Annotated in this window: 54 protein-coding genes and 2 pseudogenes (1 of these 56 only partly in view); 33 read left to right on the forward strand and 23 right to left on the reverse strand. The window is 71.1% G+C overall.

The features are described 5' to 3' along the window. The 3 genes and pseudogenes from HLK59_RS50805 to HLK59_RS05415 form a co-directional block, all read left to right on the forward strand. A pseudogene (locus HLK59_RS50805) lies at positions 1-172 on the forward strand (alpha/beta hydrolase); the annotation flags it as partial. 520 nt (positions 173-692) lie between these two features. Further along, on the forward strand, positions 693-1,208 hold the full coding sequence (locus HLK59_RS05410; protein WP_240982227.1) for a VOC family protein: 516 nt from the start codon (positions 693-695) through the stop codon (positions 1,206-1,208). 144 nt (positions 1,209-1,352) lie between these two features. Continuing rightward, on the forward strand, positions 1,353-2,291 hold the full coding sequence (locus HLK59_RS05415) for a hydrolase (protein ID WP_171140067.1): 939 nt from the start codon (positions 1,353-1,355) through the stop codon (positions 2,289-2,291). Positions 2,292-2,374: 83 nt separating this feature from the next. Here HLK59_RS05415 and HLK59_RS05420 read toward each other — a convergent pair whose 3' ends face one another. Then, a complete protein-coding gene (locus tag HLK59_RS05420; RefSeq protein WP_171140068.1) occupies positions 2,375-3,100 on the reverse strand; it encodes a carbonic anhydrase in 726 nt (241 codons plus the stop codon). Positions 3,101-3,544: 444 nt separating this feature from the next. Between HLK59_RS05420 and HLK59_RS05425 the strand changes: the two genes are divergently transcribed. From HLK59_RS05425 to HLK59_RS05435, 3 genes are all read left to right on the forward strand, one after another. Continuing rightward, positions 3,545-3,889, forward strand: coding sequence for a DUF485 domain-containing protein (locus HLK59_RS05425; protein WP_346779653.1), 345 nt, complete (start codon positions 3,545-3,547; stop codon positions 3,887-3,889). After that, positions 3,883-5,490, forward strand: a complete 1,608-nt coding sequence (locus tag HLK59_RS05430; protein WP_171140069.1) for a cation acetate symporter — start codon at positions 3,883-3,885, stop codon at positions 5,488-5,490. Before HLK59_RS05425 ends, HLK59_RS05430 begins: the two co-directional genes overlap by 7 nt. An 82-nt stretch (positions 5,491-5,572) precedes the next feature. Next, on the forward strand, positions 5,573-6,232 hold the full coding sequence (locus HLK59_RS05435; protein ID WP_171140070.1) for a YceI family protein: 660 nt from the start codon (positions 5,573-5,575) through the stop codon (positions 6,230-6,232). A gap of 25 nt (positions 6,233-6,257) precedes the next feature. Here the strand turns inward: HLK59_RS05435 and HLK59_RS05440 are convergent, their stop codons facing one another. Then, positions 6,258-7,238: an NADPH:quinone reductase gene (locus HLK59_RS05440; RefSeq protein WP_171140071.1), complete on the reverse strand. Its 981-nt coding sequence runs from the start codon at positions 7,236-7,238 to the stop codon at positions 6,258-6,260. A gap of 49 nt (positions 7,239-7,287) precedes the next feature. Then, the gene (locus HLK59_RS05445) at positions 7,288-9,588 is read right to left on the reverse strand and encodes an FdhF/YdeP family oxidoreductase (protein WP_171140072.1); all 2,301 of its coding nucleotides are present in this window, start codon (positions 9,586-9,588) and stop codon (positions 7,288-7,290) included. Between the two features lie 155 nt (positions 9,589-9,743). Between HLK59_RS05445 and HLK59_RS05450 the strand changes: the two genes are divergently transcribed. The 4 genes from HLK59_RS05450 (at position 9,744) to HLK59_RS05465 (ending at position 13,449) form a co-directional block, all read left to right on the forward strand. Continuing rightward, positions 9,744-10,658 carry a LysR family transcriptional regulator gene (locus HLK59_RS05450; protein ID WP_171140073.1) on the forward strand — a complete coding sequence of 305 codons (915 nt, stop codon included), beginning with the start codon at positions 9,744-9,746 and terminating at the stop codon, positions 10,656-10,658. Positions 10,659-11,213: 555 nt separating this feature from the next. Beyond that, the gene (locus HLK59_RS05455) at positions 11,214-11,933 is read left to right on the forward strand and encodes a response regulator transcription factor (RefSeq protein ID WP_171140074.1); all 720 of its coding nucleotides are present in this window, start codon (positions 11,214-11,216) and stop codon (positions 11,931-11,933) included. Between the two features lie 172 nt (positions 11,934-12,105). Continuing rightward, positions 12,106-12,576, forward strand: coding sequence for a VOC family protein (locus HLK59_RS05460; RefSeq protein ID WP_240982228.1), 471 nt, complete (start codon positions 12,106-12,108; stop codon positions 12,574-12,576). A gap of 51 nt (positions 12,577-12,627) precedes the next feature. Continuing rightward, entirely contained in the window at positions 12,628-13,449 is an 822-nt protein-coding gene (locus tag HLK59_RS05465) for an SDR family oxidoreductase (protein WP_171140075.1), read from the forward strand. A gap of 127 nt (positions 13,450-13,576) precedes the next feature. On the opposite strand, the gene HLK59_RS05470 is transcribed toward HLK59_RS05465, so the two are convergent. After that, on the reverse strand, positions 13,577-14,614 hold the full coding sequence (locus tag HLK59_RS05470; protein ID WP_171140076.1) for a LacI family DNA-binding transcriptional regulator: 1,038 nt from the start codon (positions 14,612-14,614) through the stop codon (positions 13,577-13,579). A 264-nt stretch (positions 14,615-14,878) separates the two neighbouring features. Here HLK59_RS05470 and HLK59_RS05475 point away from each other — a divergent pair, with 264 nt between their 5' ends. The 5 genes from HLK59_RS05475 (at position 14,879) to HLK59_RS05495 (ending at position 21,236) form a co-directional block, all read left to right on the forward strand. Further along, positions 14,879-15,799, forward strand: coding sequence for a sugar ABC transporter permease (locus HLK59_RS05475; RefSeq protein WP_171140077.1), 921 nt, complete (start codon positions 14,879-14,881; stop codon positions 15,797-15,799). Next, positions 15,796-16,617: a carbohydrate ABC transporter permease gene (locus HLK59_RS05480; protein ID WP_171140078.1), complete on the forward strand. Its 822-nt coding sequence runs from the start codon at positions 15,796-15,798 to the stop codon at positions 16,615-16,617. Before HLK59_RS05475 ends, HLK59_RS05480 begins: the two co-directional genes overlap by 4 nt. A 55-nt stretch (positions 16,618-16,672) precedes the next feature. After that, complete coding sequence (locus HLK59_RS05485) at positions 16,673-17,938, forward strand: extracellular solute-binding protein (RefSeq protein ID WP_171140079.1); 1,266 nt, start codon at positions 16,673-16,675, stop codon at positions 17,936-17,938. A 2-nt stretch (positions 17,939-17,940) separates the two neighbouring features. Further along, a complete protein-coding gene (locus tag HLK59_RS05490) occupies positions 17,941-18,132 on the forward strand; it encodes a hypothetical protein (RefSeq protein ID WP_171140080.1) in 192 nt (63 codons plus the stop codon). A gap of 65 nt (positions 18,133-18,197) precedes the next feature. Further along, positions 18,198-21,236, forward strand: coding sequence for an alpha-L-rhamnosidase (locus HLK59_RS05495; RefSeq protein ID WP_240982232.1), 3,039 nt, complete (start codon positions 18,198-18,200; stop codon positions 21,234-21,236). 27 nt (positions 21,237-21,263) lie between these two features. On the opposite strand, the gene HLK59_RS05500 is transcribed toward HLK59_RS05495, so the two are convergent. Beyond that, positions 21,264-21,518 carry an EF-hand domain-containing protein gene (locus HLK59_RS05500; RefSeq protein ID WP_171140081.1) on the reverse strand — a complete coding sequence of 85 codons (255 nt, stop codon included), beginning with the start codon at positions 21,516-21,518 and terminating at the stop codon, positions 21,264-21,266. A 30-nt stretch (positions 21,519-21,548) separates the two neighbouring features. After that, positions 21,549-22,484, reverse strand: a complete 936-nt coding sequence (locus HLK59_RS05505; protein ID WP_171140082.1) for an NAD(P)-dependent oxidoreductase — start codon at positions 22,482-22,484, stop codon at positions 21,549-21,551. A 135-nt stretch (positions 22,485-22,619) separates the two neighbouring features. On the opposite strand from HLK59_RS05505, the gene HLK59_RS05510 reads away from it, so the two are divergent. Next, positions 22,620-23,210, forward strand: a complete 591-nt coding sequence (locus HLK59_RS05510; protein ID WP_171140083.1) for a TetR/AcrR family transcriptional regulator — start codon at positions 22,620-22,622, stop codon at positions 23,208-23,210. 52 nt (positions 23,211-23,262) lie between these two features. Here HLK59_RS05510 and HLK59_RS05515 read toward each other — a convergent pair whose 3' ends face one another. Further along, positions 23,263-23,670, reverse strand: a complete 408-nt coding sequence (locus HLK59_RS05515; RefSeq protein WP_240982229.1) for a hypothetical protein — start codon at positions 23,668-23,670, stop codon at positions 23,263-23,265. 33 nt (positions 23,671-23,703) lie between these two features. Between HLK59_RS05515 and HLK59_RS05520 the strand changes: the two are divergent. Together HLK59_RS05520 and HLK59_RS05525 are read left to right on the forward strand one after the other, a co-directional pair. Then, positions 23,704-24,288: pseudogene (locus HLK59_RS05520) on the forward strand (substrate-binding domain-containing protein); the annotation flags it as partial. Between the two features lie 181 nt (positions 24,289-24,469). Further along, positions 24,470-25,279, forward strand: coding sequence for a methyltransferase domain-containing protein (locus HLK59_RS05525; protein WP_171140084.1), 810 nt, complete (start codon positions 24,470-24,472; stop codon positions 25,277-25,279). A 16-nt stretch (positions 25,280-25,295) separates the two neighbouring features. On the opposite strand, the gene HLK59_RS05530 is transcribed toward HLK59_RS05525, so the two are convergent. Genes HLK59_RS05530 through HLK59_RS05540 form a run of 3 tightly spaced genes read right to left on the reverse strand, consistent with a single transcriptional unit; the run spans position 25,296 to position 28,661 of the window. After that, on the reverse strand, positions 25,296-25,940 hold the full coding sequence (locus HLK59_RS05530) for a class I SAM-dependent methyltransferase (protein WP_171140085.1): 645 nt from the start codon (positions 25,938-25,940) through the stop codon (positions 25,296-25,298). Between the two features lie 53 nt (positions 25,941-25,993). Beyond that, on the reverse strand, positions 25,994-27,277 hold the full coding sequence (locus HLK59_RS05535) for a cytochrome P450 (RefSeq protein WP_171140086.1): 1,284 nt from the start codon (positions 27,275-27,277) through the stop codon (positions 25,994-25,996). 16 nt (positions 27,278-27,293) lie between these two features. After that, a complete protein-coding gene (locus tag HLK59_RS05540; RefSeq protein WP_171140087.1) occupies positions 27,294-28,661 on the reverse strand; it encodes a glutamine synthetase family protein in 1,368 nt (455 codons plus the stop codon). 293 nt (positions 28,662-28,954) lie between these two features. On the opposite strand from HLK59_RS05540, the gene HLK59_RS05545 reads away from it, so the two are divergent. From HLK59_RS05545 to HLK59_RS05580, 8 genes are all read left to right on the forward strand, one after another. After that, positions 28,955-29,143 carry a ferredoxin gene (locus tag HLK59_RS05545; RefSeq protein WP_171140088.1) on the forward strand — a complete coding sequence of 63 codons (189 nt, stop codon included), beginning with the start codon at positions 28,955-28,957 and terminating at the stop codon, positions 29,141-29,143. Positions 29,144-29,147: 4 nt separating this feature from the next. Beyond that, on the forward strand, positions 29,148-30,362 hold the full coding sequence (locus tag HLK59_RS05550; protein ID WP_171140089.1) for an FAD-dependent oxidoreductase: 1,215 nt from the start codon (positions 29,148-29,150) through the stop codon (positions 30,360-30,362). 11 nt (positions 30,363-30,373) lie between these two features. Then, positions 30,374-31,186: an acetoacetate decarboxylase family protein gene (locus tag HLK59_RS05555; protein ID WP_171140090.1), complete on the forward strand. Its 813-nt coding sequence runs from the start codon at positions 30,374-30,376 to the stop codon at positions 31,184-31,186. A 98-nt stretch (positions 31,187-31,284) separates the two neighbouring features. Next, positions 31,285-32,745: an aldehyde dehydrogenase gene (locus HLK59_RS05560; RefSeq protein WP_171140091.1), complete on the forward strand. Its 1,461-nt coding sequence runs from the start codon at positions 31,285-31,287 to the stop codon at positions 32,743-32,745. Continuing rightward, on the forward strand, positions 32,738-33,664 hold the full coding sequence (locus HLK59_RS05565; protein ID WP_171140092.1) for a 3,4-dihydroxyphenylacetate 2,3-dioxygenase: 927 nt from the start codon (positions 32,738-32,740) through the stop codon (positions 33,662-33,664). Before HLK59_RS05560 ends, HLK59_RS05565 begins: the two co-directional genes overlap by 8 nt. Before the next feature lie 10 nt (positions 33,665-33,674). Further along, complete coding sequence (locus HLK59_RS05570) at positions 33,675-34,520, forward strand: fumarylacetoacetate hydrolase family protein (RefSeq protein WP_171140093.1); 846 nt, start codon at positions 33,675-33,677, stop codon at positions 34,518-34,520. 37 nt (positions 34,521-34,557) lie between these two features. Beyond that, a complete protein-coding gene (locus HLK59_RS05575; RefSeq protein WP_171140094.1) occupies positions 34,558-35,175 on the forward strand; it encodes a TetR family transcriptional regulator in 618 nt (205 codons plus the stop codon). A gap of 170 nt (positions 35,176-35,345) precedes the next feature. Continuing rightward, positions 35,346-36,803 carry an APC family permease gene (locus tag HLK59_RS05580; RefSeq protein WP_171140095.1) on the forward strand — a complete coding sequence of 486 codons (1,458 nt, stop codon included), beginning with the start codon at positions 35,346-35,348 and terminating at the stop codon, positions 36,801-36,803. 473 nt (positions 36,804-37,276) lie between these two features. On the opposite strand, the gene HLK59_RS05585 is transcribed toward HLK59_RS05580, so the two are convergent. Then, positions 37,277-37,990 (reverse strand): type 1 glutamine amidotransferase, encoded by a 714-nt coding sequence (locus tag HLK59_RS05585; RefSeq protein WP_206326808.1) that lies wholly within the window; start codon positions 37,988-37,990, stop codon positions 37,277-37,279. Positions 37,991-38,102: 112 nt separating this feature from the next. On the opposite strand from HLK59_RS05585, the gene HLK59_RS05590 reads away from it, so the two are divergent. Together HLK59_RS05590 and HLK59_RS05595 are read left to right on the forward strand one after the other, a co-directional pair. Further along, on the forward strand, positions 38,103-39,593 hold the full coding sequence (locus tag HLK59_RS05590; RefSeq protein ID WP_171140096.1) for an aldehyde dehydrogenase: 1,491 nt from the start codon (positions 38,103-38,105) through the stop codon (positions 39,591-39,593). Then, positions 39,590-40,303: a gamma-glutamyl-gamma-aminobutyrate hydrolase family protein gene (locus tag HLK59_RS05595; protein WP_346779654.1), complete on the forward strand. Its 714-nt coding sequence runs from the start codon at positions 39,590-39,592 to the stop codon at positions 40,301-40,303. The genes HLK59_RS05590 and HLK59_RS05595 overlap by 4 nt, the downstream gene beginning before the upstream one ends. Positions 40,304-40,311: 8 nt before the next feature. Here the strand turns inward: HLK59_RS05595 and HLK59_RS05600 are convergent, their stop codons facing one another. From HLK59_RS05600 to HLK59_RS05630, 7 genes are all read right to left on the reverse strand, one after another. Beyond that, positions 40,312-40,479: a hypothetical protein gene (locus HLK59_RS05600; RefSeq protein ID WP_171140066.1), complete on the reverse strand. Its 168-nt coding sequence runs from the start codon at positions 40,477-40,479 to the stop codon at positions 40,312-40,314. 167 nt (positions 40,480-40,646) lie between these two features. After that, the gene (locus HLK59_RS05605) at positions 40,647-41,984 is read right to left on the reverse strand and encodes a DUF3500 domain-containing protein (RefSeq protein WP_171140097.1); all 1,338 of its coding nucleotides are present in this window, start codon (positions 41,982-41,984) and stop codon (positions 40,647-40,649) included. Between the two features lie 166 nt (positions 41,985-42,150). Beyond that, positions 42,151-43,635 carry an ATP-binding protein gene (locus HLK59_RS05610; RefSeq protein WP_171140098.1) on the reverse strand — a complete coding sequence of 495 codons (1,485 nt, stop codon included), beginning with the start codon at positions 43,633-43,635 and terminating at the stop codon, positions 42,151-42,153. After that, positions 43,632-44,357, reverse strand: coding sequence for a response regulator transcription factor (locus tag HLK59_RS05615; protein ID WP_171140099.1), 726 nt, complete (start codon positions 44,355-44,357; stop codon positions 43,632-43,634). The genes HLK59_RS05610 and HLK59_RS05615 overlap by 4 nt, the downstream gene beginning before the upstream one ends. Positions 44,358-44,544: 187 nt before the next feature. Continuing rightward, positions 44,545-45,564, reverse strand: a complete 1,020-nt coding sequence (locus tag HLK59_RS05620; protein WP_171140100.1) for an alcohol dehydrogenase catalytic domain-containing protein — start codon at positions 45,562-45,564, stop codon at positions 44,545-44,547. A 10-nt stretch (positions 45,565-45,574) separates the two neighbouring features. After that, a complete protein-coding gene (locus tag HLK59_RS05625) occupies positions 45,575-46,435 on the reverse strand; it encodes a fumarylacetoacetate hydrolase family protein (RefSeq protein ID WP_171140101.1) in 861 nt (286 codons plus the stop codon). Positions 46,436-46,462: 27 nt separating this feature from the next. After that, complete coding sequence (locus tag HLK59_RS05630; protein WP_171140102.1) at positions 46,463-47,278, reverse strand: IclR family transcriptional regulator; 816 nt, start codon at positions 47,276-47,278, stop codon at positions 46,463-46,465. Between the two features lie 47 nt (positions 47,279-47,325). Between HLK59_RS05630 and HLK59_RS05635 the strand changes: the two genes are divergently transcribed. Beyond that, complete coding sequence (locus tag HLK59_RS05635; RefSeq protein WP_206326809.1) at positions 47,326-49,041, forward strand: IlvD/Edd family dehydratase; 1,716 nt, start codon at positions 47,326-47,328, stop codon at positions 49,039-49,041. Here HLK59_RS05635 and HLK59_RS05640 read toward each other — a convergent pair. Further along, the gene (locus HLK59_RS05640) at positions 49,033-49,977 is read right to left on the reverse strand and encodes a helix-turn-helix domain-containing protein (RefSeq protein WP_171140103.1); all 945 of its coding nucleotides are present in this window, start codon (positions 49,975-49,977) and stop codon (positions 49,033-49,035) included. The genes HLK59_RS05635 and HLK59_RS05640 overlap by 9 nt on opposite strands. 112 nt (positions 49,978-50,089) lie before the next feature. Here HLK59_RS05640 and HLK59_RS05645 point away from each other — a divergent pair, with 112 nt between their 5' ends. Both HLK59_RS05645 and HLK59_RS05650 read left to right on the forward strand, forming a co-directional pair. Further along, entirely contained in the window at positions 50,090-51,121 is a 1,032-nt protein-coding gene (locus tag HLK59_RS05645; protein WP_171140104.1) for a saccharopine dehydrogenase NADP-binding domain-containing protein, read from the forward strand. Between the two features lie 85 nt (positions 51,122-51,206). Continuing rightward, a complete protein-coding gene (locus HLK59_RS05650; protein ID WP_171140105.1) occupies positions 51,207-52,007 on the forward strand; it encodes an SAM-dependent methyltransferase in 801 nt (266 codons plus the stop codon). A gap of 23 nt (positions 52,008-52,030) precedes the next feature. Here HLK59_RS05650 and HLK59_RS05655 read toward each other — a convergent pair whose 3' ends face one another. Then, a complete protein-coding gene (locus tag HLK59_RS05655; protein ID WP_171140106.1) occupies positions 52,031-52,396 on the reverse strand; it encodes a hypothetical protein in 366 nt (121 codons plus the stop codon). Between the two features lie 124 nt (positions 52,397-52,520). On the opposite strand from HLK59_RS05655, the gene HLK59_RS05660 reads away from it, so the two are divergent. Beyond that, positions 52,521-52,904: a barstar family protein gene (locus HLK59_RS05660; protein WP_171140107.1), complete on the forward strand. Its 384-nt coding sequence runs from the start codon at positions 52,521-52,523 to the stop codon at positions 52,902-52,904. Between the two features lie 33 nt (positions 52,905-52,937). On the opposite strand, the gene HLK59_RS05665 is transcribed toward HLK59_RS05660, so the two are convergent. Together HLK59_RS05665 and HLK59_RS05670 are read right to left on the reverse strand one after the other, a co-directional pair. Beyond that, on the reverse strand, positions 52,938-53,627 hold the full coding sequence (locus HLK59_RS05665) for a DUF6882 domain-containing protein (RefSeq protein WP_171140108.1): 690 nt from the start codon (positions 53,625-53,627) through the stop codon (positions 52,938-52,940). Between the two features lie 131 nt (positions 53,628-53,758). Beyond that, positions 53,759-54,562: a maleylpyruvate isomerase family mycothiol-dependent enzyme gene (locus HLK59_RS05670; protein WP_171140109.1), complete on the reverse strand. Its 804-nt coding sequence runs from the start codon at positions 54,560-54,562 to the stop codon at positions 53,759-53,761. A gap of 85 nt (positions 54,563-54,647) precedes the next feature. Between HLK59_RS05670 and HLK59_RS05675 the strand changes: the two genes are divergently transcribed. Continuing rightward, positions 54,648-54,950, forward strand: coding sequence for a hypothetical protein (locus HLK59_RS05675; RefSeq protein ID WP_206326810.1), 303 nt, complete (start codon positions 54,648-54,650; stop codon positions 54,948-54,950). 108 nt (positions 54,951-55,058) lie between these two features. Here HLK59_RS05675 and HLK59_RS05680 read toward each other — a convergent pair whose 3' ends face one another. After that, positions 55,059-55,662 carry the end of an oxidoreductase gene (locus tag HLK59_RS05680; protein WP_171140110.1) on the reverse strand. Its footprint extends 875 nt past the window's final position, so only the last 604 of its 1,479 coding nucleotides appear in the window; the start codon falls outside the window, past its right edge; the stop codon is at positions 55,059-55,061.

The following is a 55,662-nucleotide window of genomic DNA, read 5'->3' on the forward strand; positions in this document are numbered from 1 at the left end:
GGCCGAACCCGTCGCCCCGCCCCCGCACGCCCACCACCTCGCCCAGGCGATCCGCGGCGCGCACCTCGTCGAGATCCCCGGCATGGGCCACGCCCTTCCACCCCAGGTACACGCCCCGCTCGCCGAGGCGATCCTGGAGCACACGGCGAAGGCCCGATCGGAGCGCGGCTGATCCTCGCCGCCGACCGGGCCACAGACCGGCACGGGCAGCGCCCGTGAACTCGGCCCGTACCCGGTGCCGTACGCCCCCCTCGACGTCCGAGCCCCGGACTCCTCCGACCGGCCGCGCCGCGCAACGGCCCGGTCCGGGCGGCCAGGTCCGGATCGGCACGCGCGAGCCACCACTCCTCGACCAGCCCCCGGCGGGTCCCGCCCTCGCGACCTCACTCCTTGTCACGGGCGACCGGGTCACGGGCGTACGACTGTGCCGCGCCGCAGTCGCCAGGGACTCCGAACTCCACTCGGACACCACGGTGTTGTGCGCCGACGTCCCGCGCATCCTTCGACTGCTGTACTCCTCCGGCATCCGCCCCGGGCTCTGGCCCGCCGGCTCAACGCCCACGCCTTCGTCACCGCCAGGGTCCTGCTCGACCCGGACCGCTTCGGCCTCACCCTCGCGAGGCGCGCGACACCAAGGCCGTGCGGGCTTCCTGGCGGAGGCGGGTGCGGACCTCCTGGTCGCGGGCCTGCCCATGCGGACGACGTACGGCACACGTCCGCCGCTCTTCGTCGACGCCGCCTGCATGAGCCGGATGGCGGACCCCGCGCACGCCGTGGGCGAGGCGGTGCCCCGGCACGGGGTGCGGCTCGCCTTCCAGGGCGCCCAGCATGGGCGGATGTCCCTGGACCTCTTCGCAGGCATTCCCGTGAGCGACCACCAGGCGGCCCTTGCCTGGTACGAACGGCTCTTCGGAACCCCGTCGGCGTTCTTCCCGAACGACACGGAAGCCGTCTGGGAGCCGGCCGAGCACCGGTACGTCTACATCGAGCACCTCCCCGCCCGCGCCGGCAACACCCTCCACACCCTCTTCGTCGACGACCTCGACACCCGCGTCGCCGCCATCGCCGACCGGGGCTTGAAACCCGCGAGCCGCGCGACCTACTCGAACGGCGTCCGCAAGATCACCTACCGCGACCCGGACGGCAACGAGATCGGGTTGGGAGGCGGTCCCGCGTCGACGTGGTGCGCGGGTAAGAGCTCTACGTGAACCCCCAGCGGGCCCTGCCGCCCTTCTGGATCTTGTGTGTAGCGTCCAGCCTTGTGTCGAGCGGTGGTTGTCCAACTGCCGTTCTACGCGCGCAGATTCGGCGCCCGCACCGCCTCCCGCCCCCCACCCATGGAGGTTCACCGAATGCTAGGCCTCGCCAAGTCCCCCCGTGGATTCATCACCGCCGTCACTGTGTTCGGCCTGCTCACCACCGGTGCCGCGGTCCAGGCCGCCACCGCCGGCCCGGCGGCGGCGGCCACCACGCACCGCGTCCTGTTCGACAACGCGCACGCCGAGACGGCCGGCAACGCCGACTGGATCATCTCCACCAGCCAGCCCGACCCGCTGGGCCAGGACTCCTCGCCCTCCGACGAGACGGACTGGACGGGCGCGCTGTCCTCCTGGGGTGTGGCGCTTCAGCAGACCGGCGATTACAGCCTGAAGACGCTTCCGTCGGGCAGCAGCCTCACCTACGGCGGGTCCGGCGCACAGGACCTGTCGAACTTCGACACGCTGGTCCTGCCGGAGCCCAACACGCTGTTCACGACCGCCGAGAAGACGGCGATCATGACCTTCGTGAAGAACGGCGGCGGTCTCTTCATGATCTCCGACCACACCGGCGCCGACCGCAACAACGACGGCGAGGACGCGGTCGAGATCCTCAACGACCTGATGACCGACAACAGCGTCGACTCCACCGACCCGTTCGGCTTCTCCATCGACTCGCTCAGCATCAGCTCCGGCTACCCGGCGGCGATCAGCGACAGCTCGAACCCGGTACTGCACGGATCCTTCGGCACCGTCACCAAGAGCCTCATCGCCAGCGGCACGACGGCCACCCTCAAGCCCGCGGACAACTCGGCCGTGAAGGGGCTTCTCTACCGCAGTGGTTACTCCGGCAACACCGGGGCCTTCTTCGCCACCAGCACCTTCGGCAGCGGAAAGATCGCCTTCTGGGGCGACAGCTCCCCGATCGACGACGGCACCGGCCAGTCCGGCAACACGCTCTACGACGGCTGGAACGACACCGGTGCCACCAACGCGGCACTCGCGCTGAACGCCACCGAGTGGCTGTCCTCGTGACACCGACCCGCTGAGCCCGCACAAGGGGGATGGCGGGTGCGGTCCCGGAGGCCTTCCGGGACCGCACCCGCCATCGACCTGGTTCAGGAGAGGCGGTGCACGAGCTGGGTGGTCAGCTCGTAACGGGCCCCTACGACGGCCAGTTCACCGGCGGTCACCTTCGCGGCGAGGTCGGGCTCCGCGGCGATGCGGGAGCGGATGGCCCGGACGTTGGCGTCGATGGTCGCGTCGACGCGGGCGGCGCCTTCCTTGGTGCGGTCTATGTTCGGGCGTATCTGGTCGGCCAGGTACTGGATGTGGGCGGGCAGTTGCGCGCCGGAGATGTCGGTCTCGACGGCGGCCTTCACGGCGCCGCAGGACTGGTGTCCAAGGACCAGCACCAGCGGGATGTCGAGTTCGAGCACTCCGTACGCGACACTGCCGAGCACGGCCTCGTCCAGCACCTCGCCACCGCTGCGCACCGTCATCAGATCGCCGAGCCCCTGGTCGAAGACGAGCTCCGGGGGCACCCGGGAGTCGATGCAGCCGAGGACGAGGGCGAAGGGATGCTGACCGGTCGTCAGGGCCTGGCGGACGGCGGGTGATTCGTCGGGGTGCCGCTCGCGGTAGGTGCGCCAGCGCAGATTGCCCGCCGCCAGTTCCCGCAGCGCCTCGTCGGGGGTGCCGGGCCGAGGACGCGTGGTGGTGGGGGTCGCGGAGGCGGGGGTCGCACCGAGGGCGAGGCCCGTGCCGAGGGCCGCGGCACCGGTGAGCCCGGCGCGCAGGAGTGCGCGGCGCCCGGCTCTGTGGGGAGTGTCTTGAGAGTTCACGGGGACGAACGTATGACCGAGTTCGGCGCCGGTCCGTCGCGTTGCCAAAGCATGGCGAAGCGTGGGGAAAGCGTGACGTGATCTTGGGTGGATCTTGGTCGTCCCGGGTGCCGTCCTTGGTGGGGCGGCCTCCGCAACTGCCTTGCTGTGTACTGCATTTGAGACAACCTGGCGGGAGAGAAGGTTCAGACCTAATCCCTGGGGAGGCCTTTCCGCAGGCTGTGTGGGAGTCGTCGCGGACGCCGGAGCGTGTGAATGAGTCAGGGCGGTAATCGGCCTTGTTCATCCCGTTGATAGTTCAACGTGCGCGCTGCGAGAATCCCCGTCCCGACCTCGATGTGACATTTCGCGGCACGCGAATTCCTGATTCACAAATCCCCCACTAAGTCCGCACAGAGCGAGGCTCTTTCCTGCCTCCGCGCAAAGCGGCGAAGAAGGTGCATCGTGTCACGGCACTCCATGCCGTTCGGCGTTCCGCCGCAGTACTCCGAAACTCCCCACGAATCCACGGAGCGGTCATCGGCGGCGTATCCCGCCGACCTGGCAGCCCGCCGCGCCCACCGGCGGTTCGGAGTGCGTGCCACGGCCGTCGCCGTCGGCGGATTCCTCGGGTACGTCCTGCTGTCCAGCTTCGTTCCGGCGCTGATGAATCGCACCCTCGGCGGCCACCTCACCCTGGGACTGGCTCTGGGACTCGGGCAGTTCGTGCTGATGGGCGTCATCGTCCGGCGCTACCTCGTGCACCAGCGCGCCCAAGTGACCGGTGAGGGAGGCCGCCGCCGATGGTGACGACCGGTGCCGCGGTCGTGGACCGCTTCAGCCTGCAACTGACGCTGGTGCTCTTCCTGTCCGTGGTCGTGGTCACCCTCTTCACCGCGTTGCTGACCGCACCGCAGGGCGACGAGATCAGCGAGTTCTATCTCGGCAACCGCCTGATGTCCCCGCTGCGCAACGGGCTGGCCATGTGCGGCGACTACCTGTCCGCCGCGACCCTGCTGGGCAGCACCGGCCTGGTCGCCCTGACCGGCTACGACGGACTGCTGTACCTGTGCGGCACCGCCGTCGCCTGGATGATGGTCCTGCTGATCATCGCCGAACCCCTGCGCAACGCCGGCCGGTTCACCCTGGGCGACACCCTGGCGTACCGCCTGCCCCGCATGCAGCGGCCGGTGCGCCTCGCCCTGGCCGTGTGCACCCTCGCCATCGCCACCCTCTACCTGGTCGCCCAACTCGTCGGCAGCGTCGCCCTGCTGACCCAGTTCACCGGCGAGCCCAGCGCCACCACCCGCACCCTGTGCGTGGTCGTCATCGGCACCATCGTCATCGTGTACGCCGCCATCGGCGGCATGCCCGGCGCCACCTTCATCCAGGTCGTCAAGGCCGTGATGCTGATCTGCGGGGTCACCGTGACCGCCGTGATGGTGCTGCACCGCTTCGACTGGAACTTTGACGCGCTGCTGGCCGCCGCCGCGGACAACAGCGGTCAGGGGCAGCGGTTCCTTGAACCCGGGCTGCGCTACGGCGGCAGCACCACCAGCAAACTCGACTTCTTCAGCCTCCAGTTGGCCATCGTGCTCGGCCTCGCCGCGCTGCCGCACGTGATGATGCGGCTCCTCGCCCCCAAGCAGGTCGGCGTCCTGCGCTCCTCGGTGGTGTGGGCCATGGGCCTGGTCAGCCTCGTCTGCCTGGCCGCGGGCATCCTGGGCCTGGGCGCCACGGCCGTCGTGGGACGCGACACCATCGCGCGGACCGACCGCAAGGGCGACGCCGCCGTGCTGCTGCTGGCCCAGGACCTCGGCGGCGGCATCCTGACCGCCCTGCTGTCCTGTCTGGCCTTCGTCACCCTCCTGGCCGTCGCCGCGGGCCTCACCCTGGCCGCGGCCTCCTCCCTCGCCCACGACCTCTACGGCGAGGTGATCCGCAAGGGCAGGGCGAAGGAGACCGAGGAACTGGCCGTGGCCCGTCTCGCGGCGGCCGTCATCGGGATCCTCGGCATGCTCCTCGCGCTGATCTCCTGGGGCGCGAACACGGCGACACTGGCATTCCTCGCCTTCGCGATCGCCGCCTCCGCTCTCCTGCCGACACTCGTCTACACCCTGTTCTGGCGGCGGTTCACGGCACAGGGCGCTCTGCTCAGCCTCTGCGGCGGACTGCTGAGCTCCGTCCTGCTCGTGGTGTTCTCGCCGGTGGTTTCCGGCACTCCCTCCTCGCTCTACCCGTCCGCCGATTTCGCCCTGTTTCCGCTCCAGAATCCCGGCATTGTCTCCATTCCGGCCGGATTCCTCCTCGGTTGGCTGGGCTCGCTGCTGAGCAGGCCGCAATCACCCGAAAGCTACGAGGACTTCGAGGTGCGCACCCTCGTCGGAGCGGACCAGCACCGAACGGGATGATGACATGGGGAATTTGTGGAGTTTTTGTTCATCGTTGGTCAGGGCTTGCGGCGACAACTCCCGTGCAGTAACTAGGTGAATCATGAAATTGTTCAGCCGTGACACCTCGTTCCGCCGCACGGAACACACCGTCACACCCCAGCCCCCCACGATGTCACCGGCTGTCGGCACCGCGTTCCTTCCGGACCCGGCGCTCGCGCCCCTGACCGGCGAATGGGTCATCGACCCCGCCCACAGCAGGATCGGCTTCTCCGTACGGCACGCGATGGTCACCACGGTCCGCGGAGCCTTCGCGGAGTACCAGAGCCGCCTGTACTTCGACGGCCGCGATCCGTCCCGCTCGCTGGCGGAGATCGTGCTGTCGACCGGCAGCGTCGACACCGGCGTGGAACAGCGCGACGCCCACCTCGTGGGCCGTGACTTCCTCGACGCGCGGAACTACCCACGCATGCGCTTCGCGAGCACCGCCGTGGAGATGGTCGGCAACGATGTCTACCGCATGACCGGCGACCTCACCATCAAGGCCACCACCCGCCCCGTGGTCCTGGAGCTCACCTACATAGGCCATGTCACCGACCCCTTCGGCTACCAGCGGGCCGGCTTCGACGGCACCACCACCATCAACCGCTCCGAATGGGGCCTGAACTACAACTCCAAACTGGCCGAGGGCGGCGCAATGGTGAGCGAGAAGGTCCGCCTCCAGTTCGACATCGCGGCCATCCGTACCGCACCTGTCGGCTGACCCCTCTCGGCTGAACTCTCCCGGCTCAGCGGGGGATCGTGACCAGCACACGGCCGCGGCCCCCGGCGTCGACCCGGTCGTGGGCCTCGGCGATCTCCGCCAGCGGAACGAGCTCGGCGACGGCGACGCGCAGGGCACCGACGGCGGCAGCGGCCGTGAGGTCGCGCGCCGCCTGACGCCTGGCCTCGGCCGGGAAGTCGTCGCTGCCGACGAGCCGGAGCGTGACGTTGTTGAACAGCAGCGGCCAGAACGGGATGCCGGTCCGGTCGGCACCGGTGGCGTAGGCGGCGACGACCGCCTCGTTCGCGACCACGGCGTTGTCCAGGTCGGCGTTGTCGGACAGGGACACCTCCACGATCCGGTGCACACCGCCGGGCGCGTACGCGCGGATCGTCGCGGCGGGGTCCGGGGAGTCCAGGGCGACGGCGTGCGCCACGACGTCCGGGTCGACGTGCTCCAGGTCCGCGCGGCGCCGCACGGAGGCGACGACGGTCGCCCCACCCCACCGGGCGAGCTGCGCGGCCAGCGAACCGACCCCGCCCAGCACACCGTGCACCAGCACGATCCGGCCGTCGACCGGCCCGTCCGCGAACACGGCACGGTGGGCGGTGATCCCCGGAATGCCCAGACTCGCCCCGAGCTCGTCGCCCAACTGGTCGGGCAGTCGCACAGCCAGGTCCTCGGGTACGACCGTGTACTGCGCGGCGGTGCCGAACGCCCGATAGGACTGCGCCCCGTACACCCACACCCGCTGCCCGACGCGACGCGCGCTCACCCCGTCGCCGACCGCGTCGACGACGCCCGCGGCATCGCTGTGCGGGACCACCCGGGGGAAGGGCATCGACGAGCCGAGCCAGCCGCGCCGCTTCTTGGTGTCGCCGGGATTGACGCCCGACACGGTGACGCGCACCCGGACCTCGCCCGGGCCCGGCTCGGGATCGGGGAGCTCACCGACGCGCAGCACATCGGCTGCGGGGCCCTGCGTGTCGTACCAGGAAGCGAGCATGGCGGACCTCCGGGGCCGGTCACCGTCGTGGAAGCGACTCGACCCGAGGCTACGACGTCGAAGCCTCGCTCCGCTCCAGCCGGACGATCACGCTCTTCGACGTCGGCGTGTTGCTGATGTCCGCGACGCTGTCGAGCGGCACCAGCACATTGGTCTCCGGGTAGTAGGCGGCGGCCGAACCCGGGGGAGTGGGGTAGGCGACGACCCGGAAGGCGTCCGCGCGGCGCTCCGAGCCGTCGGACCAGACGCTGACGAGATCGACGAGGCCGCCGTCCGGGATGTCGAGGTCGGTGAGGTCGGCGGAGTTGACGAGGACGACGCGGCGGCCGCCCTTGATGCCCCGGTAGCGGTCGTCCATCGCGTAGGGGATGGTGTTCCACTGGTCGTGCGAGCGCAGGGTCTGGAGGATCAGGTGCCCCTTCGGCGCCTGGAGCATCGTGAAGTCGTTGACGCTGAAGACGGCCTTCCCGCTGGGGGTGCGGAACACCTTGGAGTTGACCGGGTTGGGCAGCCGGAAACCGCCGGGGCGCCGGACCCGCTCGTCGAAGTCCTCGAAGCCTTCGACGACCCGGGAGATGCGGTCGCGGACCAGACCGTAGTCGGCCTCGAAGTCCTCCCAGGGGATCTCCGGCGCGGAGCCCAGGACCTTACGGGCGAGGCGGCTGACGATGGAGACCTCGCTCAGCAGCAGCGGCGACGCGGGGGCGAGGCGGCCGCGGGTGGCGTGGACCTCGCTCATGGAGTCCTCGACCGTCATGAACTGCTCCCCGCCCGCCTGGACGTCCCGGTCGCTGCGGCCGAGCGTGGGCAGGATCAGCGCGGTGCGTCCGCACACCGCGTGGGAGCGGTTGAGCTTCGTCGAGATGTGCGCGGTCAGACGGCAGTTGCGCATGGCGCGCTCGGTGACGTCGCTGTCGGGCGTGGCCCGCACGAAGTTGCCCGCGACCCCGAGGAAGACCTTGGCCCGTCCGTCGAGCATGGCCCGTATGGAGTCGACGGAGTCCAGACCGTGGGCCGTCGGCGCGGTGAACCGGAACTCGTCTCCGAGCCGGTCCAGGAACGGCTGGGGCATGCGCTCCCAGATGCCCATCGTGCGGTCGCCCTGCACGTTGCTGTGCCCGCGGACCGGGCACACTCCCGCGCCCGGGCGGCCGATGTTGCCGCGCAGCAGAAGGAAGTTGACGACCTCTCTTATGGTGGGCACGCCGTGCTTGTGCTGGGTCAGACCCATGGCCCAGCAGACGATGACGCCACGGCTCCGAAGGACCCGCGCGTGCACCTCCTCGATCTCGTCCTGGCTCAGCCCCGTGGCCTGAAGGACCTCGTCCCACGACGTCGTGGCGCGCAGATGCTCGGCGAAGGCGTCGTAGCCGGTGGTGTGCGCCTCGATGAACTCCCGGTCCAGGACGGTGCCCGGCTCCTTGTCCTCGGCCTCGATCAGCATCAGGTTCAGCGCCTGGAAGAGGGCCAGGTCACCACCGGGCCGGATCTGGAGGAACTGATCGGCGATGGCCGTACCCCGGCCGACGACGCCACGCGCCTTCTGCGGGTTCTTGAACCGCATGAGCCCGGCCTCGGGCAGCGGATTGACGGCGACGACACTGCCACCGCGGCGCTTGGTCTCCTCCAGCGCGGACAGCATCCGCGGATGGTTGGTGCCGGGGTTCTGTCCCACGACGAAGACGAGGTCGGCGTCGTACAGGTCGTCCAGCGTGACACTGCCCTTGCCGATGCCCAGGGTCTCGCCCAGCGCGGAGCCGCTGGACTCGTGGCACATGTTGGAGCAGTCCGGCAGGTTGTTGGTGCCGAAGGCCCGGGCGAACAGCTGGAGCAGGAACGCCGGCTCGTTGGCCAGCCGCCCCGACGTGTAGAACAGCGCCTCGTCCGGGTGGTCCAGGGCGCGCAGCTCGCGGGCGAGCAGGTCCAGCGCCTCGTCCCAGCCGATGGGCTCGTAGTGGTCCGCGCCCTCGCGCAGCACCATCGGCTCGGTCAGCCGCCCCTGCTGGTTGAGCCAGTAGTCCGACTTACGGCTCAGCTCGTCGACGGAGTACCGCTGGAAGAACTCGGCGGTCACCCGCCGGGTCGTCGCCTCGTCACTGATGTGCTTGGCGCCGTTCTCGCAGTACTCGTTGAGGTGCCGCTTGCCCGGCGCGGGCTCCGGCCAGGCGCAGCCCGGGCAGTCGATGCCCTTCGCCTGGTTGAGGGTGAGCAGCGTGAGCGCGGTGCGCTTCGGCGAGGTCTGGCCCAGCGCGTACTGAAGCGCGTGCACGACCCCTGGAGTGCCCGCGGCCCATGTCTTGGGAGCCGTCACCGACAGCTCGCTCTCATCCGGTTCGCCGATGTCCCGCATCGAGCACCACGCCCTCTCCCCAGCCGTTCGCCCTTCACTCTTCGTCAGCACATCGGTCCAGGTCAAAGCGGTAGTTGTTATCGCGTGATAGGCCGCACCGATCACACCGAGCGGTCCGCGCCCCCGTTCGCGCGAGACCGGTGGATCATTGAGGGGTGCTGCTCCGTCAACTCGAGTACCTCGTCGCCCTCGCCCGGGTCCGTCACTTCGCGAAGGCGGCGCAGGCCTGCTACGTCTCCCAGCCGGCCCTGTCCGAGGGCATCCGGAAACTGGAGGAGGAGCTCGGCATCCCCCTGGTCCAGCGGGGACGCCGGTTCGACGGGCTCACCCCGGAGGGCGAGCGGGTCGTCCTGTGGGCCCAGCGGATCCTCGCCGACCGGGACGCCATGCAGAACGAGATCCAGGCGCTGCGGGTCGGCCTGAGCGGCCGGCTGCGGATCGGGACCGTGCCCACCGCCTCCACGGCGGTGGGGCTGCTGACCCAGCCGTTCTGCGCCGCCAATCCGCTGGCGACCGTCCAGGTCTTCGCCGACCTGCGGGCCGAGGACATCGTGAACCGGCTGCGCGCGTACGAACTCGACGCCGCCGTGACCTACCAGAGCTCGGTCGCGGACCACGACTTCAAGTTCGTCCCGCTGTACCGGGAACGCCACGTCCTCCTGATCCAGCGGTCCGGCCCCGACACCGGCCCCGCGGAGATCTCCTGGGAGGAGGCGGCCCAGTACCCCCTGTGCCTGCTGGACCCCATGATGCAAGGGCGTCAGGTCCTCGACGCGGTGTTCGCCGCCGTCGGCGTCTCCGTCACCCCACGCGTGGAGACCGACTCGATCGCCTCCCTGTTCGCCCAGGTCAGGGCCGGACAATGGGCGAGCATCGTCCCGTACGCCTGGCTCCACGTCTTCGGCGTCCCCACCGGCATGCAAGCCGTCCCCCTGGTCCGCCCCGCCCGCTCCGAACAGATAGGCCTGGTCCTGCCGGCCCGCGAACCCGTCTCCGTCATCGGACAGGCCCTGATGGACGTGGTGACCCGATCAGACATCTCAACGACCCTGGAACGGCTCCCGGAGTAGCCGGTGGGCGTGCCCGGCACGCCGTCGGAGACCGCCGACTCCAGCAGTGGGCGGGTCTCGTCGGCGAACGGCTTCGAGCGCCAGGTTGGGCCTGGAGGGTGGCGGCCGCGGCACACTGGCACGTTCCGGGCGCTGCCGTGCTTCGCCTTCCGGTCGTGCGGAGGGGACGGCTTCGTAGAGGCGACCTGCGCGAGTTCCGGCGGCTTCGCGCGGTCGGGGATCTCGGCGGTGCTGGAAGGGCTGCGGGGGTAGCCGGTGGGCGTGCCCGGTACGCCGTCGGTTCCGGCAGTGGGTGGGTTTCGCCAGCGAACGGCTTCGAGTGCCAGTCGGGTCCGGGGGGTGGCGGCCGTGCCGCACCGGTGTACTCCGGGCGCCGCTGTGCTTCGACTTCGGGCCGTGGGGAGGGGACCGCTACGCGGGGTCGGGGATCTCGACTCCGGCAGGGGTGGGGCTCGGCGGCTTTGGGTTTCTCATGGGTGTAGAGGTCGACGGTCCTTTTGTTTGAGTTACGCAACTACCTGTTACGGTGGTGTGAACGCGGCGAAGGGTCAGGTCATGGGTGCTGCTGTCGACGAAGGGGCGTTCTCACCCCGGGGGGACGGACGCGGTGTCCTCGTCGTGACCGGGGACGCCGGTGATGCCGCTCAGCTCTCCGGGACGCTGGAGTCCGCGGGCTACCGTGTCGGCGCTACCGCGGCCAGTGCCGTCGAGGGAGCCGGGCTGCTCAGGCGGTCGCGGTTCGACCTGGTGGTCTGGGACGCCACCCTGCCGGACAACAAGGATCTCGCCAGGGGCCGCCGCCTCGTCCTGGAGAGCCGCCCGCCCGTGCTCTTCCTGATCACCTGCGACTACCTCCACACCCTCCTGCCCGAGCTCGGCGCGGGAACGCGGGACTACGTCACCAGGCCCTTCCAGCCCGCCGAAGTCCTCGCCAGGGCCGGGGTCCTGCTCCGAGGCCGACGTGACACCCCGGCCCCCGGGATGCCCCGCTACGGCGACCTCGTCCTGGACGACGTGACGTGCCGGGCCCAGCGCGGCGCCCGGTCCCTCGACCTGACCCCCGCCGAGTACCGGCTCCTGCGCCACCTGCTGGTCAACGCCGGCCAGGTGCTGTCGAAGGAGCAGATCAGCCGGCAGGTCTGGAACGACTCCCGTGCCACCGAGGCCATCGAGAAACTCGTCTCCCGGCTACGGCAGAAGGTCGACCAGGAGGACACCGCCCTCATCCACACGCGCCGCGGCTTCGGCTACGTCTTCGGCCGAACCGGCGGGTGACGGCACCCCCTAAAGCACCCCCCCAAGGTGCCCCTCAAGGCGCCCCCTCAAAGGCCCTTTCGCGGGCTGTCCGGAAGAAGTCAGATTCCCTCGCTTGCATACAGGTGGTCGCACGTCCGACCACCTGTTTCCGGTCTCCGCCCCCGCGCGGACCAGCACCCGAGGAGCCGCCATGCCTCCCCTCCTGAAACCCGAGGACCAGTTCCACGTCGGCATCGTCGCCGAGGACCTGCAAGCCACGAAGGACCAGCTCTCCCAGCTGTTCGGCATCGAGTGGTGCGAGGAGATGGGCGGCCCCATCGAGGTGACCCTGCCGACCGGTGACACCGTCCTCGACTTCCGGTGCGCCTACTCGCGCTCGTCGAGCGACGCGCCCCGGCTGGAGATCGTCCGGCGTATCCCCGGCACCCTCTGGGAGCCGACGCCCGGTTCCGGCATCCACCACTTCGGCTACTGGTCCGACGACGTCGCGGCCGACACCGCCGCACTCGAACGCCACGGATACGTGACCGAGGCGACCCGCAAGGGACCCGACGGCTCCCTGTTCTTCGCGTATCTGCGCAGCGGCGGCCAGACGGGCTTCCGGGTCGAACTGGTCGACAGGGCGGCCAGGCCGTCCCTGGAACGCGCCTGGGCCCAGTAGGCCCGCCCGCACCCCACCCACGACACCCGAGACCTTTCCTGAGGAGTGACCATGACGACCGTAGGCATAGCCACCGGAGCCGGACGCGGAATGGGCGAGGAGTGCGCGCGACGGCTCGCCGACATGGTGGACGTACTGCTGCTCGTCGACCGCGACGAGGCGGGCGCGGCGGCGGTCGCGAAGGACCTGAACGACGCCGGCCACCGGGCCACCGCGGAGGCCTTCGTGCTCGACGTCACCGACCGCGAGGGACTCGCCCGGCTCGCCGCGAGGGTCGCCGAATTCGGCACGCTCCGGGCCGTCGCCCACGCCGCCGGCATCTCGCCCACCATGGCCGACTGGCGCCGCATCTTCGAGGTCGACCTCGTCGGCACCGCGGCCCTCGCCGAGGCCCTGCGCCCGCTGGCCACCGAGGGAACGGCCCACGTCTACTTCGCCTCCATGTCCCCGCTGCTCGCCGGGATCGACCCCCCCCCCGAGGTCGCCGCGATCCTCGACGACCCGCTCCAGCCGGACTTCCTGGACAAGATCCGCGACGCCGTCGGCCCGGACCTGGAGAACACCGCGTACGCCTACCCGTGGGCCAAGCACGGCGTACACCGGTTCGCCCGCAAGGAGGCGGTACGGCTCGGACCGGTCGGCGCCCGCGCCTGCTCCCTCTCACCCGGCGTCATCGACACCCCGCAGGGCCGCCAGGAAGCCGCGCGGCACGCGTCGATGCAGCGGCTGATCGACGCGACACCGCTCGGCCGCACCGGACAGTCGCAGGAGGTCGCGGCCGTCGTCGCCTTCATGCTCTCCGACGAGGCGAGCTTCCTGAGCGGCATCGACATCCTGGTCGACGGAGGCGTCCACGCCGCCGTACGCGGATAGTCACGCCGTCGCACAGGGGACAGTCAGACCGCCTTCCGACCCCGCCTTCCGACCCCGCCCTCCGGCCCCGCCTTCCGCCGTCCAGGCGAGGCGGGGCCGTTGCGCGGGAAACGTTCCCCGAGACGCCCTACTCCGCCAGCCGTGCCGTGGACCGCCGCGCCACGAGCGTGGGGGAGAGGATGACCTGGGCCGAGCGGCGGCCGCGGTCGGCGATCCGTTCCAGGAGGAGGCGGACGGCGTTCCTGCCCAGTTCACGGCCGGCCTGGTCGACGCTGGTGAGGGAGATCGGGCCGAACGCGGCGAACGTGGTGTTGTCGTAGCCGGCCACCGAGAGGTCGCCCGGCACGGACAGTCCGGCCTCGGCGACCGCCTCCAGTACGCCCATGGCCACGATGTCCGCTCCGGCGAAGACGGCCGTGGGCCGGACCTGACGGTCCAGCAGTTCCCGCGCGCCCCGGTAGCCGCCCTCCTGGGTGTAGCTGGTGGAGATCACGTCGGTCCACTCCTCCAGCCCGTGCTCCCGCATCGCCCTGCGGTAACCGTCGGCGCGCCGGGCGTTGGGCATCTCGGAGAGGCGTGTCGGGTCGGTCTCGTGATGTTCGATGTGGGCGATCCGGCGGTGCCCGAGCGCGGCGAGGTGGCCGACGACCAGGGCCGCGCCCTCGACATCGTCGTCGGCCACGGTGTCGTACGACGGAGAGGAGCCGTGCCGGCCGACGACCACGGTCGGGACGGCGGTCCCGACGCGTTCAAGACGGGCACGTGAGGACACCGGTGCGACCAGGATGATGCCGTCCATGCCGCGGTCGATCATCGCCTCGGTGACGCGTGCCTCCGCCTTCTCCCCGTTGCATCCCGGGCCCAGGAACACCTGGTACTCGGTGTCCTCCAGCGAGGCGGTGACGCCGTCGAGGATCTCGGGGAAGAACGGGTTGCGGATGTCGGGCAGCATCACGCCGATGGTGTAGGTCTGGCCGCGCAGGCCCCGGGCGCCCGCATGGGGGCGGTAGCCCAGCTCGTCGATCGCGCGGCGCACCTTCGCGCGCATCTCGGGGCTCGCCCCGTAGGCGTTGCGCAGCACCTTGGACACTGCGGTGGTCGACACCTGGGCGTGGCGGGCGACGTCGACGATGGTGACCCTGCGACGCGGTGCTGGCGGCTCCATCCGGTCCTTGCCTCTCCGGGAAACGTTGCCGCCGAGTGTAGGACGGATTCCCGGTTCCAAGACCGTCTTCGGCGAGAGGTCCTGACTTCGCCCCCGTAACAAAGACGCAGTGTGCGCGGCATCTTGACGTCACGCGGGAGGCTCCTTAAGGTCTGGCACACCCTTTGGGGAACGTTACCCACACACACCGTCGACCCAAGCCGTCCGATCGGACCAGACCCGTTCGGCGATCTGTTTGAAACGTTTCAAGAAAGGAGGTCGTAGATGACTCCGAGTCCCAGTCCCAGTCCCACTCCCACCCCACGCGTCCGTCGGGCGCGCTCCGTGGCCCCGTGGTGGTTCGCGCTGCCCGCGATGCTGCTGTTCGCCTTCGTGGTCCTGGTGCCGAGTGTTCGTGGCGTCTACTACGCCTTCACCGACTGGGACGGTCTCGATCCCGACTTCTCGTTCGTCGGCCTGGACAACTTCACCGCCATGTTCAGCGACTCGGACGCCACCCGGGCCATCTGGCAGACGCTGCTGATCGCCGTGTCGATCACGGTCGTCCAGAACGCCGTGGGTCTGCTGCTGGCGCTGGGCGTCAACTCGGCCATCAGGTCCCGCAACGTACTGCGGGTGTTCCTGTTCGCCCCGGCCGTGATCACCCCGATCGTCACCGCCTACCTCTGGCGCAACCTGCTGGGGCCCGACGGCGCGGTCAACAGCCTGCTGGGCGCGGCGGGCCTCGACGGCTCGCGGCAGGACTGGCTGGGCAGTCCGCGGCTCGCCCTGTGGTCGGTGATCGGGGTGATCGTCTGGCAGTACGCGGGCTACTCGATGGTCATCTTCGTGGCGGGACTCCAGTCGGTGCCCAAGGAGGTCCACGAGGCGGCGGCCATCGACGGGGCGGGCCCGGTGCGGCGCTTCTGGTCGGTCACACGCCCGCTGCTGGCCCCCGCCCTCACCATCAACCTGATGCTGTCGATCATCGGCGGCATCAAACTCTTCGACCAGGTCTACGCGTTGACGGGCGGCGGCCCCGGCCACGCCACCGACACCCTCTCCACCCTCATCTACAAGGACGCCTTCGCGCTCGGCGAGTTCGGCTACAGCATCGCCCTCGCGGTCGTCCTCACGATCATCGTGGCGGTCGTCTCGACCGGTCAGTACCTCGTGCTGTCCCGCAACGAGAGGACCATGTCATGATCCGCTACCGCCGCCGCACCCTCGTGCTGGAACTCGCGATGATCGCCGCCGCCCTGGTCGTGGGTTTCCCGGTGTACGTCCTGGTCAACCTGGCCCTGCGGCCGGCGTCGGACACCTCCTCACCGATCAGCCCGACCACCTCGCCCACCCTCGACAACTTCACCCAGGCCTGGCGACAGGGCGCGCTGGGCGGGGCGTTGGCCAACAGCGTGCTGGTGACGGTGTGCAGCGTCGCCGTCGTGCTGGCCGTCTCCTCGCTCGCCGCGTACCCGCTGGCCCGCGTCACGGCCCGCTGGTCACGAGGCACGTATCTGCTGTTCCTCCTCGGCCTGGTCCTGCCCTTCCAACTGGCCGCCCTGCCGCTGTACCAGACCATGCGCGACATGGGCCTGCTCGGCACCCCCTGGGCCCTGGTCCTCTTCTACTCCGGCCTCCAGGTGCCGTTCACCGTCTTCCTCTACGTCGGCTTCCTGCGCGCCCTGCCACGGGACTTCGAGGACGCCGCCCTGATCGACGGCTGCACACCGCTCCAGGGCTTCCGTCACATCGTCCTGCCGATGCTCAGACCGATCACGGTGACCGCCCTCGTGCTCAACACGGTCGCCGTCTGGAACGACTTCTTCACCCCGCTGCTGTACCTCAGCGGCAGCGCCCAGCAGACCCTGCCGGTCGCCATCGCCGGGTTCGTCGGCCAGTACGTCACCGACTGGAACCTCATCTTCGCCGCACTGGTGATCAGCATCCTGCCCGTCCTGTTCGTCTACTTCCTGCTCCAGCGCAGCATCATCAACGGCTTCGCGGGAGGGCTGCGCGGATGACACCCGACACCCGTCCGGCACCGAGGCCCGGTGGCTCTTCCCCGAGGGGGACAACATGAAGACACGCAAACTGCCGGTACTGATAGCCGCGTTGACGGCCGGCGCCCTGCTGGCCGCCTGTAGCGGCGGCACCGGGGCCGGGGAATCCGGCGGTGGTTCGAAGACGCTGACGCTGGCGTCGATCGACCAGGGGTCGGTCGAGGACGTCGTCAAGGCGTTCGAGAAGGCCAACCCCGGAGTCAAGGTCCGCTACACCACCAGCGGCGCCGACCAGTACCAGCAGCAGATCCGCACCCAGCTGTCCTCGGGCACCGCACCGGACGTGATGTCGGTGTGGCCCGGCAACGGCAACCCGGGCGCCACGGTCGTCCTGGCGAAGCCCGGCTATCTGCGCGACCTGTCGGACCAGCCCTGGGCCGCGAAGATGCCCGACGCCATCAAGACCGTCGCCCAGTACGAGGGCAGGACGTACGACGCGATCTTCGGGCAGAACGGCATCGGCGCCGTCTACAACCAGCAGGCCATGGCGAAGGCGGGCCTCACCCCGCCCGACACCTGGACCGGCCTGCTGGCCTTCTGCAAGGCCGCGAAGGCCAAGGGAACCCCCGCCTTCGCCCTCGGCAACCAGGACAACTGGGTGACCCAGCTGGTCCTGTACGCGCTGGTCGCCACCACCGTCTACGGCGAGGACCGTGACTTCGACCGGCACATGCAGTCGGGCCGGGCCACCTTCGCCAAGTCGCGGTGGTCCACCGCCCTCGACAAGTACCTGACGATGGAGAAGACCGGCTGCTTCCAGAAGGACCCGCTGGGCACCAACTACGAAGCCAGCCAGGCCCTCGCGGCCACCGGCAGGACCCTCGGCATCATCCAGGGCAACTGGGTGATCGCCCTCCTGAAGGGCAAGAACCCGCAGGGCACCTTCACGCTCCGGGCGCTCCCCGCCACCGACGACCCGTCCCGGACCCTCGTCCCGGCAGCCGCGGGCGCCGGCTACGGCGTCAACGCCAAGGCGAAGAACGAGGAACTCGCCCTGAAGTTCGTGAACTTCGTGATGTCGCCCCAGGGCATGAACCTGTTCGTCAAGAAGCAGGGCGGACTGCCCAGCCTGCCGGACACGGGATACACGGTGGACCCGTCGCTGGCCGAACTGTCCGAGTTCATCACCTCGAACCGCACGGTGCCGTTCATGGACCAGCTGTGGCCCAACGCGAAGGTCCAGCAGACCATGCTCGCCGGTCTCCAGGAGATCTTCAGCGGCCAGTCCACCCCCGACAAGCTCCTCGACGAGATGGACACCGACTACAAGGCCGGGAGCTGACCATGCCCGACATCGTGACGGGCATGTTGAGCCGTGGACGGAAGGTCGGCACCACGGCGGTCCCCGCGGCGGGCCTGGCCGCGGACGGCCCTGCGCACGAGCCGCTTGGCGCCGACGACCGCACACCCCATGCCGTCGGTTCGGGGCGGCACATGTCCACCACGAGTGACACCACCGAGAGGACCAGGGCGTGAGCCATGTACGTCGTCGAACAGTGCTCGCCGCGACCGCCGGCGCCATGTCCGCAGGACCCGGCCTGATGGCGGGCGGAACCGGCGTGGCGGCGGAATCCTCCCCCCGTTCGCAGGACGGCCCGGTCTGGGGGCTGACCGTGGAACACCGCACGGACCCCCTGGGCGTGGACGCGAACCGGCCGCGCTTCGGGTGGCGCACACGGTCCGCGACCCGAGGGTGGCGCCAGGGGGCCTACCGGATCCTCGTCGCGAGTTCCCCGGACAGGCTCACCCCTTCCCGCGCCGACGTCTGGGACAGCGGACGGGTCCGGTCCTCCGACTCCGTCGCCGTCCGCTACGACGGTGAGCCGCCGCGCGCCTCGACCCGCTACCACTGGACCGTCACCGTCTGGGACGTCGAGGGCCGCCCGGCGGGCACCTCCCCCGCGGCCTTCTTCGAGACCGGACTCCTGAGCACCGACGGCGCCACCGGCTGGGACGGGGCGCAGTGGATCGGGATGAAGGGGAAGGCCCCCCACTCGGCCGGGGCGCCGATGCTGCGCACCCGAGCCGCCCTGAAGAAGCGGATCCGGGAAGCCCGGCTGTACGTCTCGGCGCTCGGCGTGTACGAGGCCCACGTCAACGGGAGCCGTGTCACGGTCCCGCAGGACGGCGGCACCACGATCGAACTGCTGCCCCCGGGCTGGACCAACTACGACGCCCGCGTCAACTACCTGACCTACGACGTCACGGACCTCGTGACGCGGGAGCGGGCGGACGTGACCCTCGGCTTCGTCCTCGGCAACGGCTGGTACAACGGCCGTATATCCGAGGGCAGTACGTACTACTCCGAGGACGGCAACGCCCTGGCGGTCAAGGCCAAGTTGCTGCTCCGGTACACCGACGGGACGTCACGGACGGTCGTCACCGGGCCGGACGGCGGCTGGAAGGCCACGGACACCGGCCCCCACCGGGCCGACGACATCTACGACGGCGAGACCTACGACGCCCGGAGGGAACTGCCGGGCTGGTCCTCGCGCACCTTCGACGACTCGGCCTGGTCGGACGTGGAACGGGTCGCCTTCGAGGACAGGTACCCGCGGGCGAGGCTTCTCGCCTATCCGGGCGAGACCGCGCGCTTCATGCACCGCTGGGACCGACGCCCGCGGTCGCTCACCGTCGCCACCGGGGTGGGGGGACAGGACGACAGCCCCAACGGCAGAGGGCGCCTCGTCGTGGACCCGGCCCGGACGGTGACCGACCCCGCCGAGGCGGCCGCCGCATCGGTCGAGCTCGGCAGCGGGGAGACCGCGATCTTCGACCTCGGCCAGAACATGGTCGGAGTGGCCCGCTACGGTCTGCGCGGACCGGCCGGCACCAAGGTGGAGTTCACGTTCGGCGAGATGCTCAACGACGACAGCGCCGGCGCGGACGGCCCCGAGGGCTCCGTCTACCGGGCCAACCTCCGCACGGCCAAGGCCACCAGCACCTACATCCTCAAGGGTGACCCGAAGGGCGAGACCCACCAGGACTCGCTGACCTTCTACGGATTCCGCCACGTCTCCGTCACCACCACCGGCACCGTCACGATCACCGGTCTGACCGGCAAGGTCGCCACCTCCGCGATCCGCGAGACCGGCACCGTCACCACCGACGATCCCGACATCAACCAGCTGGCGAGCAACATCCGTTGGGGCCAGCGCGGCAACTACCTGTGGGTGCCCACCGACTGCCCGCAACGCGACGAACGCCTCGGCTGGACCGGCGACACCCAGGTCTTCTCCGCCACCGGCCTCTACAACGCCGACGCCGGGGTCTTCCTCGGCCACTTCCAGGACAGCGTCGTCGACTCCCAGGCCGGCTACGGCGTGGACAAGGCCCAGTACACCGGGCTCGCCCCCAGCGGACGCTTCAACTTCCCGGCGGGTGGCAGTGGTTGGGCGGACGCCGGCGTCATCGTGCCGTGGACCCTGTGGCAGATGACCGGGGACGCGACCGTCATCGACCGCAACTGGCAGTCGATGACCCGCTACCTGGACTGGATCCGGGAACGGACCGGTGACACCTACGCCGGACAGGGCTCCATCACCGGCGACTGGCTGGCCCCGCAGAAGACCAGCGCCCAGCTGATGAGCGACGTCTACTACGGATACAGCGCCCGGCTGATGGCGCACATGGCCCGCGGCACCGGGCGGACGGCGGACGCGGAGACCTACGACGCGCTCTTCGGCCGTATTCGACGGGCGTTCATGACCAAGTACCTCAGTTCCGAGGGCGGCCAGGTCACGGTGAGATCCAGCCTCGGCGACGCCTCCCCGATCGAACCGGGCGCCGACCCCGACCAGAAGACGGAGGACAACACCCAGACCGCCCTCCTGTGGGTCCTCAAACTGGGCCTCTACGAGACGCAGGCCCAACGCCGTGCCCTGGTGGGCCTGTTGGCGGACAACATCGGCAACGACGCGGCCTACAAGGCGGCCCACCCGGACAGCAGCCGGGTCCGGTACGCCGAGAACACCCTGTCCGTGGGCTTCCTCGGCGTGAACGTCCTCGCCCCGGTCCTCACCGACGAGGGCCGTGCGGACCTCGCGTACAAGCTGCTCCACCAGGACGCGATGCCGTCCTGGCTGTTCTCGGTGAAGAACGGCGCGACGACCGTGTGGGAGCGCTGGAACTCGTACTCGACGCAGGACGGCTTCGGGCCGGTCAGCATGAACTCCTTCAACCACTACGCCTACGGCGCGATCATGGAATGGATGTACGCCTACATGGCAGGCATCGCCCGCGACCCCGACAGCCCCGGCTTCCAGCGCTTCCTGCTCCAGCCGCACATCGACCCGACGGGCCGGATCACACGGGTGTCGGCGGTGTACGAGTCGCCGTACGGCGAGATCGCAAGCGAGTGGAGCGTCGACGACGAGGGACGGACGCTGGTCTACGACGCGGTCGTGCCCGCCAACAGCGAGGCGACCCTGCGCCTGCCCGCGCCGTCCGCCGACGCGGTCCGTGAGGGGCGGACCCCGTTGGCGCGGGTGGCGGGCGTGCGGTTCCTCGGTCACACGGACGGCGTGGCCTCGTACCGGCTGCCGTCAGGGCGCTACCGGGTGACCTGCCGGCTGCGCTGATGCGCGGGCCGGGCCCGTGGAACCGCGTCAGCGCCAGCCGAAACGGCGGTCCACCACGGCGGCGAACTCCTCCAGCGTCAGCACGGAGTCCCCGTTCTGATCGGCGGCGTCGAACAGCGCGGAGGAGTCGTCGGCGTCGCCCACGGCCCAGAGCGGGAGGGTGCCGGCCGCGGCGAGCGTCGGCCCCTTCGTCCGCAGGGCGATGATGACCTCCTGCCGGGTCAGGGTCCCGTTCCGGTCGAGGTCGAGGGCTTCGAACAGGATCCGGGCCTTGTCACTCATGGGGTCTTCCTCATTCCCTTCGCCGGAGGGTCAGGGCCCGCCCTCCACTCCCTCATCACCACGCATCCGCCCCGGTGTCCGGTTCCCCCGGACACCCTCGGCGGTGCGGGCCTCCAGCGCGTGCAGCACCGCCACCATGTCCTCGCCGCCATGGCCCTGGTCGACCGTCTCGCCGAAGAGGGCGTGGCAGACGTCGAGGAGCGGGGAGGCGATGTCGGCCTTGCGGGCCGCCTCCGCGATCAGCAGGTTGTTCTTCAGTACGTCCGCGGCGGCCGCCTGGGCGGTGAGGTCGCGGGTCAGCAGCTTGGACGCCTTCACACGGGAGACGGCGCTGGCCATCGGGCCCGCGTCCAGGACGTCCCGGAGCAGCCGCTGGTCGAGTCCGTGCCGGTCGGCGAAGTGGAACGCCTCGGTCAGCCCGGTGACCAGGGTGATCAGGAACAGGTTCACCGAGAACTTCATCAGCAGCGCGCCCGGCACCGCACCGCACACGAAGGTCTCCTGGCACACGGGCGCCAGCAGGGGGCGTACGGCCGCCACAACGTCGTCGTCACCGGCCAGCATCCCCACCAGCTCGCCCTGCTCGGCCGGGGCACGGGAACCGGACACGGGAGCCTCGACATAGCGCCCGCCCGCCGCCCGGACATCGTCCTCCAAGCCGTTCGAATACTCGGCCGAGGTGGTGCCCATGTGGACCATGGTGCGCCCGGCGACGCGCGCGGCGAAGTCCGGGGTGCCGCGGCCCAGGACCGCGTTCATGGCGGCCTCGTCGGCCAGCATGAGGATGACCGTCTCCGCACGGTCGAACACGTCGGCCGCGCTCGCCGCGACCTCCGCTCCCGCGGCCGCCAGCGGTGCGCAACGCCCGGGCGTGCGGTTCCAGACGACGAGCGGCGTCCCGGCGCGGACGAGGTTGAGCGCCATGGGCTGCCCCATGAGCCCGAGACCGACGAAACCGACGTGCACGATGCGCCGCCTTTCCTGGCTCACGCGGGAGCCGAGCCGCCCTGATGCTGACTATGACGGCGGTCATAGTAGCCGCCGCTATGACAGCGGTCATAGAGTGGGCGTCGTAGCGCACGCCAGACGGGGAGACCGAGGATGTCCGAACGAGGACCGCGCGAGCGGATGGTCTTCAGCGCGGCCCAGCTCATCCGGCGCGACGGGGTCACCGCCACCGGCATGCGCGAGGTCGCCACCCACGCCGGCGCGCCGCGCGGCTCGCTCCAGCACTACTTCCCGGGCGGCAAGGAACAGCTGGTCAACGAGGCGGTCGGGTGGGCGGGCCGGTACGCGGGCAGACGCGTCGACCGTTTCCTCGCCGCCCTGGACGAGCCCACGCCCGGCGGACTGTTCGCCGAGATGGTGCGGCAGTGGACCGACGAGTACGAGGCCGACGGCTTCGCGGGCGGCTGCCCCGTCGCCGCCGCCACGATCGACTGCGCGGAGTCCACCGCGTCCACGCGGGAGGCCGCGTCCGCCGCGTTCGCCACCTGGACCGGACCGGTGGCGCGGGCGCTGGCCGGCATGGGCGTACCCGGGCGACGGGCCGGAGCCCTCGCCACCCTCATGATCAGCAGTCTGGAAGGGGCCCTCCTCATCGCCCGGGCCGAACGGGACGTCCGCGCTCTGACGACCGTCGCGCGGGAACTGGGCCCCCTCCTCGACGCGGCGGTGACGAAGGACGACTGACGGCGGTCACGCACGAGCCCCACGCGGGACCCGTGCGCGACCACGGGGTCGGTCAGAGAGCCGACGCGGCGCTGTGTAGGTTCTTCGCCGCCAGAGCCAGTCCCTCGGTCTGCGAGTAGGCGGCGTCCTCGTGCTCGATGTTCACCGCCATGTCCGGGTCGATCTCGGCGAGGGCGGCCAGGAACTCCGTCCAGAAGGGAACGTCGTTGCCGAGGCCGACGGCGACGAACTTCCACGCCGGGTTCTCCGGCCAGGCGTTGCACCAGAAGCCGTAACCGGTCGGCACCTTGCCGTCGGCATCGGCCGGCACGCGCGTGAACGACGTGTCCAGGACACCGCGGATATCGGCGCCCGGGCAGAGCGTCGCGTCCTTCGCGGCCGCGTGGAACACCAGCGGCCCCAGCCACCTGACGGAGGCGATGACATCCATGCCCTGCCACATCAGGTGGGACGGGTCCATCTCGGCCCCCACGTTGGTCAGTTCACCAGCGTCGAGGCCCCCGTCGTCGCGGTCGGCCGCCGGATCGCCGACGCGGCTCTGGACGTCGTACGCACCGCGGACGACGACGGCGTCGGCCAGGTCGTCGACCACCTGGTCGGGCTCGGCCACCGGGAGATCGTCCATGTCGACGGCGGCAAGGGCGTCATCGCCACCGACCGCCGTCGCGGCTACCGCACCGCGATGCGCCGCCACGGTCTGGACGAGCACATCCGCGTCCTCGCCGGCGACCACACCGAGGCGGCCGGCGAACGCGCGGCCCGCCACCTCCTCGACGGCCCCGAACTCCCCACCGCGGTCGTGGCGTTCAACGACCAGTGCGCCATCGGCGTCCTCGCCGCCCTCGCCCGCGCCGGTGTCTCCGTCCCCGGCCGGGTCTCCGTGGCCGGCTACGACGACGACACGCTCTCCCGGCTGAGCTGCTTCAACCTGACCACCGTCAGCCAGAGCGCCCGCGAACAGGCCCGGCACGCGGTGACCGCGGCCGTCGAACGCCTCGACCAGGACCGCACGGAACCCCGCGAGGTCGTCCTCAATCCACGGCTCGTCCTTCGCGGCACCACGGCGGAACCCGCCTGACGCACCGCGGCGGGCACCGAGCACTCCGCCGGATGTGCGGCGACGGGTCGTTGTCCGTCCGCGGCGCCGTCGTGGCCGGTCGCGCCCGCGCGGCGGTGGCCGCACATCGACACAGCCCCGCGCCCCTTCGGGGCGCGGCCGGACCGTGGCCGACTTCGCCGGACCCGCCTAGCGTGCTCGCATGGACGATCCCGGTACCGCTCACGGCTTCACGTCGGTGGACTCGCAGCCCCGGCCGGACGACTGGGTGCGGGTCCTGGACCGGGTGGCCGCGGAGCCGTTCCACGCCGCCTACAAGCAGCGCTTGCAGGAGCTGCTGCGACCCGCGGCGGGCGGACTGTTCCTGGAGATCGGAGCGGGTACGGGGGACGCAGCGCAGGCGCTGCGCTCGCGCTGGGAGGCCGAAGTCGTCGCGGTCGACAGCTCCTTGACGATGGTCGCGCAGGCGCGGGCGCGAGGACTGGAGCAGGCCTTCGTCGCGGACGGCCACCGGCTGCCGTTCGGCGCGGACCGGTTCGACGGTGCCTGGGCCGACCGCGTCCTGCAGCATGTCGCCGATCCCGACCGGGTGCTCGACGAACTGGCGCGGGTGGTCCGCCCCGGTGGCCGGGTCGCGCTGGCCGACCCCGACTACGACACCCAGGTCCTCGACATCGACGACCAGGACCTCGCCCGCCGCGTGCTGCGCTTCCGCGCCGACGTGCTGCTGCGCAACGGCACGCTGGCCCACCGGCACGGCGGCCTCCTCACGGCGCGCGGTCTCGTCGACATCACGGTGGAGGCCCGCACACTGGTCGTCCGCGATCCGTCGGCGGTCGACAATGTCATGGGCCTGCGCACCTGGGCGCACACGGCCTCGGCCCGCGGCCACCTCGGTCCCGCGGACGCGGACCGGTTCGTGACGCGGTTCGACGAGGCCGTGCGCGCGGGGCGGTTCACCTATGCCGTCACGTTCTTCCTGACGGCCGGGACACTCCCCGGGGCGGCGTAGTGGCGGGTCCCGGCCCTCAGGGCCTGCGGGCGAGGATCTGGATGCCCTTCGACGTATGTCCGTTCATGGTGCGCACGGGAATGACCCGGGTGTCGACGGTCTCGAACCCGGTGAGGAGCGCGGAGAGCCGCTCGCGTGAGTGATGGCGGCACACGGCACCGTCACCGGTCTCGAACACACCGTGGGTTCCGTACTTCGCGGCATGGCGGTGGTAGCGGTCGCGGTCGCGCTCGTCGTCCTGGAGCAGAAGGTCGCTGACGAGGAGGAACCCGCCGGGTGCCAGGACGCGGTGCAGTTCGCCGATCAGCCGGTGCTGGGCCTCGTCGCCGGGGACGCAGGTCAGCACGGCGAAGAGCAGGACCGCGTCGAAGGCGGCGTCCGGACACGGTGTGCGCGGAGGTGCGTCCAGGACCGCGAAGCGCATGCCGGGGTGCAGGTCGCGGGCCCGGTCGAGCATTCCAGGCGAGGTGTCGACGCCGGTGAGGTCGTCGAAGCCGTGCCGTGCGAGCTCCGCCATCGTGCGGCCGTACCCGCAGCCGTAGTCGAGGATCGCGGCCTGTCGGTCGAGGACGTCCAGCCAGGGCGGATGGAGCGGGTGCGTGAACGCCTTGGTGGCGGCGACCGCGTCCCAGTAGGGGACTTGACTGTCGAGCTCGGACATCACGAGTGCCTTACGAGGCTGATGTGCACTCCCACGTGGGCTGCTGCGCGGTCTCAGGCCAAGGTGACCTCGACCGGGAGTTTCTTGATGCCGTTGACGAAGTTGGAGCGGACGCGGGGGACGGCGCCGGTCAGTCTGATGTCGGCGATCCTCGGGATGAGCTCCTCGAACATGATGCGGATCTCGGTGCGGGCCAGCAGGTTGCCCAGGCACAGGTGGGGACTGCCCTTGCCGAAGGTGACGTGGTCGTTGTGCTGCCGGGTGACGTCGAGGGCGTAGGGGTCGGCGAAGACCGCCTCGTCGCGGTTGCCGGAGGCGTACCACATGACGACCTTGTCGCCCTCCTTGATCCGCTTGCCGCCGAGTTCGACGTCCCGGGTCGCGGTGCGGCGGAAGTGGTAGACCGGGGAGGCCCAGCGCAGGAACTCCTCCACCGCCGTGGGGATCAGGGACGGGTCCTCCTTCAACCTGGCGAGCTGCTCGGGGTGTTGCAGCAGGGCCAGCATGGAGTGGGAGATGGTGTGCCGGGTGGTCTCGTTGCCGGCCACCACCAGCAGCAGGAAGTAGTTGTCGAAGTCCTGCGCGGACAGCGGGATCCCGTCACGCGGGACGGTGTTGACGAGCTTCGACACCAGGTCCTGGCCGTCACCGCCGCGCCGCTGCCGCGCCAGCTCACGGCCGTACTCGAAGACTTCGATGGACGCGGGGGAGCGGAACGGCAGATCGCGGTACTTCTCGCTCTCCGCGCTGTGCAGCAGCACGTCCGCGTAGTCGGGGTCGGTGTTGCCGATGATGCGGTTGCCCCAGTCGATGAGCTGCTGGTTGTCCTCCGGCGGCACGTCCAGGAGACGGGCCAGCACGTTGATCGGGAAGTCCGCGGCGACATCGGCGACGAAGTCGAACGTGCCCTTGGCGAGAGCCGCGTCCAGGGTCTTCGCCGTCAGCCCGCGCAGGAAGTCGCCGTAGCTGTTGATGACGCTCGCGCCGAACTGCCGCTGGATCACACTGCGCAGGGCGCGGTGGCGGACACCGTCCATCTCCAGGATGGAGGCGCGCTTCTTGATCTGGTCGTCGTCGACCTCTTCGAGGTTGACGAACCGGGTCGAGGTGAAGGTCTCCGCGTCGCGGTCGACGGTGGCGATGTCCGCATGCCGGGTCACGGCCCAGAAGCCGGAGTTGGGGGCCTCCTCGGGCTGCCAGTGCACCGGGTCCTCGTGGCGCAGGGTGTGGAACATCCGCCAGGGGGTGACCCCGTCGGTGAAGTTGTCGAGGTCGGCCAGGTCGATGTCCGACAGGGGCATCGGCTCGTGCACGGCAGGGGTCAGGATCTCGGTCATCGGTGGCTCCTCGGCGTCACAGGTGGTAGGCGTACTCGGTGAACTCCCAGTCGGTGACGTGCCGTTGGAAGCGTTCGACCTCGTTGCGCTTGTAGGTCAGGTAGGAGGCGGTGAACTCCTTGCCGAGGACGTCGGACAGGGCGGTGTCCGCCTCCAGCGCGTCCAGGGCACCGCTCAGCGTCGAGGGCAGCAGGGCCGACCGGTCGGTGTCGTAGCCGTAGCCCTCCAGCGGGGCCGGCGGCTCCTCGGCCGCCCGGACCCCGAGCAGGGCGGCGGCGATGGTGCCCGCGATCAGCAGGTACGGGTTGGCGCTCGCGTCACCGAGCCGCAGCTCCAGGCGGGCACCGGAGCCGCGCTCCGGCGGGATGCGGAGCATGGCGCTGCGGTTGTCGAGCCCCCAGTCGATCAGCCAGGGCGCGAGGGTGTCCGGGCCGAAGCGTTTGTACGAGTTCACCGTCGGGTTGGCCAGGGCCGCCAGTGCGGGGGCGTGGGCGAGGATGCCCGCGAGGGCGTGCCGGGCCGTGGCCGAGAGGCCGTACGCGCCCGCCGGATCGTCGAAGGCGTTGCGCGTGCCGCCGTCGTCGTCGGAGGTCTCGCAGGAAAGGTGCAGATGGAAGCCGGAACCGCCGGCGTCACCGAAGGGCTTGGCCATGAAGGTGGCCAGGTTGCCCTCCTTGCGGGCCAGCTCCTTGACGGCGGCCTTGAAGCGGAAGGCGCGGTCGGCGGCGTCCAGGGCCCCGGAGTGGGTCAGGTTGATCTCGTACTGGCCGCCGTCGAACTCGTGGTTGCCGGTGACGACCCCGAGGCCGAGGTCGCGCAGCAGGCGCAGGGTGCGCAACAGGTGGTTGTCGGGGTCGGAGCGCAGACCGGCGGTGTAGACGGCGCCGGTGGTCTCCGGCGAGCGGCGCCAGCCGGTGGGGGTACCGGGGGCGGGCTCCAGCAGGAAATACTCCAGTTCCGGGCCGACGACCGGGCGCAGACCCTGCTCGGCACACCGTGCCAGGACGGTGCGCAGCAGGTCGCGCGGTGACTCGGGGGCGGGAGCCGAGGTGGCCGGGTCGATGACCTCGCCGAGACAGGCGGCGACCCCGGGTTCCCAGGGCAGCACGGCCAGCGTCGACAGGTCGGGGCGTACGTGCACGTCCGGCAGACCGGCGTCCAGCCCGCCCGCGACCGGGACCACATCGCCTTGCGGGGTGGTGTGGTACACGGCGCGGCAGAAGGCCAGACCGTGCTCGCAGGCCGTCGGCAGATGGTCAAGGAGCACGTCACGGGCGCGGTCGGTGCCGATCAGGTCGGGGTAGACCACCCGGACCACGTCGACGCCCTCGGCGGCGAGCCGTTCCATGTGCCGGCGGATCTCTGGGGTGTCGGATGCGCTCACCGATGTCTCCTCAGGCGGATGGGGTGGCGTGGGGAAGAGCGGGCCGGGCCGCGGGAAGGGGCGGCGGACCCGGCGGGTCGTTTGGCTCCGAACGATATGAAGCGGTGTCTCGGCCCGCAAGGGGTCGGCCCGAAAAATTTATCCATCTGGACAGCTATTGACCAGGGTCGAGCGGCTTCCTATGTTGTTTGAAGCCAAACGAGTCAGGGGTGCGGGCCCCAGTGGTTCCCGCACCCCTTTGGCCCAGGGCCCGGCCGCCATCGGCCGGGCCCTCCATCCCCAGGAGGACCGCCATGAAGGTCGTCGTCGACATGAACAAGTGCCAGGACCACGGCCAGTGCGTCTTCGCCGCCCCGGACGTCTTCTCGCTGGACGACGACGGACATCTGCTGTACGTCTCCGACCCCGACGACGCCCTGCGCGACGAGGTCGAGGAAGCCGCCGACGTGTGCCCGCTCCAGGCCATCCGGATCGAGGGCTGAGCCCATGACCGCGACTGGGCGCATCGTCGTCGCGGGCGGTTCGATGGGCGGCCTGCGCGCCGCCGAACAGCTGCGCGCGGCGGGCTGGACCGGCACGATCACCGTCGTCGGCGACGAACCCCACATGCCCTACAACCGGCCTCCCCTGTCCAAGGAGGTACTCGCCGGCACAGCCCCCTTCGAGTCCCTGGCCTTCACCCCGAAGCCGGCCGCCGCCGACGTGGAGTGGCGCCTCGGCACCGGCGTCGTCTCCGCCCGGCTCGCCGAACGGACCGTCGCACTCGACGACGGCTCGACCCTCCCCTACGACGGACTCGTCGTCGCCACCGGTATGCGCCCCCGGCGCCTGCGCTGCCCCGGCCCGCGCACCGGCCGCCACACCGTCCGCACCCTCGCCGACGCCCAGGACCTCCGGGACGAGCTGACCCGCCCCGGCGCCCGCGTGGTCGTGGTCGGCGCCGGCTTCATCGGCTGCGAGGTCGCCGCCACCGCCGTAGGACTCGGCGTGCGCGAGGTGACCGTCGTCGATCCGCTGCCCCTGCCCATGGTCGGACCCCTCGGTGAACTCCTCGGCCGGGCTCTGCTGAAGCGGCACGAGGAGCGCGGTGTGCGCTTCGCACTGGGCGCCGCGGTCGCCGGGTTCGAAGGCGAGGACCGGGTCACGGGAGTCGTGCTGGGCGACGGGACCGTGCTGCCCGCCGACGTGGTGGTCGAATCGGTCGGGTCGGTCGCCAACGTGGAGTGGCTGGAGGGCAACGGCCTCGACCTCTCCGACGGCGTCCTCACCTGCGAGCAACTGCGCGTCGGAGGGCGGCCGGAGGTCGTCGCGGTCGGCGATGTCGCCCGCTTTCCCAACGCTCGCTACGACGGGGTGCCCCGCCGCGTCGAGCACTGGTCGATCCCGACGGACACGGCCAAGCACGCGGCGAGGGCACTGGCCGCGCATCTGACCGGCGTCCAGGCCGACTTGGCGCCCTTCGCGCCACTGCCCACCTTCTGGAGCGACCAGCACGACTTCCGGCTCCAGTCCTTCGGGGCGCCCGTGCTCGGCCTCGACGACGTCCGTGTGCTGGACGGCGAGCCGGACGGCGATGTGCTGGTCGGCTACCACAGGGACGGCCGACTGGCCGGCGTCGTGGCGCTCGGCGGCCACCGCGCCGCGACGGGCGCCGCCCGGTACCGCGCCCAACTGCTCAAGCAGCCCGCCCTCACCGCGTAAGGAACCCCCTCATGTCCTCAGTCCGTGGTTACTTCTTTCCCAAGACCGCCGGCGGTACCTCGTCGCTGATCCCGTCGCCGCCATGGCGGTACTCCGGTGACCTGCTCACCGTGGAGTACCGGACCGATCCGGCCCGGGTGCGTGAACTGCTGCCCGAACCACTGGAGTTGGCCGACGAGGATCCGGGTGCGGTCGCCCTGATCTGGGCCGACTGGCAGTCGTGCTCCGAGGCCGGGGGCGAGCTGCTGGACCCCGTGCTCTCCCAGTACAAGGAGGCCTTCGCGGTCGTCCGGTGCAAGTACAAGGGACAGACCTACACGCGCTGCGTCTACATCTGGGTCGACAAGGACTTCGCCATCGCCCGCGGGCTGCACCAGGGGTATCCGAAGAAGCTCGGGTCCATCCACCAGACGCGGCCGCATCCGTACGGGCCCGCTCCCCGGATCGAGGCGGGGGCGCGGTTCGGGGCGACGCTCGCCGCGGCGGACCGGCGGTTGGCGCAGACGGTGGTGACGCTGCGGGAGCCTTCGGCGAGCAACGGGTTCGTCAACGCGCACCCCATGGCCCATCACCGGTGGCTGCCGTCGATCGAGAAGGGGAAGGGGCTTGCGCTCGACGAGCTGATCGAGTCCGGGGCCTCGTCGGTCGAGGGCGGGCAGGCGTGGGTCGGTGACGCGGAGTTGGAGCTCTTCGAGGCGCCCACCGAGGAACTGGCGCGGCTGGAGATTCGGGAGCCGATCGCCGCGTACTACCGGCAGGTCGGGGTGGTCTGGGACGGGGGGCGGCTGTTGGAGGTCGGCACGTCGGAAGCGGCTGCCGGGTGAGGTCCCTCGTCGGCCGCGGGCTCGTCGTGGCTGGTCGCGCAGTTCCCCGCGCCCCTGGGTGGGGGCGCTACCCCCTCGTCTGAAAAGGAACCCTTCTCATGCCTGACAAAATCGTGGTCGCCGGCGTGTCCGTCGACACCCGGCACTGGATCGGTGGCGAGCGCGTCGCCTCCGCCGGAACGTTCACCGATGTGTCGCCGATCGACGGCAGCACGATCGGTGAGATCGCCCGGGGCGGACCCGCCGAGGCCGGTGCGGCCGTCGCCGCCGCCAAGGCAGCGTTTCCCGCCTGGGCCGCCACCTCCCGCGCCGAGCGCGCCCGCATACTCCATGCCGTCGCCGACGGCGTCGAGAAGCGGATCGAAGAGCTCGCCATCGTCGAGACCACCGACAACGGCGCCCTGCTGCGCTCGCACCGGCGGGGTGTGATGCCCCGGGTGGCGCACAACTTCCGGTTCTTCGCTGACTGGTTGCTGAAGCTGGACCACGAGGACTTCGAGACGCGCGGGCACACCAACCAGGTGAGCTGGGACCCGGCGGGGCCCTCCGTGCTGATCACGCCGTGGAACGCGCCCCTGATGCTGGCGACATGGAAGGTCGCGCCGGCTCTCGCGGCCGGTAACACCGTCATCCTCAAGCCCGCCGAGTGGACCCCGCTGACCGCGTCGCTGCTGGCCGACATCGCCGCCGAGGCGGGGCTGCCCGCCGGGGTGCTGAACGTCGTCCAGGGGTACGGCTCCGAGATCGGCGACGCGCTCACCTCGCACCCGGACGTGCGGCGGATCAGCTTCACCGGCTCGGTGCCGACCGCCCAGCGGATCGCCGGGTCGGCGGCGGCCAACCTCACCCCGCTCAGCCTCGAACTCGGCGGCAAGTCACCGCTGCTGGTGTTCGCGGACGCCGACCTCGACCTCGCCGTGGACCTCGCGGTGGAGCAGTACGACAACGCGGGGCAGGTCTGTCTCGCTGCCACCCGGTTCCTCGTCGAGGAGTCGGTCGCCGAGGAGTTCACTCAGCGATTTGTCGACAAGGTGAGCCGCCTCCAGCAGGGTGACCCTCGTGACGAGAGCACCGACATCGGGCCCAACATCCATCCCCGGCAGCTGGAGAAGATCGACGGCTTCGTGCGGCGGGCCATCGCGGCCGGGGCACGGGCGGTCGTCGGAGGGCACCCGGGGGACGGGCAGTACTACGCGCCGACCCTGCTCACCGATGTCGCCCAGGACAGCGAAGTCGTCCAGGAGGAGGTCTTCGGGCCGGTCCTGACCCTCCAGACCTTCGGCGACGAGGACGAAGCGGTCCGCCTCGCCAACGACACCCGCTTCGGGCTGGCCGCCACCGTCGCCACCGGCGACCCCGAACGCGCCGCACGCGTCACCGCGCGGCTCGTGGCGGGCACGGTGTGGGTCAACTGCTTCTTCGTGCGCGACCTCCAGGCACCCTTCGGCGGCTCCCGCCACTCCGGTGTCGGCCGGGAGGGCGGCACGTGGAGCTTCGACTTCTACTGCGACCTCAAGAACACGGTCACCGCACCGAACGGATGGACCAACCATGGGTGAGATCGTCGGGGCGGGCCTCCTGGCCCACGTCCCCACCATCGTGCTCCCCGAGGAGGACCGGCTGGAGCTCAACGAGGGCAGGGAGATCACCCTTGTCACCGGGCTTCGGCAGCTTCGTCGGGACGTCTTCGAGCGCGAGGACTACGACACCGTCGTCGTCCTCGACTCGCACTGGGCCACGACCGTCGAGTTCGTCGTCACCGCCCAGCAGCGCAGGGCCGGGCTCTTCACCTCCGAGGAACTGCCGCGCGGCATGTGCAGGATGCCCTACGACTTCCCCGGAGACCCCGAACTCGCCCGCAACATCGAGAGGTTCGCCGACAAGCACGGCACCTGGATCACCGCGATCGAGGACGACTACCTGCCGATCTACTACGCCACCATCAACCTCTGGAAGTTCCTGGGGGAGGGGCTGGCGGACAAGCGGTGGGTGACCATCGGGGTGTGCCAGACCGGCGACATGGAGGACCATCTGCGGCTGGGGCGTGCGCTCGCCGACGGTATCGCCGCCACCCCGGGGCGCCGGGTGCTGGTGATCGCCTCGGGTGCGCTGTCGCACACCTTCTGGCCGCTGCGCGAACTGCGGGACCACGAGTCCAGCGACCCGGCGCACATCTTCACGCCCGAGGCGCGCGAGGCGGACTTCGAGCGCATCGCGTGGTTCAAGGAGGGCCGCCACGACAAGGTCCTCGACACCATGGACGCGTTCTGGAAGTACAAGCCCGAGGCGAAGTTCTTCCACTACCTGATGATGGCCGGCGCCCTCGGCGAGCAGCGCTGCGTCGCCAAGGCCCGCCAGTACGGGGAGTACGAGAACTCCATCGGCACCGGCCAGGTGCATCTGTGGTTCGACCGCCCCGCCGACGGCTGGACCGGCGAAGGTCCGCCCGCTCCCCGTACCCCTCACAGTCGCATCTAGGAGCCCTGTCATGCCCGAATACCGCCGCATCCTCCTCGACGGCGCCGCCGTCCAGGTCACTGTCGACGGGGACGAACTCGTCGCCGGGGACGGCCGCCGCGTCAAGATCGACGAGGCGCAGCACCTGCCGCCGGTCGTCCCGTCCAAGGTCATCGCCGTCCACCTCAACCACCAGAGCCGCGTCGACGAGTTCCGGATCGACCTGCCCGACACTCCCACGTACTTCCACAAGCCGACCTCGGCCCTCAACTCCCACAAGGGCGCCGTCGTCCGCCCCGAGGGGTGCAAGTGGCTCAACTACGAGGGCGAGGTCGCCATCGTCATCGGGAGGACCGCGCGGAACATCTCCCCGGCCGAGGCGGGGGAGTACATCGCGGGCTACACCGTCGCCAACGACTACGGCCTGCACGACTTCCGCGACACCGACGCGGGGTCGATGCTGCGGGTGAAGGGCTCGGACACCCTCTGCCCGCTCGGCCCGGGCCTCGTCACCGACTGGGACTTCCACGGCAAGAGCCTGCGCACGTACGTCAACGGCGAGGTGGTGCAGGACGGTTCGACCGACGAGATGAAGTGGGACATGCACTATCTCGTCGCCGACATCGCCCGCACCATCACCCTGTACCCCGGCGACGTGCTGCTGTCGGGCACCCCGGCCAACTCCCGTCCGGTACGGCCCGGTGACGTGGTGGAGGTGGAGGTGGAGGGACTCGGCAGGCTCACCAACCACATCGTCACCGGCCCCACCCCGGTCCGCGCCGACGTCGGCGCCCAGCCCACCGAGTCCGAGGAGGTGCTGTCCACCGCGCTCGGCGGCGACTGGGAGTTCCGTGGCGTCCGCCCGCCCCGGAGGTGAGGTTCCGGCGCGCAAGTGTGCAGGTAGGGTCACCCGCATGACCGATTCCGCCGACGCCCCGAAGAGCCGAAGGGCACGCAAGCGTCCGCACTACGGCGAGGGGCGCGAGGCCCTGCTCAACGCCGCCGTGCGGGTGGTGGCACGGGGCGGGCTGCGCAAGCTCACCTACCGGGCCGTCGCGGAGGAGGCGGGGGTCACCCACGGGCTCGTCGTGCACCACTTCGGGTCGCGTGACGCGCTGATCGAGGAGGCCCTCGCCCACACGATCCGTACCTCGTTGAACACCAGCGACCTGGAGCCGGGCACCGGCAAGGTCGCGGACTTCTCGATCGGGCTGTCCCGGATGGTCACGGCGGATCCCGGCACCCAGGCGTTCCAGTACGAGCTGCTGCTGGAATCCCGCCGTCGGCCGGAGCTGCTGCCGCAGTTGCGGGCGCTGTACGACGAGTACTTCGACGCCACACAGCGTGAACTCGGCCGCATGCTGCCGTCCGGCGCGGACAAGGCGCTGACCCGGCTGGTCTTCGCCGCGCTCGACGGGCTGGTGCTGCACCAGCTCGTCTTCGACGAGCCCGAGGTCACCGACGCCGCCCTGGAGGAGCTGCGCAACCTGCTGCGGCTGCTGGAAGCGGATGGCGGCAAGGCCGACGGCTAGCCGGCGAGCCGTACTTTCCGAGGTCCCGGACGTGCCGCGTCCGGGACCTTGTTTCGTTGCGGAAAAATCATCTCCCACCCCCTTGCCAGGTGGATAGTTCCGCACCACTATGAGGCAACTCGTTTGGCTCGAAACAATCCGACTCTCCCCCTTTCTGGCAGGTGATCCGTGTGGACAGTCAAACGGTCCGGTCACAACAGACCGTGCAGGACGAGCCCACCGCAGGCCGACTCAAGCCCAACTCCCTCGGTGTGCTGGGCATCCTCTTCTTCGTCCTCTCCGCGCAGGCGCCGCTGACCGGCATCGCCGGCGCCGTGCCCATCGCCGTGGCCATCGGCAACGGCGCGGGGGTGCCCGCCGCCTACGTCGGGGCCGGTGTCGTGGTCCTGCTGTTCTCGGTCGGCTTCGTCGCCATGGGGCGCCATGTCGTGGACGCCGGCGCCTTCTACACGTACATCGGCAAGGGGCTCGGCCGTCCCGCGGGCTCCGGCAGCGCCGGGGTCGCGCTGTTCGCCTACTGTGCGATCCAGGCCGCGATGTACGGGCTGTACGGCTCCATCGTCAGCGGTCTGGTCGACCACTACACCGGCCTGAACGTCGCGTGGTGGGTGTGGGTCCTGGTCACCATGGTGATCGTCCAGGTCCTCGGCGCGGCCGGGATCGAGATGGGCGCCAAGCTGCTGGCCGTGTTCGTGCTGGCCGAGTTCAGCATCCTGATCGCCTTCGCCCTGGTCACCCTCTTCAAGGGCGGCGGCCCCGAGGGGCTGGGCTTCACGGACAGCTTCTCGCCGAGCGCGGCGCTCCAGGGGGCGCCGGGTGTGGCCCTGATGTTCGCCGTGGCGTCCATGTTCGGCTTCGAGGCCACCGCCATCTACGGCGAGGAGGCGCGCGAGCCCCGCAGGACCGTGCCGCGGGCCACGTATCTCTCCGTCGTCGTGGTCAGCGGATTCTTCGCCTTCACCTCGTGGATGCTGGTCTCCGCCCACGGTGCCTCCCAGGCCACGGCCGAGGCGGGCAAGGCGCTGGAGAGCGGGGACGCCACCGGCTGGGTCTTCGCGCCGATCACCGCGCAGTTCGGCGACTGGGTCGGGGACGTCGGGCCGATCCTGCTGGCTACCTCCCTGTTCGCCGGCATCCTCGCCTTCCACAACTCCGCCAACCGCTACCTGTTCTCCCTCGGCCGCGACGGTCTGCTGCCCCGCAGGCTCTGCGCGACCAACCGCCGGCACTCCCCGTGGGCGGCGGGCGGTGTGCAGACCGTTCTCGCCGTGCTGTTCGTCATGCCCTTCGCCCTGCTGGGCAAGGACCCGGTGCTGACCCTGTTCTCGTGGTTCAGCGGGGTGGCCGTGCTGGCGATCATGCTCCTGTACTTCCTGACCTCCGTGTCGGTGATCGTGTTCTTCCGCCGCGAGCGGCTGGACACCCGCCCCTGGAACACGCTGATCGCCCCCGTGCTGGGCGCGCTCGGCATCGCCGGTGCGATCTGGCTGATCCTGGCCAACTTCACGACCCTCATCGGCGGTGACTCGACCACGGCGACCTGGCTGGAACTCGCCGTCCCCGCGGTCCTGGTCCTCGGTGTCGTCGCCGCCCGCGTGACCCGCGACAGGGCCACACCCGCGGCCTGAGACCACCACCCCGCGGTGCGGCCGGCCCGACCCCCCTCCCCAGGAGCCGGCCCGGCCGCACCCGATCCACGGCCCGCGGGCAGATCTCGACCGGTCGCGCCTGGTCCGGGGTCTGTGGGTAGGCCGCGGTCGGTCGTGTCCAGGTCTCGGTCTGCGGGTGGGCGTCAGGGGGCCGTACTCGGTTCTGGGTCCGTGGGTGGATCTCGGTCGGTCGTGTCTGGTGCGTGGTCGGCGGGTGGATCTCGGTCGGTCGTGTCTGGTCCGGGTCTGTGGGTGGGTCGCGGCCGGTCGCGGCCAGGCCTTGGTCCGTGGGTGGGCGTCAGCCGGACGCACTCGATTCTCGGACCGTGGTGGACCTCAGGCCGGCGCATTCGATGTACGGCCCCCGGCAGACCTGGGCCGGTCGTGCCCGGTCCACGGTCGCCAGTCCGGCCTCAGCCGCCTGCGCCCGGTCCACGGTCTCCCGTGCGACCTCAGTCGGCCGTACCCGCCACCCGGTCGAGGAAGCCGTCGACCAGCCGTCGGGCGTCCGCCCGGGCGGCCGGCTCCAGCGCCCGGCTCCGGGCCAGGAGTTCCTCCGGGTCCACCCCGTGCTGTACGCACTGCTCGGCGCCGCCGTTGTCCAGCCAGCCACGCACCGTCCCGGTGGTGATCTCCGGATGGAACTGCACCCCCAGACTGCGTCCGACCCGGAACGCCTGCGCGCACACGGGATTGCGGGCCACCTCCACGGCTCCCGGCGGCAGCAGACAGCGGTCGTAGTGCCACTGGAACCAGGGGCCGCGCCCCACCAGGGAGGGATCGTCCGTCTCCACCTCCACCCAGCCGATCTCCGGACGCGGCGACGCCTCGACCGAACCCCCGAGCGCGGTGGTCAGCGCCTGCGCGCCGAAGCAGATGCCGAGCACCGGGACACCGAGGTGGTGAGCCTTGCGCAGCAGGGCGAGCTCGCCGCCGATCCAGCTGCCTATGGAGTCCTCGTCGTACACCGACCACGGCGCGCCCAGGGACACGATCAGGTCCCAGTCGCCCGCGTCGGGAAAGTCGAAGGGCACATCCGGAGCGTGATACCGCGATTCCGGTACGACGGTCAGGACCGTGAGGTCGTAGCCGCGCCCGGCCAGTCGCGCGCCGACCTCTCCGGGTTCCGTGACGTGCTCGTGCCGGACGACGAGTGCGCGCACCATGTGCTCCTTACCCGGTCCTCGCGGACCTGCCGGATCGATCCCGTGAGCCCTTGTGGAGGCTCCGCGGCCATCATATCGTTTGGATTCAAATAATCACTCTGGAGGTCTCCGCATGCCGGCCATCACCCACGAGGAGTGGCAGCGTCGCGCCAAGTCCCTGGACCTGTCCGGCGCGCATCACATCGACGGCGCCGACGAGGCCGGATCGGGGGCGGTCTTCGCCGCCGTCTCGCCCCGCGACGGCCAGGTCCTGACCCAGGTCGCCGACGCCGGCACCGCCGAGGTGGACGCGGCCGTCGCCGCCGCCCGCCGCGCCTTCGACACCGGACCGTGGCCGCGCCTGGCACCCGCCGAGCGGGGCCGGACCCTGATCCGGATCGCCGACCTGCTCCAGGAGCGCCGCGAGGAACTGGCCCTCACCGTCAGCCTGGAGATGGGCAAGCCCGTCACCGACGCCCACGACATCGAACTGCGTGCCGTCATCAACACCTTCCGCTGGTACGGGGAACTGGCGGGCAAGCTGACCGACGAGTCCCCGCACACAGCGCCGGACGCCCTCGCCCTGGTCACCCGGGAGCCGGCCGGTGTCGTCGGCGCGGTCGTGCCCTGGAACTTCCCGCTCACACTGGCCGGCTGGAAGGTGGCCCCGGCGCTCGCGGCCGGCTGCACGGTCGTCCTGAAGCCCTCGGAGAACTCCCCGCTCTCCGCGCTGCTGCTGGCCCGGATCGCGGCCGAGGCCGGACTGCCGCCCGGCGTGCTCAACGTCGTCAACGGCGAAGGCCCCGTCACCGGCCGCGCCCTCGGCCTCCACCCCGACATCGACGTCCTCGCCTTCACCGGCTCCACCGCGGTCGGCCGCCACTTCCTGCACTACGCCGCCGACTCCAACCTCAAGCGCGTCTGGCTCGAACTCGGCGGCAAGTCACCCAACATCATCCTTCCCGACGCCCCCGACCTGGAGAAGGCCGCCGCCACCGCGGCCTGGGGCATCTTCTTCAACCAGGGCGAGATGTGCACCGCCCCGTCCCGGCTGCTGGTGCACTCCTCGATCGCCGAGCGCGTCACCGAGGCGATCGTGGCCCGGGCCCGGGAACTGCGGGTCGGCGACCCGCTCGACCCGGTCACCGAGATGGGCGCGCTGGTGGGCGTGCGCCACCTGGAGCGCGTCCTCGACCACATCGCCACCGGCGTCGAGGAAGGCGCCCGGCTGCGCGCGGGGGGCGAACGCACACGGGCCGACACCGGCGGCAGCTACCTCCAGCCGACCGTCTTCGACGGCGTCGACCCCGGCATGCGGCTGGCCCGTGAGGAGATCTTCGGCCCGGTGCTCTCCGTCCTCACCTTCGACGACCTGGACGAGGCGGTACGCATGGCCAACGCCACCGAGTACGGCCTCGCGGCCGGGCTGTGGACCTCCGACCTGTCCACGGCCCACCAGGTCTCCCGCGCGCTGAAGGCCGGCACGGTCTGGGTCAACTGCTACGAGGAGGGCGACCTGACCGTCCCCTTCGGCGGCATGAAGCAGTCCGGCAACGGCCGCGACAAGTCCGCCCACGCCATCGAGAAGTACACCGAACTGAAGACCACCTGGATCCAGCTGTGAGCCGTACGAGCAGGCCCGCGCGCCCCCTGATAGCGATCCCCGCCCGCTTCTCCGCCACCACCTCCGCCCTGCGGTACGCCGCCGAGGTCAACGCCCGCGCCCTCATCGAGGCCGTCTGGCGGGCCGGCGGCGAACCGGCGGGCATCCACCCCGCCGCCACGGACGTCACCGAGCGCCTCGCCCGCTTCGACGGCGTCCTGCTCCCCGGCGGCGGCGACCTCGCCCCGCACCGCTACGGGGCGCCAGGAGTCCACGACAGCGTCTACGACGTGGACGAGGTACAGGACGCCTTCGACCTCGAAGTCGCCCGGCACGCGGTGCGCTCGGGCCTGCCCCTGCTGGCGGTCTGCCGTGGCCTCCAGGTCGTCAACGTCGCCCTCGGCGGCACCCTGGAGCAGGACATGGGCGGCCCCGACGGCGAACACCGCCACGTCGTGCACCCGGTGGCCGTCCAGCGGGGCACCCTGCTGGAGCGGGCCACCAGGGCGCAGAAGGTCGAGGCGTCCTGCTACCACCACCAGCGCGTCGACCGCCTCGGCACGGGACTGGCGATCACCGCACGCGCCGCCGACCACACCGTGGAAGGCCTCGAACTCCCCGGCGCCCAGGGCTGGTTCACCGCCGTCCAATGGCACCCCGAGGACACCGCCCACGAGGACCCCACCCAACAGGGCCTCTTCGACGCCCTTGTACGAGCCGCCCGTGCCTGACCTCGGGCTCAGCGGCCGGCCTGCCGGGCCGCCGACCCGACGCGCGCGATGCCGCCGGCCGTCCGGTCGAGCACGACTTGGGCGCGGGAGCCCTTGAGGACCAGGCCGATGACGGCGGGGTCGGCGCGGGCGAGCCGTACGAAGGCGTCGTAGGGGACGGGGTGTCGAGCGGTCATGGGGTGATCTCCTGATCTGCGGCGCGGCCGCAGGCATGGCTGTGGAGGCGGCCCCGCGGCCGGGGTGCCCTTACCGTCCGCGGCGGTGCTCGGTCGCGCACTGCGAAGGGCCGCACCCCGCGACGGGTGCGGCCCTTCACCATGACGGGATGTTCACGCCGTGCGCGTCACTGGTGATGCGGCGACGTCAGGTAGTGCTGCCTGAGGAGCTCCTTTCCGTAGTCGTTGCCGTTCGGGGTGCGGATGACGGAGTGGACGTGCATCTGGGTGGGGGTGCCCTCGGTGCCGCCGTAGGCGCCGCGCAGCGGGCCCGGTGCCTGGCAGTCCACCTCGATCCACACCACCGGGCTGTGCACGCGGACGTAGAAGGCGTCGTCGTCGCCGGTGCCGCCGGCCCAGGTGACGTAGGTGTCGGAGAGGTGCTTGCGGATCTCGGCCAGGGTGACCTTGGCGGCGTCGGCCTTGGCGCGGCCGACGAAGGCCTGCGCGATGCCGAGGAGCTTCGTCCGCTGCGCGCCGCTGAGGGCGTTGCCGCGCAGGCCCGTGTACGCCTGGACCGTGTTGTCGGAGAACGCGCCCGCCTTCATGGACTCGTTCGACTTGGTCGAGGACTCGATGGCGACCTTCTGCTGCGCCTCGGTCAGGGAGTTGACGAAGGCGAGGCTCGCGACGACCTCCTCGTGGCAGACCGTCACCGTCTCGCCGTCGATCTCCATCGAGGTCGGCTCCGAACCCCAGAAGCAGGGGCTCATGACCACCTGGTCGCCGAGCACGAAGTAGTTGACGACCAGGTGGTGGCCGTCGAACTGGAAGCCCCAGGGCTCGGTCGCGGACGGGGTGCCCATCACCGTCCAGTAGTAGGCGTCCTCGTTGAAGGCGGTGGTGTTGCCGATCGCCTCGCCGGCCGCCTGGTTGATCTTCCGGATCTTCTCCGTGGTCTCCAGACCGTCGGCGCTCAGCGCGGCCTTCAACAGGGCGGTGCCCAGCGCCTGCTGATCATCCGTCAGATCGGCGAGGGAGACGCCCTGGCGTTCGTAGGAGTCGATGTTGCTCCACAGCCGCCACTCGGTGGAGTGCACCGTGAACTGCGTCGAGGACTTCTGGGTGTCGGTGAGCCCGGCCAGGAACGCGTTCGCGGCCGAGATCACCGCAGCGGTGGCCACCTTCGTGGAGTGGATCGTGAAGAGGTCGTCGATCCGCTTGCCGTCGGTGGTGAGACCGAAGAAGTCCTCGGTGATCGACTGGTTGCCGGGACCGCCGGTGCCGCCGCCCGGGCCGCCGCTGGGGGCACCGCTCGGCGAGGCACTGGCCGTGGCGTCCGCGGTGCCGGTGGTGTCGTCGGCCAGCGCGGCCCAGGCCCCGGCGCCGCCCATCGTGGCGACGGCCGTCGCGCCGCTGGCGAAGAAGACCTTGCGCATGAAGTTACGGCGGCTCGCGTGAGCACGGCGGCCGGCTTCGGACTGCGGCTCCCGGGCCGTGGGCTCACCGGTGTCGAGCTCGGTCATCGTCGCTGATTCCCTTCGTCGTCGGCACGTCCCCGCCGGACGGCCGCCCGTTGATCACTGTGGGGGAGCGAACTGAGTCCGAGCTGAAACAGGCCGCGCGGGCGGCCGGGAGGAAGCCGCCGAAGGGCGCAGGGATCCCTTCTGAACTGCGAATATGTGGGGACGCTTAGAGTTCGCGGCCGTGCGCGGGGAGCGTCACCGAGAACTCGGTGCGGCCGGGCTCGCTCGCCACGTCGAGGCGGCCCTCGTGCGCCTCGGTGATCGCCGCGGCGATGGCCAGGCCCAGCCCCGTGCCGCCCTCCCGGCCGGGGACACGGGAGCGGGAGGCGTCGGCCCGGGTGAAGCGTTCGAAGACCGAGGGCAGGAGAGCGGGCGGGATGCCGGGACCGTCGTCCCGCACGCGGACCACGCAGTGCGTGTCCGTGGCCTCCACGACCACGGTGATCTTCGTGCCCGGAGGGGTGTGCAGACGGGCGTTGGCCAGCAGGTTGGCCACCACCTGGTGCAGCCGTGAGGCGTCGCCGGACACGGCCGCCCGGCCGCCGTCGAGGCGCAACGCCAGCTGCCAGTCGTGCTCGGCGCCCGCGGCCCGCGCGTCCCACACCGCCTCGGCGACCAGCGTCGCGAGGTTCACCTCGTCCGACCGCAGGGGCCGACCCTCGTCGAGCCGGGCGAGCAGCAGCAGATCCTCGACGAGCCCGGTCATCCGGGCCGACTGCGCGGCGACCCGGTCCCAGGCCAACTCCGGTGCCATCGTGCGCGTCCCGCTCCTCATGAACTCGGCGTAGCCCGCGATCGAGGCGAGCGGTGTACGCAGCTCATGGCTGGCGTCGGCGAGGAAGCGCCGCATCCGGTCCTCGGTGCGCTGGCGTTCGGCGAGCGAGGACTCCACATGGTCGATCAGGCGGTTGAGCCCGACACCGACCTGGCCGGTCTCGGTGCCGGGATCGGTGTCCGCGGTCGGCACGCGGGTGAGCCCCGTGACCTCACCGCGGTCCAGCGGTACCCGGGCGACCTCCGCCGCGGTGGCGGCGACCCGGCCCAGGGGGCGCAGCTGGCGTCGTACGACCACGGTCGCGGCACCCGCCGCGGCGGCCAGCCCGGCGGAGGCGATCCCGGCCTCCACGACGACCAGGCCGTCGATCATGCGCTGCACGTCGTGCATGGGGAGTCCGGCCAGCACGGGCACCCCGTCGCCGCCGATCGCGGTCACGCGGTACGTGCCGAGCCCGGGGACGGTGCGCGTGTGCAGAGAGCCGTCCGTCGTGATGCCGTCGAGGGCGGCGCGCTGGGCGGCGGTGAGGACCTGCTGGCGGCCGTCGGGGGTCACGACCTCGGCGGCGATGACCTGGCCGTCGCTGAAGCGGGCCGCGAGCGTCCCGGTCGGCTGTCCGCGCTCGTTGAGGAAGCCGAGGTCCGTCGCGCCGCCCGTGCGTCGCTGGAGGCCGCCCTGGCTGCGTTCGGCGGCGTCGGTGACGCGTTGGTCCAGATCCCCGAGCAGATAGACGCGTTGGACGAACACCGTCGTGAGGGCCATGGCCGCGCACACGGCGACCATGGCCACGGAGATGAACACCACCAGGCGCACCCGCAGCGAGCGCCGTCCCAGACGCGGGCGGGGCAGCCGAGCGCCGCGTCGAGGTCGCCTCATGCCCCGTCGTCCGCGGCCCTGATCGCGTAGCCGACACCGCGCACGGTGTGGATCATCGGCGTACGGCCCTTGTCGATCTTGGAGCGGAGGCTGTACACATACACCTCGACCAGGTTGCCCTCGCCGTCGAACGAGGAGTTCCAGACGTGGTCGAGTATCTGCGTCTTGCTCAGCACCTGGTGCGGGTGGCTCATGAGGAAGGCCAGCAGGTCGAACTCCTTGGCCGTGAGCGGGACAGGCGTCCCGCCCCGACGCACCTCGCGGCTCCTCTCGGCCAGCACGAGGTCGCCCAGCACCAGCACCTCGTCCTGTTCGGACGCGTCATCGGGGCGGACACGGCGCAGCAGGCCCCGCAGCCGCAGCATGACCTCCTCCAGGGAGAACGGCTTGGTCACGTAGTCGTCCGCACCCGCCGACAGTCCGTCGATGCGGTGCTCCAGGGCATCGCGGGCGGTGAGCATCAGCACGGGCAGCCGGGCGTTCTCGCTCCTGAGCCTGCGCAGGACGTCGACCCCGTCCACGTCGGGCAGCATCCCGTCCAGGACGACGAGGTGCGGGGAGCAGTCCCGTGCGATCCGCAGCGCGCCACGGCCGTCCCACGCCGCGAACGGCCGCCATCCGGCCTCGGTCACCGCCGCGGACAGCAACTCGGTGAGCTCGGGCTCGTCGTCGACGATGAGCACGCGGACCGTGCCGTGGCGGGTTGCGGAGGAGCCGGACATGCCCCGACCCTTCCGCAGGCGGCTGTGGGTGGGATGTGAGCGACCTGAGGGCGTGCCATGTGCGGGAGGGGAGGGGAGGGGCGCGCCGGGGTGCGCTCCGGGCCTCGCCCGGCCGGAGCCATGAAAGAGACGCACACGTGTGCCGCGGGACCGGGATCGGGGCCGACGAACCCCGGCCCGCCGGCCCTCACCGCCCGAGTCGAGGGTCCACGTGGATCTTCGGACCCGGTCCCGCGCCCGCCGGACGCTCACCGGCGAGCACCGGCCCGACCTCGTCGAGCCCCACGGTGGCGGCGACGAGCGGTCTGGGGTCCACCGATCCGTCGGCGTAGGCCTGGATCGTCGTGGCGAGACCGGGGGAGGCGGACAGGACGCCCACCGCCGTCACGTCCTTGAGGAGGAGCGTGCGGTGGTCGAGCCGGGCGGGTTCGCCGGCCAGCCCGATGTAGACGACACGGCCGGCCGGTTCGACCAACTCCAGGGCACGGTTGGGGAGATGGGGCGCGGTCGAGGCGTCCACGACCGAGTCGAACGGCAGGCCGGGCAAGGACCGTTCCGTCCATACGTGCTCGAAGCCCAGCGCCCGGGCGAACGCGAGGGAGGCGTCCGTGGCGCCCATCAGATGCACCTCGGCACCGGCCGCCCGCAGGAACATCGCGACCAGCAGCCCGATCGTCCCCGGTCCCAGCACCAGCGTACGGTCGCCGGGACGCGGCGCGGCGGCCCGTGCCGCGCGCAGGGCGTTCCCGCCCGGCTCCACCAGCGCACCGAGCTCCGCGTCGACGGAGTCGGGCAGGGCGTGCAACGAGGAGGCCGGCACGGCGAGTTGCTCCGCCAGCGCCCCGGCCCGGGCACCGCGGATGCCGACCTCCTGCCGCTGCTCGCACACATGCTGATCGCCCCGCAGACAGCGGCGGCAGGTGCCGCAGCCGAGCATCGTGTCGCCCATCACCCGGCGCCCGCACCAGTCGGGATCCACACCGTCACCGACCGCGGCCACACGCCCGGACCACTCGTGCCCCAGCCGCATGGGATACGCGGAGTGCCCCTGATGGAGATAGGCCATCTCCCCGGTGAAGAACTCCACGTCGGTACCGCACACGCCGACCCGCTCGACGTCGACGACGACCTCACCGGGTCCGGCCACCGGCGCCGGGACGTCCCGGACCTCGTAGCCGCCGGGGCCGGTCAGTACGAAAGCGCGCATCGGGAGCCGCTCACCGGGGCCCGAGGACATGCTGGCGCTGCGCGCCGAGCCGCGTGATGCCCAGCTCCATCACGTCACCCGGCGACAGATACACGGGCGGGGTGAGCCCCATGCCCACGCCGGGCGGGGTGCCGGTGTTGATGAGGTCGCCGGGCTCCAGGACCAGGAACTGGCTCAGGTAGTGCACGATGACGTACGGGTCGAAGACCATCGTCTTGGTGCTGCCGGTCTGCCGCCGCACCCCGTTGACGTCCAGCCACATGTCCAGCGCGAGGACGTCGTCGATCTCGTCCGCCGTGGCCAGCCACGGACCCGCCGGGTTGAAGGTCTCCGCGGACTTGCCCTTGGCCCACTGCCCGCCGCGCTCCAGCTGGAAGCCGCGCTCGCTGACGTCGTTGACGACCACATACCCGGCGATGGCGTCACGGGCCTCCGCCACCGAATCCAGGTAGCTCGTACGCCGGCCGATCACGATGCCGAGCTCCACCTCCCAGTCGGTCTTGCCGGCACCGCGCGGGATGCGCACGTCGTCGTGGGGCCCGACCAGTGTGTTCGGCGACTTGGTGAACAGGATCGGCTCGTCGGGCACGGCCATGCCGCTCTCGGCGGCGTGGTCACGGTAGTTAAGCCCGATGCACAGGATCTGGTGCGGACGGGCGATGGGCGCGCCGACGCGCTCCCCGGCGAAACGGGACACCTGCCCCGCCGCCGTCCGCGCGGCCACCAGCGGGCGCACGCGGTCCAGGCCGCCCGAACCGAAGAACGCCTCGTCGAAGTCGGTGACGACGTCGGAGAGGTCGACGTACGTCTCGTCGTCGACGCGGGCGACGGGCTTCTCGGCGCCGGGGGCACCGATGCGCATGAGGTACACGGGGCTGTCTCCAGGGGGGAAGGGGCTTCAGCTGTTCGGCTCGGTCAGCAGGGCGCGGATCTCGTCGAGCGCGTCGACCAGGGAGGCGAGCGGCGTCCGGTAGGCCAGCGCGCTGATGCTCACGGCTCCGGAAGGCGCGGTCGGGGAGGTGAGAAACACCGGCAGGGCAAGGCAGTTGACCCCGGTCTCGTTCTCCTGGTCGTCGACGCCGTACCCGCGCTCCCGCGTGACCGCGAGCTCACCGTGCAGAGCGTCCGCCGCGCACAGACTCCGTGGCGTACGGCGTTGCGGGCCCGCGTCCCCGACCCATGCCTCGACCTCCGCCAGGGACGTCAACTCCCGGGCCAGCAGCAGCTTTCCGACGGCCGTGGTGTGGGCAGGGTTGCGCCCGCCGATCGTCGACGTCAGCCGGACGGCACCGGAGGGCGGGTCGACCTTGGCGCGGTAGACGACCTCATGGCCGTCGAGCACCGCGTAATGCGCCGTCTCACCGAACCGGCGTGCCAGCGCGTCCAGCACGGGACGGACCCGGACATGATCGGGCCTCGCCTCATGGTGCGCGAACGCCATGCGCAGGAACTCGTCCCCGAGCACATAACGGCCGCGTACGTCCTGGTCGGCCAACCCCGCCCGGCGCAGCGCCCCCAGCGCCCGGTGCACGGTCGGCTTGGGGCTCCCGATCGCACGGGTCAGCTCCTCAAGGCCCACGCCCCCGGGATACCGGGCGAGCTCCTTGAGGACCGCGAGCACCCGGTCCGAACCCACGAGCCGGCCGCCGTCGACACCGGTCGCACCGTCCGTGCCGGGGTCTGTCGGTCCGTCGTACGTCTGCGTAGGCTTCATCGCGTTCCGAACAGTAGACCGACGTACCGACTATTGGAAGGGACCCCATGGTGAGGCTCCGCAGCGCACAGTGGTACGCGGGTCAGGACCGCAACGGCTACATCCACCGGGCGTGGATGCGCCGGGGCGTACCCGCCGACGCCTTCACCGGGCGGCCCCAGATTGCCATCGCCAACACCGCCTCGGACCTCACCCCCTGCAACGCACACCTCGACGAGGTCGCGGCCTCGGTGCGCAACGGCGTCTACGAGGCGGGCGGCATCCCCCTGGACCTGCCGGTCGTGTCGCTCGGCGAGACGAACGTACGGCCCACCGCGATGCTCTGGCGCAACATGGCCGCGATGGCCACCGAGGAGATGCTGCGGGCCAACCCCCTGGACGGTGTCGTCCTGTTGGGCGGCTGCGACAAGACGATCCCGTCGCTGCTCATGGCCGCCGCCTCGGTGGATCTGCCCGCGGTCGTGGTCCCCGGCGGTCCGATGCTCAACGGCACCTTCCGCGGCGGCCTGCTGGGCTGCGGCACCGGGGTGTGGCAGCTGTCGGAGGAGGTCCGGGCGGGCACACTCTCCCAGGAGCAGTTCACCCGCTCCGAGTCCTCCATGATCCGCAGCCGCGGACACTGCAACACCATGGGCACCGCGTCGACGATGGCCCTGGTCGCCGAGGCGCTGGGCACGGTACTGCCCGGCACGGCCGGCACCCCCGCCCCCGACAGCCGGCTCCTGGAGGCCGCGCACCACACCGGACGGCTGGCCGTGGACATGGTCGCCGCCGACCGGCGGCCGGGCACCTTCCTGACCAAGGGCTCCTTCCACAACGCGATCGTGGCACTGGCCGCCATCGGCGGCTCGACCAACGCGGTCGTCCATCTCCTGGCGATCGCGGGCCGGTCGGGCATTGATCTGACCCTCGACGACTTCGACCGCATCGGCTCCCGCGTCCCCGTCCTGGTGGACCTCCAGCCCGCCGGCCGCTTCCTCATGGAGGACCTCCACCGCGCCGGAGGCCTCCTCGCCGTCCTGCGCGAGGTCCGCGACCTGCTCGACCCCGACGCGCTGACCGTCACCGGCGAACCCCTGGTCGGCTTCCTCGACGACGCCACCGTCTGGGACGCCGACGTCATCCGCCCCCGCGCGGAACCCCTCGTCGCCGAGGGCGGAATCGCCGTCCTGCGCGGCAACCTCGCGCCCGACGGCGCCCTCGTCAAACCCGCCGCCGCCTCACCGCACCTGCTGCGTCATCGTGGCCGGGCCGTCGTCTTCGACTCCGTCGAGGACTTCCACGCCCGCGTCGACGACCCCGACCTGGACGTCGACGCCGACTCCGTCCTCGTCCTGCGCGGCTGCGGACCCAAGGGCTATCCGGGCATGCCCGAGGTCTCCAACATGCCGCTGCCGAAGAAGCTCCTCGAACAGGGCGTACGCGACATGGTCCGAGTCTGCGACGGCAGGATGAGCGGCACGGCGTACGGCACGGTCGTCCTGCACGTGGCCCCCGAAGCCGCGGCCGGCGGACCGCTGGGCCTGGTGCGCACGGGCGACTTCATCACCCTCGACGTCGAAGCCCGCCGGATCGACATCGACGTACCGGACGACGAACTCGCCCACCGCAAGCCCGACCAGGCCACCATCGACGGCTTCGCCGCACCCCGACGCGGCTGGGAGCGGCTCTACGTCGACCACGTCCTCCAGGCGGACACCGGAGCCGACCTCGACTTCCTCGTCGGTTCCAGCGGGTCCGAGGTCAGCCGTGAGTCACATTGAGCGTGCGCGGAAGGTGCGGCGATAGGCGTCCGGGGGCACGCCGACCGTGCGGTTGAAGTGCCGGCGCAGGGTCGTGGCGGTGCCCATGCCGGTGGCCGTCGCGATGGCGTCGACGCTGTCGTCGGTGGCCTCCAGCAACTCCTGGGCGCGGCGGATGCGTTGGGTCAGCAGCCACTGGAGCGGGGTGGTGCCGGTCGTCTCCCTGAACCGGCGGCCCAGGTGACGTGAGCTCATCCGCGCCTGACGGGCCAGGTCCTCCACGCCCAGCGGCTGGTCGAGCCGCTCCAGGACCCAGGGGAGCAGCCCGCCGAGCGGATGCTCGTCACGGGTCGGCACCGGGGCCGCGACGAACTGCGCCTGGCCGCCCGCCCGGTGCGGTGGCACCACCAGCCGGCGGGCGACGACGTTGGCGACGGCCGAGCCGTGGTCCTGCCGGACGAGGTGCAGGCACAGATCCATCGCGGCGGCCTTGCCGGCGGAGGTGAGCACGCTGCCGTTGTCGACGTAGAGCACATCCGGGTCGACCTCCACCTCCGGATAGCCGGCGGACAGCGCCTCGGTGTGCGCCCAGTGCGTGGTCGCCCGCTTCCCGTCCAGCAGACCGGCGGCGGCCAGCACGAACGCCCCGGTGCACAGGGAGGCCACCCGCGCCCCGGCCTCGTGGGCCGCGCGCACCGCGTCGACCAGCTCGGCGGGCGGATCCACGTCCACATCCGCCCAGCCGGGGACGATCACGGTGTCGGCGCGGGCGAGATGCTCGAACCCGTGGTCGGGCTCCAGGAGGAAACGGCCGACCCGGACGGCCCGCACCCCACAGACGACGACGTCGTACCAGGGGACGGTCACACGGTCCGGGACGGAGCCGAACACCTCGTAGGCCATGGACAGCTCGAAGTGCAGCATCCCGTCGGTCACGGCCAGAGCGACAGTGGTCATGTCCGAAAGTGTACGGGGCTCGTCGTTCCAGACACTCACGCCGGGGCGTCCGTTCTCGCCAGGATGTTCTCGACGGCAGAGAACGAGAACAACGAGAACGGGGAGAGAACCCATGGGATCGGCACAGACGGTGACGGTGTACGGCGCGTACGGGCACACCGGACGCTTCGTGGTGGCACATCTGCGGGAGCGCGGATTCGTCCCGGTCCTCTCCGGCCGCGACGCCGGCAAGCTCCGCGAGCTGGCCGCCACCCTCCCCGGGGTCGAAGTCCGGCCGGCGCCGGTCGACGACCCGGCCGCCCTCGACCGGGCCCTGGCCGGCGCGGACGCCGTGATCAACAGCGCCGGCCCCTTCGCGACCACCGCGGCCCCCGTCATCGAGGCGGCCCTGCGCGCCGGGATCCCCTACGTGGACGTGGCCGCCGAGATCGAGGCCAACGCCGACACCTTCACCCACTTCGCGGACCGCGCCCGGGCGGCGAAAGCGGTGATCGTCCCCGCGATGGCCTTCTACGGCGGCCTCGGCGACCTCCTGGCCACCGCCGCGATGGGCGACTGGACGACGGCCGACGAGGCGCACATCGCCTACGGGCTGAGCGGCTGGCACCCCACCGCCGGGACACGGGCCGCGGGCGAGGTCTCCCACGGCCGGCGCGGCGGGCGGCGCGTCCGCTACACGAAGGGGCGGCTGGAGTACCACGACGACCAGCCGACCGTCCTGAAGTGGCACTTCCCCGAACCGATGGGCATCCGGGACGTCATGGGGGAGTTCACCATGGCCGACGTCGTCACCATCCCCAGCCATCTGGCCGTCCCCGAGGTGAGCACCCACATGGCGAGCGAGGCGGCCAGGGAACTCGCCGCCTCCGACACCCCGGCGCCGACCGCGGCCGACGACGACGGGCGCTCCGACCAGACCTTCCTCGTCGACGCCGTCGTACGCTCCGGTGGCACCGAACGGCGCGCCGTGGCCAGGGGCCGGGACATCTACGCCGTCACCGCACCCCTCGCGGTCGAGGCGGTCCACCGCATCCTCACCGGGCGGACCAGGACGGTCGGGGTCGCCTCCGCCGGCGAGATCTTCGACGCACCCGACTTCCTGCGCGCGCTGTCGCCGCACATCTCCGTCGAACTGCGCCCGTAGCGACGCGGCGAGAGGAACTGCCGTCACGAGCAAGGAAGTTGATGTGCGAAGCTGTCCCCACTGTGGGCGGCGGGAGGAGCGCAGGGTGACAGGCGACGGCGTGCGTGCCGAGGAGATCGACACCAGCAGACCGCACCCTGCCCGGATCTACGACTACCTGCTGGGCGGCAAGGACAACTACGAGGTCGACCAGCGCGCCGGCGACCAACTCGCCGCCGCCGCACCCGAGGTACGGATCGGTCTGCGCGCCAACCGCGGATTCCTGCGGCGCGCCGTCCGCCACGTCGTCGCCGAGGGCGGCGTCCGTCAGCTCCTCGACATCGGCACCGGCCTTCCCACCTCGCCGAACGTCCATGAGATCGCCCACGAGGTCGCACCGGACGTACGGGTCGCCTACGTGGACAACGACCCGATCGTCAAGGCACACGGCGACGCCCTGCTCAGCAGCGACGGCACGACCAGCATCGTGCTCGGCGACCTCCGCGACCCGAGGGCCATCGTGGACCACCCGGACATCCGCCGGGTCATCGACTTCGACGAGCCGGTCGCCCTGCTCCTCGTCGCGATCGTCCACTTCCTCACCGACGCGGACAAGCCCGGGGAAATCATCGCCACCCTGCGCGACGCCCTCCCCTGCGGCAGCTACCTCGTCCTCTCCCACGCCACCGGCGACTTCGCCGACCGCACCGCGGCCCAAGCCGTCTACAACAAGGCCACCGCCAGCCTGAACCTCCGGTCCCACGCCGAGGTCGAGCGCTACTTCGACGGCTTCGACCTCATCGAACCCGGCCTCGCCCAGGCCCCGTTCTGGCGCCCGGACGCTCCACCGCCACCCGGCTCCGAACTGATCGGCTTCTACGGCGGCGTGGCACGCAGGCGGGACTGACCCCGCCGCACCGGGTTCCTATGTCACGCCCGTGCCTCGTGCCGTGACCGCTGAGCCACCAGCAGAGCGGTCACGCCCACCACCCCCAGGACCCCGACGGAGTGGAAGGCGCGGGAGGAACGCCAGGACAGCACCGACCACTTCGACTGCGCGGACAGGCACGACCCCGTGCTCAGCCATGATCCGAACGACACCAGTGACAGCGCCGACCCGATCGAGCCCACGGACAGCGCGCTCCCGATCGACCCGACGGACAGCGCCGAGCCGACCGAACCGATCGACAACACCGATCCCACGGATCCGATCGACAGCACCGAGTCCTGCGACCACAGGGACAACAAGGAGTTCGTGCCGGAGGGACGCGTCGACGCCAAGGAGGGTTTTGTCATGAGGCCATCCTGCCCGGCATCCGCCGTCCCGCCCATGGCATCCGCCGAATGGTCGCCGCGCGCTGAACAGGCGCCAGGTCCCCAGGCGGTCCGCTGCCCGTGAGCGGCACGTATCCTCCGGGCTGTGACAGTCACCTATGTACTGGACGGCTCACAGGTCAGGACGCTGGAGGACTTCTGGCGCGTCGTGGGGGAGACCATCGGCGACGAAGGCTACTTCGGCCGCAACCTCGACGCCTTCGTCGACTGCCTCCGCGGCGGCTACGGCACGCCGGAGGACGGCGACTACGTGATCGAATGGCGTGATCACGAGTCGTCCCGCCGTCACCTCGGCCACCCCGAGACCGCCCGGCAGCTCGACATCCGGCTCGCGCGCTGCCACCCGACGAACAGGCCCTCCGTGAGCGCCGACCTGGCGGAGGCCCGCGCCGGACGCGGGCCCACCGTCTTCGACTGGCTGGTCGCGATCATCGAGGGCGAACACCCGGGCGGACTGCGCCTGCGCTGACCGCCGCACCAGGATCGCGGCGGCCCCGGTCGTTCACGGCAGAACCTTCACCTGCACCCCGGAGATCCGCCCCACCTCGTCGAAGCCCACCTCCACCGCGTTCCCACCACCGAGGTCCGCGACGATCAGGTCGCCCTCGGAGCTCTGCGGCACATCGTGGTGGTCGAAGTAGCCGCCGACGACATCCCGGGCCGAGTACCCGATCAGCCCCGCTCCGGTGAGGAGCGTCCGGGGCAGTGTGACCGGGTCCAGGCCGGCGCGGGGGACACGGGCGTCGTCGGGCAGGAAGTAGACCTGTGTGGCCGGGCCCGCCGGAACGCCGATGTACCCGGGCGCCTCGGCCACCCCCATCCCCGTGAAGGCGAGCATCTCGGCGGCCCGGCGAGGATCGGCGAACCCGGACAACGGCACGATCTCCTCGGCCAGTTCGGGGATCCCGTGCACCCGTCCGTACCGTCGGACCGCGCCGGTCAGCGCCACCACCTCGGTGCCCCGCAGACCCGGATTGGCCCAGCCCCACATCCAGGACTGCTGGTCCATGTCGTAGGTCCCCAGCACCGCCACCCGCAGCTCCAGCTCCCCCTGCTGGTACAGGCAGGACGGCAGGTCGGCGGTCCACGGCCCCTCGGGCAGAAACGCGCCCAGCGCGTCGAGCTGGGCCGCACCCCACGCGGCATGCCGTTCGGCCTCACGCAGGAACGCCTCGCTGAATTCACTCACCATGCCCCGACCCTACGAAACGGCCGGATCACACCTCGAACAGGGTCGGACGGGGCGCGTCACCGCAACGGCCGGGTGCCGCTGTGGGGGAGTTCGGGTTCCCGGCACCCTGATGTGTGTCCCGGCCCCTTGGCCTATTTGCGGAGCCAGAAACCGGAGCGTTCCAACCACAGCGACAGCAGGTCCGCGTCCCCGAACACCTCGACGGACGCGTCGGCCGGGGTGCGGCGGCCGTAGAGCAGCAGTACGAGGTCGGTGAGCGGGGCACGGACGGCCACCGCGGCCTTCGCGTGGGTGTGGCTCCAGGTGATCGGCACGGCGGTGAGGTCCACCAGCCACTCGGCGTGGGGCGCGTCGGTGGCGTGCAGGTGCAGTGTGCGGCCGGGTCCGGTGAGGGGCGGTGCGTCGGGCCCGGCGGCCTCCAGCACCCGGGGCAGCGCGCCGAACCCCATCCACTCGTCCAGGGCGTCCCGCGCCAGCTCCTCCCGTACGGCGAAGGGGGTCCCCGTGACGAAGGCGGCGTCGGCGGCGTGCAGGGTCGTCTCGTGGGCCATCCGCCGGGCCCAGAAACCCGCGACACCGCTCGGTGCGACCGTCCACACCGGGGCGTCGGAACCGGCCTCGCGCAGGGCCCCGGTCAGTTCCGCGGCTCCTTCGGCGAGCCAGGCGTCCAGGTCGGCGGCGGACTCGGGAGCGGGCGAGAAGACGTCGTCCACCATGTCGTGGGCGACGGGACCGGTCGCTCGGCCGCGGACGATCCGCGCCGCCCACCGATGGGTCCCTCCGACGTGCCGGGCGAGCTGCGTCAGGCTCCATCCGGGACAACTGGGGACGGACGTCGCGGCCGGCCCCGCCTCGGCGGACCGCACGGCCGCGCGCAACTCGCCGGCCCGGGTGCCGATTTCGGTGCAGAAGATGTCATGCTTCACATCACTCACCGAGCCACCGTAGAACGGACCGGGCCTCCGCTCAACGCGGATTCACGCCTGGCTCTCCGGAGCGCCTGTGCAGTTGAATCGTGCGATGAACGCGATGAACCCGGTGGACATGTCCACCCGAGAGATCCGCATCCCCCTCGACGAGGTCGTCGCGATCCTCCAGGACCTCAACGAGTTCGTGGTCTCCCTTGACCGCCTTGGCTCCCGCGAGGCATCCGGAACCGCCGACGACTCGACCGTGGGCAGGTTCGTCAGCGACTGGGATGTCGCCCGCCGTCTGGCCCACGCCCGGCGCGTCATCAGCGTCGCCCTGGACGAGCAGCTGACCGAGCAGGACAACGCCGCGATCGACGCCCTGTGCGACCGAGGACGCTTCTACGGCGGCTAGCGCCGGCGACGCCGCCGAAGCGGAACGTCGGGACGGGCCGTCGTCCGGCCGTACTCGATTCCCGGCTCCCGTGCGCGGCCGCCGGTTGCGGATCCAGGGGAAGGGTGGTCAGTTCCGGTTCAGGGTCCGGGTGATGCCGGCGAGTACCGCCGTCGTGAGGATCCAGCCCGCCGCGATCAGCGCGTACGACAGCCAGGCGGCCGTTCCGCCCTGCCAGTACCAGGACGTGCGCTGGCCGAGACCGCCGATGGGGATGAGCAGGTCGAGCGTGTAGACGAAGGGGGTGAACGGGGGCACCTGGCCGGGCTCGGTCGCCGTGGGGGTGTGGGTGGTGAAGACCGTGGTGCCGAGCAGGACGAGCGCCGCGAGCCACACGCCCGCACGCCACGGGCGGTAGCCGTAGCCGACGGTGGCCTCCAGGAGGTGGCCCCACAGCCGGGCGGGCGGCGACAGGGTCCTTCTGCGGTCGCGCTGTTTGACCAGCAGGACACGTCGGGCATCGTCGTCGTGGCCGATCTGCCGGTACCAGGCCGCCAGCTGCTCGTACGGCTGGGCGGCGTACCCCGGATGCCGTCGCACCCACGCCACGCGGCGCTCGACGGACGACCCCTGGAGCTCGCTGATCTCGTGCAGCGAGCCGTAGGTGAAGCCCTGAAGCCGCACGGTCTTCGGCCAGACGCCCGCCCGGTCGTGGAAGGCGACGGCCCGGGCG

It is taken from the genome of Streptomyces sp. S3(2020), from assembly GCF_013044505.1.
Classification (GTDB): domain Bacteria; phylum Actinomycetota; class Actinomycetes; order Streptomycetales; family Streptomycetaceae; genus Streptomyces.

Excerpts from the sequence above, each read along its gene's own strand:
- HLK59_RS05535 (WP_171140086.1), bottom strand. The coding sequence starts at position 27,277 with ATGACCGAGATCCTGACCCCTGCCGTGCACGAGCCGATGCCCCTGTCG.
- HLK59_RS05455 (WP_171140074.1), top strand. The coding sequence starts at position 11,214 with ATGGGTGCTGCTGTCGACGAAGGGGCGTTCTCACCCCGGGGGGACGGA.
- HLK59_RS05470 (WP_171140076.1), bottom strand. The coding sequence starts at position 14,614 with ATGGAGCCGCCAGCACCGCGTCGCAGGGTCACCATCGTCGACGTCGCC.
- HLK59_RS05560 (WP_171140091.1), top strand. The coding sequence starts at position 31,285 with ATGCCTGACAAAATCGTGGTCGCCGGCGTGTCCGTCGACACCCGGCAC.
- HLK59_RS05460 (WP_240982228.1), top strand. The coding sequence starts at position 12,106 with ATGCCTCCCCTCCTGAAACCCGAGGACCAGTTCCACGTCGGCATCGTC.
- HLK59_RS05555 (WP_171140090.1), top strand. The coding sequence starts at position 30,374 with ATGTCCTCAGTCCGTGGTTACTTCTTTCCCAAGACCGCCGGCGGTACC.
- HLK59_RS05435 (WP_171140070.1), top strand. The coding sequence starts at position 5,573 with ATGAAATTGTTCAGCCGTGACACCTCGTTCCGCCGCACGGAACACACC.
- HLK59_RS05410 (WP_240982227.1), top strand. The coding sequence starts at position 693 with ATGCGGACGACGTACGGCACACGTCCGCCGCTCTTCGTCGACGCCGCC.
- HLK59_RS05550 (WP_171140089.1), top strand. The coding sequence starts at position 29,148 with ATGACCGCGACTGGGCGCATCGTCGTCGCGGGCGGTTCGATGGGCGGC.
- HLK59_RS05585 (WP_206326808.1), bottom strand. The coding sequence starts at position 37,990 with ATGGTGCGCGCACTCGTCGTCCGGCACGAGCACGTCACGGAACCCGGA.
- HLK59_RS05655 (WP_171140106.1), bottom strand. The coding sequence starts at position 52,396 with ATGACAAAACCCTCCTTGGCGTCGACGCGTCCCTCCGGCACGAACTCC.
- HLK59_RS05600 (WP_171140066.1), bottom strand. The coding sequence starts at position 40,479 with ATGACCGCTCGACACCCCGTCCCCTACGACGCCTTCGTACGGCTCGCC.
- HLK59_RS05635 (WP_206326809.1), top strand. The coding sequence starts at position 47,326 with ATGGTGAGGCTCCGCAGCGCACAGTGGTACGCGGGTCAGGACCGCAAC.
- HLK59_RS05665 (WP_171140108.1), bottom strand. The coding sequence starts at position 53,627 with ATGGTGAGTGAATTCAGCGAGGCGTTCCTGCGTGAGGCCGAACGGCAT.
- HLK59_RS05620 (WP_171140100.1), bottom strand. The coding sequence starts at position 45,564 with ATGCGCGCTTTCGTACTGACCGGCCCCGGCGGCTACGAGGTCCGGGAC.
- HLK59_RS05500 (WP_171140081.1), bottom strand. The coding sequence starts at position 21,518 with ATGAGTGACAAGGCCCGGATCCTGTTCGAAGCCCTCGACCTCGACCGG.
- HLK59_RS05415 (WP_171140067.1), top strand. The coding sequence starts at position 1,353 with ATGCTAGGCCTCGCCAAGTCCCCCCGTGGATTCATCACCGCCGTCACT.
- HLK59_RS05565 (WP_171140092.1), top strand. The coding sequence starts at position 32,738 with ATGGGTGAGATCGTCGGGGCGGGCCTCCTGGCCCACGTCCCCACCATC.
- HLK59_RS05495 (WP_240982232.1), top strand. The coding sequence starts at position 18,198 with ATGGCGGGCGGAACCGGCGTGGCGGCGGAATCCTCCCCCCGTTCGCAG.
- HLK59_RS05640 (WP_171140103.1), bottom strand. The coding sequence starts at position 49,977 with ATGACCACTGTCGCTCTGGCCGTGACCGACGGGATGCTGCACTTCGAG.
- HLK59_RS05440 (WP_171140071.1), bottom strand. The coding sequence starts at position 7,238 with ATGCTCGCTTCCTGGTACGACACGCAGGGCCCCGCAGCCGATGTGCTG.
- HLK59_RS05675 (WP_206326810.1), top strand. The coding sequence starts at position 54,648 with ATGAACGCGATGAACCCGGTGGACATGTCCACCCGAGAGATCCGCATC.
- HLK59_RS05490 (WP_171140080.1), top strand. The coding sequence starts at position 17,941 with ATGCCCGACATCGTGACGGGCATGTTGAGCCGTGGACGGAAGGTCGGC.
- HLK59_RS05445 (WP_171140072.1), bottom strand. The coding sequence starts at position 9,588 with ATGCGGGACATCGGCGAACCGGATGAGAGCGAGCTGTCGGTGACGGCT.
- HLK59_RS05545 (WP_171140088.1), top strand. The coding sequence starts at position 28,955 with ATGAAGGTCGTCGTCGACATGAACAAGTGCCAGGACCACGGCCAGTGC.
- HLK59_RS05645 (WP_171140104.1), top strand. The coding sequence starts at position 50,090 with ATGGGATCGGCACAGACGGTGACGGTGTACGGCGCGTACGGGCACACC.
- HLK59_RS05480 (WP_171140078.1), top strand. The coding sequence starts at position 15,796 with ATGATCCGCTACCGCCGCCGCACCCTCGTGCTGGAACTCGCGATGATC.
- HLK59_RS05510 (WP_171140083.1), top strand. The coding sequence starts at position 22,620 with ATGTCCGAACGAGGACCGCGCGAGCGGATGGTCTTCAGCGCGGCCCAG.
- HLK59_RS05485 (WP_171140079.1), top strand. The coding sequence starts at position 16,673 with ATGAAGACACGCAAACTGCCGGTACTGATAGCCGCGTTGACGGCCGGC.
- HLK59_RS05465 (WP_171140075.1), top strand. The coding sequence starts at position 12,628 with ATGACGACCGTAGGCATAGCCACCGGAGCCGGACGCGGAATGGGCGAG.
- HLK59_RS05475 (WP_171140077.1), top strand. The coding sequence starts at position 14,879 with ATGACTCCGAGTCCCAGTCCCAGTCCCACTCCCACCCCACGCGTCCGT.
- HLK59_RS05605 (WP_171140097.1), bottom strand. The coding sequence starts at position 41,984 with ATGACCGAGCTCGACACCGGTGAGCCCACGGCCCGGGAGCCGCAGTCC.
- HLK59_RS05430 (WP_171140069.1), top strand. The coding sequence starts at position 3,883 with ATGGTGACGACCGGTGCCGCGGTCGTGGACCGCTTCAGCCTGCAACTG.
- HLK59_RS05525 (WP_171140084.1), top strand. The coding sequence starts at position 24,470 with ATGGACGATCCCGGTACCGCTCACGGCTTCACGTCGGTGGACTCGCAG.
- HLK59_RS05530 (WP_171140085.1), bottom strand. The coding sequence starts at position 25,940 with ATGTCCGAGCTCGACAGTCAAGTCCCCTACTGGGACGCGGTCGCCGCC.
- HLK59_RS05590 (WP_171140096.1), top strand. The coding sequence starts at position 38,103 with ATGCCGGCCATCACCCACGAGGAGTGGCAGCGTCGCGCCAAGTCCCTG.
- HLK59_RS05610 (WP_171140098.1), bottom strand. The coding sequence starts at position 43,635 with ATGAGGCGACCTCGACGCGGCGCTCGGCTGCCCCGCCCGCGTCTGGGA.
- HLK59_RS05515 (WP_240982229.1), bottom strand. The coding sequence starts at position 23,670 with ATGGACCCGTCCCACCTGATGTGGCAGGGCATGGATGTCATCGCCTCC.
- HLK59_RS05570 (WP_171140093.1), top strand. The coding sequence starts at position 33,675 with ATGCCCGAATACCGCCGCATCCTCCTCGACGGCGCCGCCGTCCAGGTC.
- HLK59_RS05615 (WP_171140099.1), bottom strand. The coding sequence starts at position 44,357 with ATGTCCGGCTCCTCCGCAACCCGCCACGGCACGGTCCGCGTGCTCATC.
- HLK59_RS05575 (WP_171140094.1), top strand. The coding sequence starts at position 34,558 with ATGACCGATTCCGCCGACGCCCCGAAGAGCCGAAGGGCACGCAAGCGT.
- HLK59_RS05630 (WP_171140102.1), bottom strand. The coding sequence starts at position 47,278 with ATGAAGCCTACGCAGACGTACGACGGACCGACAGACCCCGGCACGGAC.